General features: G+C 72.2%; 47 protein-coding genes (2 of these 47 only partly in view). 31 read left to right on the forward strand and 16 right to left on the reverse strand.

All coding sequences use genetic code 11. The features are described from left to right. The 3 genes in view from ACGFWE_RS32710 to ACGFWE_RS32720 are tightly spaced (each overlapping or abutting the next) and all read left to right on the forward strand, a layout consistent with a single transcriptional unit that may run on beyond the window. Positions 1 to 765 carry the 3' portion of an extracellular solute-binding protein gene (locus tag ACGFWE_RS32710; RefSeq protein ID WP_393603622.1) on the forward strand. Its footprint begins 606 nt before the window's first position, so only the last 765 of its 1371 coding nucleotides appear in the window; the start codon falls outside the window, past its left edge; it ends in the stop codon at positions 763 to 765. Next, entirely contained in the window at positions 765 to 1787 is a 1023-nt protein-coding gene (locus ACGFWE_RS32715; RefSeq protein ID WP_393603624.1) for a carbohydrate ABC transporter permease, read from the forward strand. Before ACGFWE_RS32710 ends, ACGFWE_RS32715 begins: the two co-directional genes overlap by 1 nt. Then, positions 1784 to 2668, forward strand: coding sequence for a carbohydrate ABC transporter permease (locus tag ACGFWE_RS32720; RefSeq protein WP_393603626.1), 885 nt, complete (start codon positions 1784 to 1786; stop codon positions 2666 to 2668). Before ACGFWE_RS32715 ends, ACGFWE_RS32720 begins: the two co-directional genes overlap by 4 nt. Here the strand turns inward: ACGFWE_RS32720 and ACGFWE_RS32725 are convergent. Together ACGFWE_RS32725 and ACGFWE_RS32730 are read right to left on the reverse strand one after the other, a co-directional pair. Then, complete coding sequence (locus ACGFWE_RS32725; protein ID WP_352382548.1) at positions 2632 to 4860, reverse strand: glycoside hydrolase family 3 N-terminal domain-containing protein; 2229 nt, start codon at positions 4858 to 4860, stop codon at positions 2632 to 2634. The two genes, ACGFWE_RS32720 and ACGFWE_RS32725, sit on opposite strands and share 37 nt — an antisense overlap. Positions 4861 to 4868: 8 nt before the next feature. After that, the gene (locus ACGFWE_RS32730; RefSeq protein WP_352382011.1) at positions 4869 to 5945 is read right to left on the reverse strand and encodes a BadF/BadG/BcrA/BcrD ATPase family protein; all 1077 of its coding nucleotides are present in this window, start codon (positions 5943 to 5945) and stop codon (positions 4869 to 4871) included. Positions 5946 to 5960: 15 nt separating this feature from the next. On the opposite strand from ACGFWE_RS32730, the gene ACGFWE_RS32735 reads away from it, so the two are divergent. Beyond that, positions 5961 to 7226 (forward strand): glycosyl hydrolase, encoded by a 1266-nt coding sequence (locus tag ACGFWE_RS32735; protein WP_352382012.1) that lies wholly within the window; start codon positions 5961 to 5963, stop codon positions 7224 to 7226. 63 nt (positions 7227 to 7289) lie between these two features. Here the strand turns inward: ACGFWE_RS32735 and ACGFWE_RS32740 are convergent, their stop codons facing one another. From ACGFWE_RS32740 to ACGFWE_RS32770, 7 genes are all read right to left on the reverse strand, one after another. Next, positions 7290 to 8762: a glycoside hydrolase family 3 protein gene (locus ACGFWE_RS32740; RefSeq protein WP_393603628.1), complete on the reverse strand. Its 1473-nt coding sequence runs from the start codon at positions 8760 to 8762 to the stop codon at positions 7290 to 7292. Between the two features lie 56 nt (positions 8763 to 8818). After that, complete coding sequence (locus ACGFWE_RS32745) at positions 8819 to 10294, reverse strand: tryptophan 7-halogenase (protein WP_393603630.1); 1476 nt, start codon at positions 10292 to 10294, stop codon at positions 8819 to 8821. Positions 10295 to 10321: 27 nt separating this feature from the next. After that, positions 10322 to 18142 (reverse strand): SDR family NAD(P)-dependent oxidoreductase, encoded by a 7821-nt coding sequence (locus tag ACGFWE_RS32750; RefSeq protein ID WP_393603632.1) that lies wholly within the window; start codon positions 18140 to 18142, stop codon positions 10322 to 10324. A gap of 131 nt (positions 18143 to 18273) precedes the next feature. Beyond that, positions 18274 to 18681 carry a peptide-methionine (R)-S-oxide reductase MsrB gene (msrB, locus tag ACGFWE_RS32755; RefSeq protein WP_393603634.1) on the reverse strand — a complete coding sequence of 136 codons (408 nt, stop codon included), beginning with the start codon at positions 18679 to 18681 and terminating at the stop codon, positions 18274 to 18276. A gap of 13 nt (positions 18682 to 18694) precedes the next feature. After that, positions 18695 to 20086: a UDP-N-acetylmuramate--L-alanine ligase gene (gene murC, locus ACGFWE_RS32760; RefSeq protein ID WP_393603636.1), complete on the reverse strand. Its 1392-nt coding sequence runs from the start codon at positions 20084 to 20086 to the stop codon at positions 18695 to 18697. Positions 20087 to 20131: 45 nt separating this feature from the next. Beyond that, the gene (locus ACGFWE_RS32765; RefSeq protein WP_393603638.1) at positions 20132 to 20605 is read right to left on the reverse strand and encodes an indole-3-glycerol phosphate synthase; all 474 of its coding nucleotides are present in this window, start codon (positions 20603 to 20605) and stop codon (positions 20132 to 20134) included. Between the two features lie 153 nt (positions 20606 to 20758). Then, positions 20759 to 21556, reverse strand: a complete 798-nt coding sequence (locus ACGFWE_RS32770) for a pyrimidine reductase family protein (RefSeq protein ID WP_352382025.1) — start codon at positions 21554 to 21556, stop codon at positions 20759 to 20761. 73 nt (positions 21557 to 21629) lie between these two features. Here ACGFWE_RS32770 and zapE point away from each other — a divergent pair, with 73 nt between their 5' ends. From zapE to ACGFWE_RS32855, 17 genes are all read left to right on the forward strand, one after another. Further along, on the forward strand, positions 21630 to 22706 hold the full coding sequence (gene zapE / locus ACGFWE_RS32775) for a cell division protein ZapE (RefSeq protein ID WP_352382550.1): 1077 nt from the start codon (positions 21630 to 21632) through the stop codon (positions 22704 to 22706). Between the two features lie 183 nt (positions 22707 to 22889). Then, positions 22890 to 23282 carry a hypothetical protein gene (locus tag ACGFWE_RS32780; RefSeq protein ID WP_352382027.1) on the forward strand — a complete coding sequence of 131 codons (393 nt, stop codon included), beginning with the start codon at positions 22890 to 22892 and terminating at the stop codon, positions 23280 to 23282. A gap of 108 nt (positions 23283 to 23390) precedes the next feature. Then, positions 23391 to 23969, forward strand: a complete 579-nt coding sequence (locus ACGFWE_RS32785; protein ID WP_352382029.1) for a carbonic anhydrase — start codon at positions 23391 to 23393, stop codon at positions 23967 to 23969. A 5-nt stretch (positions 23970 to 23974) separates the two neighbouring features. Further along, the gene (locus ACGFWE_RS32790) at positions 23975 to 25456 is read left to right on the forward strand and encodes a SulP family inorganic anion transporter (RefSeq protein ID WP_352382031.1); all 1482 of its coding nucleotides are present in this window, start codon (positions 23975 to 23977) and stop codon (positions 25454 to 25456) included. Positions 25457 to 25555: 99 nt separating this feature from the next. Next, complete coding sequence (locus ACGFWE_RS32795; protein WP_352382033.1) at positions 25556 to 26332, forward strand: slipin family protein; 777 nt, start codon at positions 25556 to 25558, stop codon at positions 26330 to 26332. A 99-nt stretch (positions 26333 to 26431) separates the two neighbouring features. Beyond that, on the forward strand, positions 26432 to 27814 hold the full coding sequence (locus ACGFWE_RS32800) for a PhoX family protein (RefSeq protein WP_352382035.1): 1383 nt from the start codon (positions 26432 to 26434) through the stop codon (positions 27812 to 27814). Positions 27815 to 27894: 80 nt separating this feature from the next. Beyond that, on the forward strand, positions 27895 to 28794 hold the full coding sequence (locus ACGFWE_RS32805; RefSeq protein WP_393603642.1) for a PPK2 family polyphosphate kinase: 900 nt from the start codon (positions 27895 to 27897) through the stop codon (positions 28792 to 28794). Positions 28795 to 28815: 21 nt separating this feature from the next. Beyond that, positions 28816 to 30333 (forward strand): FAD-dependent oxidoreductase, encoded by a 1518-nt coding sequence (locus ACGFWE_RS32810; RefSeq protein WP_393603644.1) that lies wholly within the window; start codon positions 28816 to 28818, stop codon positions 30331 to 30333. 61 nt (positions 30334 to 30394) lie between these two features. After that, complete coding sequence (locus ACGFWE_RS32815) at positions 30395 to 31225, forward strand: polysaccharide deacetylase family protein (protein ID WP_393603646.1); 831 nt, start codon at positions 30395 to 30397, stop codon at positions 31223 to 31225. Positions 31226 to 31250: 25 nt separating this feature from the next. Further along, on the forward strand, positions 31251 to 31430 hold the full coding sequence (locus tag ACGFWE_RS32820) for a hypothetical protein (RefSeq protein ID WP_393603648.1): 180 nt from the start codon (positions 31251 to 31253) through the stop codon (positions 31428 to 31430). 16 nt (positions 31431 to 31446) lie between these two features. Beyond that, positions 31447 to 32163 (forward strand): aminoacyl-tRNA hydrolase, encoded by a 717-nt coding sequence (locus ACGFWE_RS32825; protein ID WP_352382045.1) that lies wholly within the window; start codon positions 31447 to 31449, stop codon positions 32161 to 32163. Next, positions 32160 to 32762 (forward strand): TetR/AcrR family transcriptional regulator, encoded by a 603-nt coding sequence (locus ACGFWE_RS32830; protein ID WP_393603650.1) that lies wholly within the window; start codon positions 32160 to 32162, stop codon positions 32760 to 32762. Before ACGFWE_RS32825 ends, ACGFWE_RS32830 begins: the two co-directional genes overlap by 4 nt. A gap of 82 nt (positions 32763 to 32844) precedes the next feature. After that, positions 32845 to 33477, forward strand: a complete 633-nt coding sequence (locus tag ACGFWE_RS32835; protein WP_393603652.1) for a TIGR03086 family metal-binding protein — start codon at positions 32845 to 32847, stop codon at positions 33475 to 33477. Positions 33478 to 33618: 141 nt separating this feature from the next. Then, positions 33619 to 34935, forward strand: coding sequence for a DUF692 domain-containing protein (locus ACGFWE_RS32840; RefSeq protein WP_393603654.1), 1317 nt, complete (start codon positions 33619 to 33621; stop codon positions 34933 to 34935). 132 nt (positions 34936 to 35067) lie between these two features. Then, positions 35068 to 35862: a DUF4142 domain-containing protein gene (locus ACGFWE_RS32845; RefSeq protein WP_393603656.1), complete on the forward strand. Its 795-nt coding sequence runs from the start codon at positions 35068 to 35070 to the stop codon at positions 35860 to 35862. Between the two features lie 100 nt (positions 35863 to 35962). Next, positions 35963 to 36802, forward strand: a complete 840-nt coding sequence (locus ACGFWE_RS32850; protein ID WP_393603657.1) for a TIGR04222 domain-containing membrane protein — start codon at positions 35963 to 35965, stop codon at positions 36800 to 36802. A 119-nt stretch (positions 36803 to 36921) separates the two neighbouring features. Beyond that, positions 36922 to 38532, forward strand: coding sequence for an alpha/beta hydrolase (locus tag ACGFWE_RS32855; protein ID WP_393603659.1), 1611 nt, complete (start codon positions 36922 to 36924; stop codon positions 38530 to 38532). On the opposite strand, the gene hemQ is transcribed toward ACGFWE_RS32855, so the two are convergent. Continuing rightward, complete coding sequence (gene hemQ / locus ACGFWE_RS32860) at positions 38533 to 39264, reverse strand: hydrogen peroxide-dependent heme synthase (protein WP_020122144.1); 732 nt, start codon at positions 39262 to 39264, stop codon at positions 38533 to 38535. It lies immediately after the preceding gene. A 5-nt stretch (positions 39265 to 39269) separates the two neighbouring features. Next, positions 39270 to 40715, reverse strand: coding sequence for a protoporphyrinogen oxidase (hemG, locus tag ACGFWE_RS32865; protein ID WP_393603661.1), 1446 nt, complete (start codon positions 40713 to 40715; stop codon positions 39270 to 39272). A 170-nt stretch (positions 40716 to 40885) separates the two neighbouring features. Here hemG and ACGFWE_RS32870 point away from each other — a divergent pair, with 170 nt between their 5' ends. Continuing rightward, on the forward strand, positions 40886 to 41893 hold the full coding sequence (locus ACGFWE_RS32870) for a DUF4349 domain-containing protein (RefSeq protein WP_393603663.1): 1008 nt from the start codon (positions 40886 to 40888) through the stop codon (positions 41891 to 41893). 27 nt (positions 41894 to 41920) lie between these two features. Continuing rightward, complete coding sequence (locus ACGFWE_RS32875) at positions 41921 to 43315, forward strand: FAD-dependent oxidoreductase (RefSeq protein WP_352382057.1); 1395 nt, start codon at positions 41921 to 41923, stop codon at positions 43313 to 43315. Between the two features lie 3 nt (positions 43316 to 43318). On the opposite strand, the gene ACGFWE_RS32880 is transcribed toward ACGFWE_RS32875, so the two are convergent. Further along, positions 43319 to 43645 (reverse strand): hypothetical protein, encoded by a 327-nt coding sequence (locus tag ACGFWE_RS32880; protein ID WP_352382059.1) that lies wholly within the window; start codon positions 43643 to 43645, stop codon positions 43319 to 43321. A 135-nt stretch (positions 43646 to 43780) separates the two neighbouring features. Between ACGFWE_RS32880 and ACGFWE_RS32885 the strand changes: the two genes are divergently transcribed. Continuing rightward, positions 43781 to 44608, forward strand: a complete 828-nt coding sequence (locus tag ACGFWE_RS32885; RefSeq protein WP_352382553.1) for a rhomboid family intramembrane serine protease — start codon at positions 43781 to 43783, stop codon at positions 44606 to 44608. Position 44609: 1 nt separating this feature from the next. Here ACGFWE_RS32885 and hemE read toward each other — a convergent pair whose 3' ends face one another. Continuing rightward, entirely contained in the window at positions 44610 to 45665 is a 1056-nt protein-coding gene (gene hemE, locus ACGFWE_RS32890) for a uroporphyrinogen decarboxylase (RefSeq protein WP_352382061.1), read from the reverse strand. A gap of 116 nt (positions 45666 to 45781) precedes the next feature. Here hemE and ACGFWE_RS32895 point away from each other — a divergent pair, with 116 nt between their 5' ends. From ACGFWE_RS32895 to ACGFWE_RS32905, 3 genes are all read left to right on the forward strand, one after another. Beyond that, positions 45782 to 46450, forward strand: a complete 669-nt coding sequence (locus tag ACGFWE_RS32895) for a DUF3000 domain-containing protein (protein WP_352382062.1) — start codon at positions 45782 to 45784, stop codon at positions 46448 to 46450. Positions 46451 to 46687: 237 nt separating this feature from the next. Then, on the forward strand, positions 46688 to 47350 hold the full coding sequence (locus ACGFWE_RS32900) for a response regulator transcription factor (RefSeq protein ID WP_031044887.1): 663 nt from the start codon (positions 46688 to 46690) through the stop codon (positions 47348 to 47350). A gap of 132 nt (positions 47351 to 47482) precedes the next feature. After that, positions 47483 to 48763: a ribonuclease D gene (locus ACGFWE_RS32905; RefSeq protein WP_352382087.1), complete on the forward strand. Its 1281-nt coding sequence runs from the start codon at positions 47483 to 47485 to the stop codon at positions 48761 to 48763. A gap of 79 nt (positions 48764 to 48842) precedes the next feature. Here the strand turns inward: ACGFWE_RS32905 and ACGFWE_RS32910 are convergent, their stop codons facing one another. Genes ACGFWE_RS32910 through ACGFWE_RS32920 form a run of 3 tightly spaced genes read right to left on the reverse strand, consistent with a single transcriptional unit; the run spans position 48843 to position 51924 of the window. Continuing rightward, the gene (locus tag ACGFWE_RS32910; RefSeq protein ID WP_352382089.1) at positions 48843 to 49673 is read right to left on the reverse strand and encodes a carbohydrate ABC transporter permease; all 831 of its coding nucleotides are present in this window, start codon (positions 49671 to 49673) and stop codon (positions 48843 to 48845) included. Continuing rightward, on the reverse strand, positions 49670 to 50611 hold the full coding sequence (locus ACGFWE_RS32915) for a carbohydrate ABC transporter permease (RefSeq protein WP_393603667.1): 942 nt from the start codon (positions 50609 to 50611) through the stop codon (positions 49670 to 49672). Before ACGFWE_RS32915 ends, ACGFWE_RS32910 begins: the two co-directional genes overlap by 4 nt. Beyond that, a complete protein-coding gene (locus ACGFWE_RS32920) occupies positions 50611 to 51924 on the reverse strand; it encodes an extracellular solute-binding protein (protein WP_393603669.1) in 1314 nt (437 codons plus the stop codon). The genes ACGFWE_RS32915 and ACGFWE_RS32920 overlap by 1 nt, the downstream gene beginning before the upstream one ends. Positions 51925 to 52087: 163 nt before the next feature. On the opposite strand from ACGFWE_RS32920, the gene ACGFWE_RS32925 reads away from it, so the two are divergent. From ACGFWE_RS32925 to ACGFWE_RS32940, 4 genes are all read left to right on the forward strand, one after another. Beyond that, positions 52088 to 55135 (forward strand): glycoside hydrolase family 2 protein, encoded by a 3048-nt coding sequence (locus ACGFWE_RS32925; RefSeq protein ID WP_393603671.1) that lies wholly within the window; start codon positions 52088 to 52090, stop codon positions 55133 to 55135. Beyond that, a complete protein-coding gene (locus tag ACGFWE_RS32930; RefSeq protein WP_393603673.1) occupies positions 55132 to 56169 on the forward strand; it encodes a LacI family DNA-binding transcriptional regulator in 1038 nt (345 codons plus the stop codon). The genes ACGFWE_RS32925 and ACGFWE_RS32930 overlap by 4 nt, the downstream gene beginning before the upstream one ends. A gap of 118 nt (positions 56170 to 56287) precedes the next feature. Further along, positions 56288 to 57514 carry a thiolase family protein gene (locus ACGFWE_RS32935; RefSeq protein ID WP_393603675.1) on the forward strand — a complete coding sequence of 409 codons (1227 nt, stop codon included), beginning with the start codon at positions 56288 to 56290 and terminating at the stop codon, positions 57512 to 57514. Further along, on the forward strand, positions 57511 to 57671 hold the start of the coding sequence (locus ACGFWE_RS32940; protein WP_393603677.1) for a 3-hydroxyacyl-CoA dehydrogenase NAD-binding domain-containing protein. The gene runs 1966 nt beyond the window's last position; the window shows 161 of its 2127 coding nt (coding positions 1–161); its start codon is at positions 57511 to 57513; its stop codon lies off the right edge, out of view. The genes ACGFWE_RS32935 and ACGFWE_RS32940 overlap by 4 nt, the downstream gene beginning before the upstream one ends.

Below are 57671 nucleotides of genomic sequence, written 5' to 3' on the forward strand. Positions count from 1 at the left end.
CTGTTCGCCGACTACGAGAAGGTCGCCGAGGCGGGCAAGGGCAAGTTCTACGCGACGATGGCCAACCCGGTGTGGCGGATCCCGGCCGACTGGGACCAGATGAACATCAGGACGCTCTCCGCCGACGGCAAGTCCGCCGTCTTCGCCGACGACCCGCGCACGGTCCAGTGGGTCCAGTGGATGACCAAGCTGTACAAGGAGGGCGCGATGCCGAAGGACTCGCTGTCCTCCAGCAACGACCCCTCCACCCTCTACAGCCAGGGCAAGGTCGCCTACGGCTCGACCAACCCGAGCTTCGTGCGGTTCGTGAAGCAGAACAGCCCGTCGGTGTACGACAGGACCGCCGTCGGCCAGCAGCCCTTCGACGCGCTCGGCCACACCACCGGCGCCCCGCAGTACATCGCGACCGCGGCGACCAGCAAGAACGCCCCCACGGCCCTGGCGTTCGCGAAGTTCCTCACCGACGCCCGGAACCAGACGGCCTGGTGCAAGGACCCGAACGTGGTGATCTTCCCGACCACCTCGGCCTCGCTGGACGACCCGTTCTTCCAGAAGGTCACCGGCGACGACCCCTTCGCCCAGGCCCGCAAGCTGGTCGCCGAGCAGCTGAAGACGGCGACCGCGTACCAGACCAACATCTCCTCGGCCGTGCAGAACGCCATCGTGGGCCAGGTGCAGCTCGCCATGCAGGGCAAGAAGAGCGCGGCGGACGCGGTCAAGGACGCCCAGGAGAAGGCGAACGAGCTGCTGAAGCAGAGCAGCTGATGGCGGCGACGCACACCACGCAGCCGGTGTCCGTGCCCGGTGCGGAGGCGAAGGTCTCCGTACCGGGCCCGGCCCCGTCCCGCGTCCGCCGCCTCGCCAGGGCCGTCCTGCCGGGACCCGCTCCCGGCGCCAACGGGGCTGCCATGTACCGCCGTTGGTGGCTGCCCTGGCTGTGGACCGCGCCCGCGATCGCCTGCGCGGTGATCTTCGGCGTGTTCCCGTTCCTCAACACGGTCCTGCTGTCCTTCACCGACGCCAAGCCGCTGGGCGGCGCGTCGAGCTTCGTCGGGCTCGACAACTACACGCGGATGCTGGACGACTCGGACTTCTGGCTCGCGACCCGCAACAGCATCCTGTACGCCCTGATCGTCGTACCGCTGATGGTGCTGCTGCCCCTCCTCCTCGCCGTGCTGGTGGAGAAGAACCTGCCGGGCATCGGCTTCTTCCGGTCCGCCTTCTACACCCCGGTGCTGGCCTCCAGCGTGGTCGTGGGTCTGAGCTGGCAGTGGCTGCTGGCCGACGACGGCCTGGTCAACACCTGGCTGCAGAGGGCCCACTTGATCAGGTCCGCCATCCCCTTCCTCTCCGACTCCTGGCTGATCCTGCTGTCCGCGATGGGCCTGACGCTGTGGAAGGGCCTCGGCTGGTACATGGTGTTCTACCTGGCCGCCCTCGGGAACGTCCCCAAGGAACTCCACGAGGCGGCCGCCATGGACGGCGCCGGCGCGGCCCGCCGCTTCTGGCACATCACCGTGCCCGGCGTACGGCAGGCCATGATGCTCGTCGGCACCCTCACCGGCATCGGCTCGCTCCGGGTGTTCACCGAGATCTACATGCTCGGCAGTTCCACCGGCGGCCCCGGTGGCGCCGACCGCACCCTGCCCTTCTACATCCGGGACGTCGGCCTGGACCCCCTCACCGGCAACGCCGGCTACGGCTCGGCCGTCAGCGTGGCCCTGTTCCTGCTGACGCTGGGGCTGACCCTGCTGGCGCAGCGCCTGACGAAGGAGGACGAGGCATGACGACGACCGCTGTCGCCCCCGAGCGCCGCCGCCTGACGCCGCGTTGGCGGGACTACGGGCGCCCCCGCGAGCTGATCGTCCGCTATCTGCTGTTGTTCCTGGTCCTCGGCCTCACCGTGGGCCCGCTCCTCTGGCAGCTTCTGGCCTCCCTGAAGGGCACCGGCGAGGACGTCTTCGGCTCCAACGCCTCCCTGCTGCCCCACCACCCGACCCTGCGGGCCTACCGGACCGTCTTCGACCAGGTGCCGGTCGGCACGTACATCAAGAACAGCCTGATCGTGGTCGCCCTGTCGGTCACCAGCCAGCTGGTGTTCTCCACCACCGCCGGTTACATGCTCTCCAAGCCCGGCTGGAAGGGCCGCAGGGCGGTCTGGGTGGTCCTGATCGCCTCGATGATGTTCCCCTTCGAGTCGATCATGGTCTCGCTGTTCCTGAGCATCCGGGACATGGGCCTGGTCGACAGCCTGGCCGGCGTGTGGCTGCCCGGCTTCGTCGGCGCCATCAACGTCCTCCTCATGCGCGGCGCGTTCCTCGCGGTCCCGCGCGAGATCGAGGACTCGGCCATGCTCGACGGCGCGAACGAGTGGCAGCGCTTCCGGCACCTGTATCTGCCGTCCGCGTGGGGCGCGATCCTGGTGGTCGTCATCAACACCTTCATCAGCGCCTGGGACGACTTCCTGTGGCCGCTGATCGTGCTGCGCTCCGAGAGCAACATGACGCTGACGCTGGGGCTTTCGCGCCTGCAGAGTTCGTCGTTCGGCTACGACCAGCGGATGGTCATGGCCGGTTCGGTGATCTCGGTGGTCCCGGTGCTGGTGCTGTTCGTGATCACCCAACGGTGGTTCTACAAGGGCGTCTCGTCGGGGGCCGTCAAGCTCTGACCCCGGGCTCCGAGCGCCTCCCGGGCGGACGCGGCGACCCTGATCTCGACCGTGCCGCCGATGCCCTCCAGAGGCAGGGTCACCGTACGGCGCTCGCCCGGCGCCAGGCTCACCCCCTCGAACGCGCACAGTTCGAGGGTGCGCGGCCAGGTGGGGGTGATCAGCCGACGCAGATAGACCTGGACGACCGTACGCCCGTACCGCCGACCGGTGTTGGTGACGTCCACCTCGACCGTGCGTCCCGTGAGGCGTGGCTCGCCGTACGCGAAGCTCGTGTACGACAGCCCGTGCCCGAAGGAGTACCGCGGCTCGGCGCTGTCGTCGACGTATCCGCCGTACTCGGTGTCCTTGTGGTTGTAGTGGACGGGGAGTTGGGCCGCCGAGCGGGGGACGGACACCGGCAGGCGGCCCGCCGGTTCCGCGAGTCCGAGCAGCACCTCGGCGATCGCCTCGCCGCCCCAGGGGCCGGGGTACCAGGCGGTGAGCAGGGCGGGCGCGGTGTCCGGCAGCACGTGCGGGCGCCCTTGGACCAGCACGACCGCGGTCGGTGTGCCCGTCGCCACCACGGCGTCCAGCAGCGCGTACTGAGCACCTCCCAGCCGCAGCCCGGCGAGGTCGACGCCCTCGCCGCAGGTCATCTCGGAGACCGCCGTGCGCGCGGCCCCGTTGGCGTCGAACTCGGTCCCGGGCGTACGGGCGCTGCTGCCGCCCAGTACCAGCACGGCGAGGTCGGACGCGGCGGCCTGGGCGATCGCCGCCGGGATGCCGGAGAGGTCGTCGCCGGTGAGGGCACAGCCCGGGGCGTGGCGGATGTCGAGGCCGGGCGGGGCGAGCCTGCGCAGGGCGTCGAGGACGCTGCTGCCGGTGCCTGGGCGCTGCGGAGCCGTGTAGTCGCCCAACTGGTGCGCGGTGGTGGCGGATTGGGGCCCGAGCACGGCGATCCGGGAGACGTTCCCGCCGATGGGCAGCACACCGTCGTTGCGCATGAGGGTGACGGCGGCCCGGGCGACCTCCTTGCTGAGCTCGTCCCCGCCGGCCGGCGCGGGGGCCGTGGGGTGCTGTCGCTCGAACAGTCCCAGCCGGAACTTCAGGCGCAGGACACGTGCGACGGCGGCGTCGAGGACGGTCTCCTTGACCAGTCCCCGCTCGACCGCCTCCTCCAGGTGGGTGAAGCCTTCGTCCCAAAGGCTCAGGTCGACACCGGAGTTGAGGGCGAGCGCGCCCGCGGTGACCTTGTCGCCGGTGATCCGGGCCAGCCGGTCGACGGCGAGGCCGTCCGCCATGACGAGCCCGTCGAAGCCCCACTCCTCGCGCAACAGACTGGTGAGCAGGGCGCGGTTGCCGGAGCAGGGCATGCCGTCGACCTCGTTGTACGCGGCCATGACGGCGGCGGCACCGGCGCGGACACCGGCCCGGGCGGCGGGCAGGTGGATCTCGTGCAGCTCACGCCAACCCAGCTCCGACTCGGCGGAGTTGCGGCCGCCGACGGTGGCACCCTGCCCGGCGAAGTGTTTGAGGACGACGGGCGCCTTGTCGGCGGCGAAGAGGCCGTCCGAGTAGCTGCCCTGCATTCCCTGCATGCCCCGGACCAGCGCCTGCGTCAGCCGGGCCGCGAGGTACGGGTCCTCGCCGAAGCACTCCTCCGTGCGGCCCCAGCGCGGGTCGCGGGAGATGTCCAGCGCCGAGACGAGGGCCACGTGGCCACCGCGGGCGCGCAGTTCGGCGGCGGCGTGGGCGGCGCCACGCTCGTACAGGGCGGGGTCCCAGGTGGCGCCGATCGCCAGGTTGACCGGGAGGACCGTGCCGTCGAGGGCCATGAGTCCGTGCGGGACCTCCTCGACGAACAGCGCGGGGATGCCGAGCCGGCTCCGGGCCACGACATGCCGCTGCACCAGCTCGGCGAGGGCGGCCCCGTCCCGCGCGCCGGGTCCGTTCTCGTGGTCCACCCCGGACCAGGCGTCGGCGCGCTGGAGGCCGTACAGGGCGCCGAGTCCCTCGAAGCGGTCGGTCTCGGCGTGCAGGGCCTCGGTGAGTTCGAAGCCGCCGTCGGGGGTGCGGCGGTAGGCGTCCCAGCCGTACATCCGCTGGTTGAGCTGGCCTGCCTTCTCGCGCAGGGTCATTCGGGACAGGAGGTCCTGGACGCGGGCTTCGAGCGGGGCGGCGGGGTCGCGGTACACGGCCTCGCGGTACATGGCCTCGCTCACGACAGGTGGGCCAGCCGTGCGAGGGCGACCGCGCCGGGGCAGCCGTCGGCCACCCAGTCCAGGGTGAGGCCGTGCGCCTGGAGCCGTTCAGCCAGCGGGGTGGTGAGCGGCCCCTCGGGACCGAGGAGCCCGCCCGTGGCGACGATCCGCTCGCCGGGGCGGGGATCCAGCGCCCGTACGGACTCCAGCAGGTGGTCCGCCGCCTCGCTCAGGATGGTCTCGGCCACGGCGTCCTTCTCGGCGGCCGCCTCGGCGACCAGCGGGGCGAAACGGGCCAGCCGGATCGGCGGATCGGCCAGGACGGCGGGCAGCAGATGGCGGCGGAAGTCCTCACGCCGGGCGCGTTCCCAGCCGGGGACGCCGGTGGGGTGGGCCGCGGTACCGCTCGGCAGGACGGTGCCGCCACGGTCGTAGGAAGGGATTCCGCCCTTCGGGAGGACGTCGACCGGCAGGTCCAGGGCGTGGCCGAGCCAGCCGGCGAGGACCGTCGGACGGCCGCGGCCGTCGGCCATGCGCAGGGCGGCGCGGACCGCGCTGCGGCCGATCCAGAAGCCGCTGCCCTCGTCGCCGAGAAGCCAGCCGTCGCCGTCCACGGTGGTCGTGGCGTGCCGGCCGGTGATGCGCATGGCCACCGCGCCCGTGCCCGCGACCAGGGCGAGACCGTCGGAGGGGATGCCGGGGGCGGCGGCGAAGGCGGCCTCGATGTCGCTGCAGACGCCGACCCGGCCGGTCGGGACGGCGAGGCGGCGCAGGGCCTCGGTGAGGGCGGTGCGTGCCCTGCCGGTGCCGGGGTCGTCCTCGGAGGCCGCTGTGGCGCCCGCGAAACCGCCGGTCACGGCCACCACCCGGGCGCGCACCGCCTCGGGCAGCACCCGGGCGAGTGTCTCGGTGAGGTGGTCGGTGAGCTGCGGGACCGGGACCGTCATGGCGTTGCCGGGGCCGCCGGTGCTCTCGCCCAGCACGTGACCGTCGTCGGCGGCGGCCAGGACCGCACGGGTGCGGGTGCCGCCGGCGTCGAGGCCGACGACCAAGTCGCCCCCGTCGCGCGGTTCATGGTTCAAATCATTACCCATCGATGACTATGGTGATTGATACATTCGTGCAGGACAAGGGCCCGGCCCGAGGAGGATCCCATTCCCACGCTCCGCTTCGGCGTCAACTACACGCCCCGCCACGGCTGGTTCCACGCCTGGCACGACTTCGATCCGGCCCGCACCCGCGCGGATCTGGACCAGATAGCCGGGCTCGGCCTCGATCACGTCCGGGTCTTCCACCTCTGGCCGCTCCTGCAGCCCAACCGCACGCTGATCCGCACCGCCGCCGTGGACGAGCTGGCCCAGCTGGTCGACCTGGCCGCCGAGGCGGGCCTCGACGTGCTGGTGGACGGCGTCCAGGGCCATCTGTCGAGCTTCGACTTCTACCCGGAGTGGACCCGCAGCTGGCACCACCGCAACGTCTTCACCGACCCGGAGGCGATCGACGCCCAGGCGGACCTGCTCCGCACCCTCGGCCGCGCCCTCGCCGGCCGCCCGAACCTCATCGGCCTCCAGCTGGGCAACGAGCTCAACAACCTCGTCGAGCACAACCCGGTGACCGCGGCCGAGGTCGACCACTACCTGGACTCCCTGCTCGCGGCCGCCCGGGAGGGCCTCGGCACGAACGGCGGCCTGGTCACGCACTCCGCCTACGACGCGGCCTGGTACGGCGACGACCACCCCTTCACCCCACAGGCGTCGGCCCGCAAGGGGGACGTCACCACCGTCCACCCCTGGGTCTTCTCCGGCGGCTGCGCGAGCCTCTACGGCCCGCGCTCCCCGCAGGTGCTGCACCTCGCCGAGTACGGCACGGAACTCGCCAAGGCCTACGCCGAAGACCCGTCCCGCCCGGTCTGGATCCAGGAGACGGGCGCCCCCGAACCCCACATCCCGGCCGCCGACGCCCCGCACTTCGCCCGCGAGACGATCCTGAACGCCTCGGGGTGCGCGGACCTGTGGGGCGTGACGTGGTGGTGCTCCCACGACGTGGACCGCTCACTGTCGGACTTCCCGGAACTGGAGTACACGCTGGGGCTCTTCGACTCGAAGGGACGGCCCAAGCCGATCGCGGAGGCGGTGGCGGCGACGATCGCCGAACTGCGCGCTGGATCACTGTCGGCTGAGCCGCGCGAAGCGGCCCTGGTCCTGGACTGCACACCGTCCACGCGATCGGTGTCTGGACCGGGCGGGGCGTACTTCGAGGAGTGGATGCGGTTGCGCCGGCAGGGGGTGCGTCCTGCGGTGGTACTGGCGGAACAGGCGGAGGATGACACTTACCTGGCGTCGAAGGGAATCAAGGAGCTCATACGACTTCGGTAAGGTGAGCGCCCCTTCAGGGGCGCGGGGAACTGCGCGACCAGCCCCCACCGGGCCGCAGATACGTCACCGCGCCCCGACCAGCACCTCGGCCACCGCCCGCAAATTGGCCTTCCCCCGCCCATAAGAGCAAACAGCATCCCTCTCCGGCAGCCCCGTGGCCACCCGCACCGCCCCCGGCCGCCGGGCCACCAGCTCATCCCTCATGCGGGCCTGCCACGGAGACAGCCCCTCATCACAGGTAGCCACGACCAGCGGAGCACTCCCGGCCTTGGCCAGAATCCCCTCGACCACACCGTCCAGATCCGCCGGCTCCCCCGCGACCGCCGTCCCCGTGGCCGTCGGATCAACGGCCAGCACCTCGGTCAACAGGTCCTCCCCACCCCAGTTCAGAGCAGGGTGCGGCGCCGGGAACAGGTCCACGACATGGGCCCCCCGCACACCCACCGGAGGTACCCGCACAGCCCGCCGAGCCGCCTCCAGCCCCGCCCCGTCGTCCCATACGGCGACCTCGTCCGCCGGCGTCGCATACCGCTCCACCAGCCGCTGCACCCGCCCCGCCGCCTCCCGCACCCGTTCCTCGCCCAGCACCCCGTCCCGCAGCGCTTCGAGCACGGCGTCCCGGCAGTCCAGGGTCACCCCCAGATCCGCCACGGCGACGATGACCTGGTCCGCTCCGGCGGCGAGGGCGATCCGCGCCCCCGCGGCCTCCCCGTACAGGTCCGCGATCGACTTCATCTCCAGCGCGTCGCTGACCAGCACTCCGTCGAACTCGAGCTCGTGCCGCAGCAGATCCCCGAGGATGCGCCGGCTGAGCGTGGCCGGCCGGTTGGCGTCCAGCGCCGGAAAGACGACGTGCGCGCTCATCAGCATCGGCGCGCCCGCGGCGATCGCGGCCCGGAAGGGGCCGAGGTCGAGTTCCTCGTACGGCCGCGGATCGACGGCGACTTCGTGGTGGCTGTCGGTGAGGGTGCCGCCGTGCCCGGGGAAGTGCTTGGCGCAGGAGGCGATGCCGCGCGCCTCGGTGGCCGCGATCCAGGCGCTCAGGTGCCGGGAGACCAGTTCGGGGTCGGTGCCGAAGGCGCGGGTGCGCACGATCGGGTTGCCGGCCTCGCGCTGGACGTCGGCGACGGGGGCGTAGGAGGCGGTGATGCCGAGGGTGGCCAGGTGTCCGGCGAGGGCGTCGGCGCAGCGGGCGGTGAGGTGCGGGTCGTCGACGACGCCGAGGGCGTAGGAGCCGGGGACCTCCGGGGCGCCCGCGGCGACCAGGTGCCCGATGCCGCCGCCCTCGTTGTCGATGGCGACCAGCAGGTCGGGGCGCAGGGCCCGCAGGGTGTCGGTGAGGCGGCGCACCTGTTCCGCGTCGCGCACGTTGCGGGTGAACAGGATGACCCCGCCGAGCCCGCGGTCGATGAGCCGCTTGAGGGTGTCGGGGACGGCCGTGGTGCCTTCGAACCCGGCGACGAGACAGCGGTGGGCGGCCTCGTCGAGGTCGACGGGGAGGGCGGTGCGGGCAGACGGGTACTCGGTAGGCGTCACCCCTGGAATCCTCTGGCTCGCTCAGCCGAAAGTCAACATACCAGTGGTTCTGCCATTCACCGCCCCCGCTCCCAGCCCAGCCCGTCGGCGGAGGCGACGAGGCGGCCCGGCGCGGCGGGCGCGGTGTCGTCCAGTGGGCCACCGTAGAGCGCCTGTTCCTGGAGGTCGTTGCCGGTCCGGAAGGTCTCGCCGACGACCCGCGTGGACAGCAGCGGGTTCGTCCGCTCGCCCGACGTCGCCAACCGGCCGACCGCGCCGTCCAGTTCGGCCGCCGCGGCGCTCCACTGGTCCCCGAACCGCTCCGGTCCCAGCACCGCCGTGTCACCCGAGACGAGTCCGCCGGCCAGCTCGGCGAAGGCCGCCACCTCGGTGCTGTCGACCTTCGTGACCTTCTTCGCGGACCAGAAGTACGACCGGTCGTTGCGCTCCATGTCGTAGAAGGCGATGAGGAACTCGTAGAACACCCCGTACTCGCGCCGGTAACGGGCCTCGAACTCGGCGAAGCCGCGCTCCTCGGGCACACTGCCGTCGAGCGCGGAGTTGACCGCGCGGGCCGCCAACAGGGCCCCGTAGGTGGCCAGATGGACCCCGGAGGACAGCACCGGGTCCACGAAGCAGGCGGCGTCGCCGACGAGCGCCATGCCGGGCGTCCAGAAGGACGTGTTCCAGTACGACCAGTCCTTGCGCACCCGCACCCGGTCGTACGGCGGCTCGGTCGCGGCCGGCACTCCGTCGAGCAGCTCGGCGACCTCCGGGCAGGCCCGGATCAGGTCCTGCCAGGCGGCCCGCGGGTCCCGCTGGACGGCCGGGTGGTGGTCGGGCGAGATCACGGCGCCGACGCTGGTCAGGTCGTCGCGCAGCGGGATGTACCAGAGCCAGCCGGCGTCGAACGCGGCGCAGAAGATGTTGCCCCGGTTCGGCTCGGGCAGCCGGCGTCCACCGGCGAAGTACCCGAACACGGCGAGGTTGCGGAAGAAGTCGGAGTAGACGCGCGTGCCGGCCACCCCGGGGTGGACCCGGCCGGTGTTGCCGGACGCGTCGATGACGTGACGGCCGTACGCGGTACGGGCGTTGCCGTCGCTGTCGGTGTACTCGACCCCGCGCACCCGCTCGTCGTCGGCGACGATCCGGCGCACCGGGCTGCCCTCGCGGACCTCGGCGCCGACGCGGGCGGCGTTGCGCAGCAGGATCTCGTCGAACCGGGAGCGCTCCACCTGGAAGGCCGTCGCCGTGGGTTCGGGCAGCCGGGGTGTCATGGAGAAGGAGAACTGCCACGGCTTCGGGTCGCGCCCCCAGCGCAGGGTGCCGCCGCGCTTGAGGGTGAACCCGGCCTCGGCGACCTCGTCGGCGACACCGAGGATGCCGCACAGGCCGTGCACGGTCGCCGGCAGCAGCGACTCGCCGATCTGGTACCTCGGGAAGGTCTCCCGCTCCAGCAGCAGCACCCGGTGTCCGCGCATCGCCACGGCGGCCGCGGCGGTCGAGCCGGCCGGCCCGCCACCGACGACGATCAGGTCGTACTCGGGGTTCATCGGGAACTCCACTTCTCGGTCGGGGAGTTACGCGGGCAGCCAGGCGCGGATCGCCGCGGCCGTGGAGTCGGCGTCCTGGTGGACGACGGAGTAGTGGTCGCCGGGGACGTCGACGGCGTCGTGGGGGAGCGGCCAGCGCGGCGGCCAGTCCCCCTCGGGGTCGATCCTCCGCATCTCGGCGGTCGGCCGGCCGCGCAGCAGCAGCGTCGGCACGGACACGGCGGACGATTCGGGGGCCGACTCGGGGGCCGGCTCGGGGTGCCATCCCTCGAGAACGCGCGCATAGCCGCCGCCCGCGATCAGCAACGAGTCGTCGAACTCCGCGACGACGTCCTCCGGCAGGGCGGCCCCGGCCGCCATCAGGGCAAGGGCGCGCGCGTCACCGCGTTGGAGCACGCCCGCGTGGGAGTCGATCAGGACGACACCGGCCGGTGGCACTCCATCGGCCGCCAGTCGGCGTGCCACCTCGTGCGCGATCACGCCGCCGGCGCAGTAACCGACCAGGACGACAGGACCGCCCCGGGCGAGCTCGCGGACCGCGTCGGCGTGCGCCCGGGCCAGCGTCTCCATCGAGTCGGGAACCGCCCTGCGGGCGCCGAACCCAGGGTGTTCCAGCAGGTACACGTCCCGTTCCCCGTCGAACTGCGCGGCCAGACCGGTGGGGACACGGTGGAATGGGGCGAGGTAGTCGGGAAGGTAGGCGAGCGCCGCAGCCCGCCCGCCGCTGCCGCTCCGGGCGAGCCGGATCGGTTCGACGGCGTACCGGGTGCGGTCGGCCGCGGTGAAGGACGGCAGGGCGTACGAGGCGACGTACCGCAAGGTCATGGCCTCCAACGGGCCCTGCTCGCGCAGGACGCGGTGGTAGAGGGTGGAGAACGGGTACGCGGACTCGGGTACTTGAGCGATCGTCTCCGCCGTCGGGGTGTCCGCCGTCTCTCGCAGCGCACCCGCCTCCCTCAACGCGGTGAGAAGGTGCGCCGACAGCCCCTCCAGCGTGGGGTGTTCGAGCACGACCGTCGGCGCCAGCCGCACCCGGGTGAACGCGCTGAGCCGGTTGCGGAACTGGAGAGCCGTCAGCGAGTCGAAGCCGAGCTGTCCGAACTCGCGGTCGGCGGGGAACGCGTCTGCGTCGGGGAAGCCGAGCACCGCTGCCAGTTCGGCGCGGAGCAGACCGGCCAGGACAGCCTCGCGGTCGGCCTCGGGAGTCGCGGCGAGCCTCTTGCGCCAGGCGCCGGGAGCCTGGTCGGCCGCCGGTGACACGGTGACCGGGGCCGGGCGCGCCGGATGCAGGTCGGCGAGCAGCGGGAGCGGCGAGCCGCTCTGCGTGGCGCGGGCGAACGGGACGGGCACCAGCACCGGTGCCGCCGTACGCAGCGCGGAGTCCAGCAGTTCGACGCCCTCCGGCTCGGTGACGGCGGGCACCCCGCCCTCGGTCAGCAGGTGCGGCGCGACCCGGCCGGCCATGCCGCCGTCGTCACGGGCGGTGGTCCAAGGGCCCCAGGCGAGGGACCGCGCGGGCAGCCCGCGGGCGGTCCGGTACGCGGCGAGTGCGTCGAGGAAGCCGTTGGCGGCCGCGTAGTTGGACTGTCCCGGCCTGCCCAGCACTCCGGCGGCCGAGGAGTACAGCACGAACGCGGCCAGTCCCAGGTCCGCGGTCGCCTCGTGCAGATGCCAGCCGGCGTCCGCCTTGGGCGCCAGCACTTCTGCCACCCGCTCGGGTGTCATGCCGTCCACCACGCCGTCGGCCACCACTCCGGCGAGATGGAACACACCGGTCAGGGGCGGCCGGCAGGACTCGACCAGTGCGTCGACGGCCGCCCGGTCGCTCACGTCACAGGCCACCACCCTTACCTCCGCGGGGAGTTCGGCGGCCCAGTCGGGAGTATGGCCGCCGCGGCTCGCCAACAGCAGGTGCCGGGACCCGTGTTCGGCCACGAGATACCGGGCGAGACTCGCGCCGAGCGCTCCGGTGCCCCCGGTGATCAGCACGGTGCCGTCGGGGTCCAGGGCGGGCGGGGCGGCAGTCGCGGGACCCGCGGCGACCAGCCTGGGCACCAGGACCGTGCCCTCCTGCAGGGCGAGTTGAGGCTCGCCGGTGCGCAGGGCCGCGTCCAGGGCTGCGTCCAGGGCCGGGCGCGTGGCGGTGCCGCCGCGGAGGTCGATCTGCACGATCCGGCCGGGGTGCTCGGACTGGGCACTGCGCACCAGCCCCGCCACGGCGGCCTGCGCCGGGTCCGGGTCGTCCCCGGTGGCGTGGTGGGTGAGCACCAGCAGTCGGCCCGGACGGGTGTCGGCGACCCACTCGCGCACCCGGGCGAGGGCGGCCGTGACGAGCTCCCGGACCCGGCCCGGCATGTCCTCGTGCGGTTCGGCCAACAGGTCCGCCGTGTCGAGGAGTTCATGGTCGGTACCGGCGTGGCCGCCTTGCGTGGCGGGCCGCCAGGCCACCTTGTACAGCTCCGCCGGGCGGATCTTCGTCACCCGGGTGACCAAGGATTCGACGGTGGCGAGCGGCCGCCCGTCGACTCCGGTCAGCGTCACCCGTACCTCGTCGGCCCCCAGCCGCTCCAGCCGTACCCGCGCGGCGGTGGCACCCTGCGCGTGCACGGTCACACCGGTGAGGGCGAGCGGGACCCGCGCCTCGCCCGGCCCCTCCCCCGGCCCCTCGGCCAGCAGCGCGGCGTGCAGGGCGGCGTCGAACAGCGCCGGGTGCACGGTGTACGCGCCGGCCTCCGCCGCCTCCCGCGGCCGCAGCGCCACCTCGGCGAAGATCTCGGCACCGCGCCGCCAGAGCCCGGTGACCGCGCGGAAGGCCCGCCCGTAGTGGTGCCCGTACGCGGCGAGCCGCTCATATTCGACGGCCACCTCCTCGGCACCGGCCGGGGGCCACGGCGTGTCCTGAGCCGCTGCGACAGGTGTGCCGACCGGGGCGACCGACGCCCCCGCATGGCGGGTCCAGGTCTCTCCCACGCGTGCCCACACGGTGACCGGCCGGTTGCCGTCCCGGTCCGGGGCGTCCGCGACCACCTGGACCGGCACCTGCTCCGACGCGGGCAGCACCAGCGGCTCGTGGAGGACCAGCTCGGACAGCCGTAGCGCGCCCTCCGCCACGTCGGTCCCCGCCGCCCGGAAGGCGAGCTCGGCGAATACCGTCGCGGGCACCAGCACCCGGTCGCCGATCACATGGTCCGCGAGCCAGGGCTGCCGTGCGGTGGACAACGCACCGCTGTACCGGGTCCCGGGCCCGTCTGCGTCCGGCTGCGCCTCACCGACCAGCTTCCCCTCGCCACCGCCGCCGCGCTCGCTCACGTCGAGCCAGTAGCGCTGCCGCTGGAAGGGGTACGTCGGCAACGGCCGCCGCCGGGCGCCGGTTCCCGCGTACACGGCCCGCCAGTCCACCGGCACGCCGTGGACGTGCAGTTCCGCCAGGGCCACGGCCGTCTCGGCACCGGAGGTGAACAGAACTCCGGAGGCCGGCTCGACGCACTCCTCGGCCGCCGTGCTCAGCGCCGCCGCCGGCCCGGCCTCCAGGTACGCCGTCACGCCCGTCCGCGCCAGCCACTGCACCGCGTCGGCGAACCGCACGGTCTCCCGCGCCTGCCGTACCCAGTACTCGGCGGTCCGGATCGCGTCCGGCTCCGGACGGCCGGTCAGCGTCGACACCACCGGTACGGACGGCCGGTGGTAGGTGACCGACTCGGCGACCTCCCGCAACCCGTCCAGCATCGGGTCGAGCAGCGGCGAGTGGAAGGCGTGGCTGACCCGCAACCGGGTTGCCGTACGCCCGAGTCGGGCGGCCAGCGCGGACACCGCCTCCTCGTCACCGGACAGCACCACGGACTCGGGACCGTTGACCGCCGCTACGGCGACCCGGGCACCGGGTTCCTCCTCGAGCCGTTTCACCACGTCGGCCAGTGGCGCCCGTACGGCGAACATGGCACCGCCTGACGGGAGTTCGGCCATCAGACGCCCACGTGCGGTGACCAGTCGTACGGCGTCGGCCCGCGAGAACACGCCCGCGATGTGGGCGGCGGCCAGTTCGCCGATCGAGTGGCCGAGCAGGAAGTCCGGCCGTACTCCGCAGTCGGCGAGGAGGGTGTGCAGCGCGACCTCGTAGGCGAACAGGGCGGGTTGGGCGTAGTCGGTGCGGTGCAGGAGGTCGCTGTCGGGGTCGTCGATCACCTCGCGCAGGGGTCGGTCGAGCAACGGGGTGAAGGCATCGCACAGTTCGGTGAAAGCCGCGTCGAACACGGGGAACCGGGCAGCCAGTTCACGGCCCATGCCGGTCCGCTGGGAGCCCTGGCCCGCGCAGAGCAGCGCCACCTTTACGGTGCCGCGCGCGGTGCCCTTGCGCAGTGCGGGGCTGTCGGTGCCGTCGGCCAGGTCCCTCAGTCCGGCGAGGAGTCCGTGGGCGCCGGTGGCCAGTACGGCGGCGCGGTGCCGGAGGGGCGCGCGGGTGGTCGCGAGCGAGTGCGCGACGTCCAGGACGGCCGCTTCCCCGTCGACATCGGCCAGCGCGGCCGCCAACTCCCGGGCGTGGGCGCGCAGTCCGGTCTCGTCGCTGCCGCCGACGAGAAAGGGGATGACGGTGCCCGGCCCCGGGCGGACGCTCTCCGGCCGGTCCTCCGCCTCGGCTTCCTCCGGTTCCTCGATGATCACGTGCGCGTTGGTCCCGCCGATCCCGAAGGACGAGACCGCCGCCCGGCGCGGCCGGTCGCGCTCCGGCCAGGGCCGGGCCCGCTCCAGCAGCCGTACCGCCCCGCCGGACCAGTCGACGTGCGGCGACGGCTGCTCCGCGTACAGCGACCTGGGCAGTTCGCCGTGGCGCATGGCCTCGATCATCTTGATGACGCCGGCCACTCCGGCCGCGGCCTGGGTGTGCCCGAAGTTCGACTTGACCGAGCCGAGCCACACCGGGTCGCCGGGGTCCCGGCCCTGGCCGTAGGTGGCCAGCAGGGCGCCCGCCTCGACGGGGTCGCCGAGCGCGGTCCCGGTGCCGTGGCCCTCGACGACGTCCACATCGGCGGTGTCCAGTCCGGCGTCGGCCAACGCCAGCCGGATCAGCTCCCGTTGGGCCTCGCCGTTGGGCGCGGTGAGCCCGTTGGACGCGCCGTCCTGGTTGACGGCGGAGCCCCGCAGCACGGCCAGGACGGGGTGGCCGTTGCGCCGGGCGTCGGACAGCTTCTCCAGCAGCACCAGGCCGACGCCCTCGGCCCACGCGGTGCCGTCCGCGCCGTCCGCGAAGGACCGGCAGCGGCCGTCCGCCGACAGTCCGCGCTGCCGGCTGAACACCACGAACGGCTTCGGACTGGCCAGTACGGTCACCCCGCCGGCCAGCGCGAGAGTGCACTCGCCCGCGCGCAGCGCCGCGGCGGCCAGGTCCATGGCGACCAGGGAGGACGAGCAGGCCGTGTCGACGGTCAGGGCCGGACCGCGCAGGCCCAGCACGTAGGAGATCCGCCCGGAGGCCACGCTGCCCGCCGACCCGGCCCCGAGGTGCGCCTCCAGCGGGTGCTGCGAGGCCCCGCCGCCGTATCCGCCGTGCATCAGACCGACGTAGACGCCGGTGGCACTTCCGCGCAGCGCGGGCGCGGGGATGCCCGCCCGCTCCAGCGTCTCCCAGGCGACCTCCAGCAGCAGCCGGTGCTGCGGGTCCGTGGCCGTGGCCTCGCGCGGCGAGATCCCGAAGAACATCGGGTCGAAGTCGGCCGCGTCGGTGAGGAAGCCACCGCGTCGGGTGTACGTCGTCCCGAGCCGGTCGGGGTCGGGGTGGTACAGGGCGTCGAGGTCCCAGCCCCGGTCGGCCGGGAACTCCCCGGTGGCGTCCACCCCGTCGGACACCAGCCGCCAGAGGTCCTCCGGCGAGCGCACTCCGCCCGGGTAACGGCAGCCGACGGCCACGATCGCGATCGGCTCGGCGGCGGGGCCGCGGCGCGGGGCCGTGCTCTCCTGCCCGCCGCCGTGCAGCCGCTCGTCCAGGTGGGCGGCGACCGCGGCGGGCGTGGGGTGGTCCCAGACGAGGGTGGCGGGCAGCCGCAGTCCGGTGCGGAGGCCGAGCCGGTGCCACAGGGTCATCGCGCCCATGGAGGTGAGACCGAGGTCGGTGAAGGCTGTGTGGGGGTCGATCGCGGAGGCGTCGGTGACGGGTGCCTCGTCAAGGACGGCCGGCGGGGTGCTCGCGGATCCGTCCGGGACCGGTGAGGCGTCATCCGCAACCGGCTCGCCGGGCCTCCCCGCCCCGCCGACCGCCGCCGTCTGTGCGCACACCAGCTCGGTCAGCGCCGCCCGGCGCTCCGCCGGGGGCCGGTCGGCGAGCCCCGCGAGGGCCTCCTCCGCCGGGCGGGCGGCGAGGCCCTCCCGGAGGACGGCCCGCCGGGGTTTTCCGGCCGCGGTGCGGGGGATGGCCGGGGTGAACAGGACGTCCTCGGGGACCTTGTGCGCCGAGAGCACCTCGGCGCAGGCCCGCAGCAGGGCGCCCGTGTCGAGGGCCCGTTCCCCCGGTACGACGAACGCGACCGGGACCTCGCCGAGCAGCGGATGCGGTCGTGCCACCACGGCCGCGTCCAGTACCCCGGGCAGAGCGCGCAGCACCTGCTCGACCTCGACGGGGTCGACGTTCTCCCCGCCCCGGACGATCCGGTCGTTCGCGCGCCCGGTGACGGTCAGGTACCCGTGCTCGCCCAGTCGTCCCAGGTCACCGGTGCGGTACCAGCCGTCGGCGGCCACCCCGGCGCCGTCGAGGTAGCCGAGCATCACGCCGGGCCCGCGCACCCAGATCTCCCCCTCGGCGCCCACGACCTGCGTCCCGGTGCCGGGATCGACGAGCCGGACCTCCATGCCCGGCAGCACGGCCCCGCTGCTGCCCGGCACCCGCGGCCCCGCCGGCGACTCCATCGCGATCTTGCCGCAGGTCTCGGTGCTGCCGTATCCGTCGAGCAGCGGTGCCCCGAGCCGCTCCTCGACCCGCTCCCGCAGTTCCGGACCGCTCGGTGCCCCGGCGGTGACGCATACCCGCAGCGAGGGCACCTCGCCGAGTCCGGCGTCGAGCAACTGCTGGTAGGTGAGCGGCACTCCGCCCAGCACGGTCGGCGCGAACTCCTCGATCAGCCGTACCAGCGCGGCCGGTTCCCGCTCCGCGGTGATCCGCGCGCTGCCGCCCGCCACGGTCGTACCGAGGACACAGAGCGAGTGGGCGTAGGTGTGCGCGAGCGGCAGCGGCCACAGCAGCCGGTCGTCCGCCGAGAGGCCCAGCCGCGGCACATAGCAGGCGACCGGCGACCACAGCGCGGACCGCTGGCTGGCGATCGCGGCCCTGGGCGTGCCCGAGGTGCCGGAGGTGTACAGCAGCCAGGCGGGCTCGTCCAGACCGAGGTCGTCGCGGGGCGCGGGTGAACTGCCGTGCGCCACCAGGTCGTCGAAGTGCACGACCCCCTCCGGCGCCGGCCCCTCCCCCGTCACCACCAGCCGCGGTGACCGCTCGCCGACCACGCTGGCGATCCGCGCCAACTGCCGCCGGTCGACGACCAGTACGTCCGGATCGCAGTCGGCGAGCAGTGCCGCGAGTTCGGCATGGGTCCCGCGCGGACTCAGCGGCACCCCGACGGCACCGGCCCGGACCGTGGCGAGCAACCCCTCCACCAGCTCGACGCTGTTGTCGAGGCAGAACGCCACCCTGGTCCCGCGCCGCACCCCGAGCGCGCCCGCCAACCGCCGTGTGCGCAGCTCCAGTTCGGCCCAGTTCACCGCCCGCCGGTCGTCGGCGAAGGCGAGCCTGCCGCCGTACCGCGAGGCGTTCTCGACCAGCAACTCCGACACGGGCCGGACCTCGGACACTGTCCCGACGCGCATCGGGCCTCCTTCTGGATCACCGAGTCCGCACCGTATCCCGCCCGCGCACTCGGCACCGCATCACAAAGAAGGCCCACATGGCCGGAGTTGATCGGTCGGTGTCCGGAGGACACCTGACCGGAACCGCTCTGTCAGTCCTCGTCCGCCGTCAACCGCAACGAGACGCTGTTGATGCAGTACCGCTGGTCGGTGGGCGTCGGATACCCCTCACCCTCGAACACGTGGCCGAGATGGGAGCCGCAGCGGGCGCAGCGCACCTCGGTCCGCACCATCCCGTGCGAGCGGTCCTGGATCAGCTCGACCGCGTCCGTGTCCTTCGGGTCGTAGAAGCTCGGCCAGCCGCAGTGGGACTCGAACTTCGTGGTGGAGGTGAACAGTTCGGCACCGCAGGCGCGACAGGAGTACACGCCGGTGGCCTTGGTGTTGGTGTACTCACCGGTGAAGGCGGGTTCCGTCCCGGCCTGGCGGAGTACGGCGTACTCGGCCGGGCTCAGCTCCGCACGCCACTGCTCGTCCGGCTTTTCGACGTCGTACGACATGAAGCTCAGCCCCTTACTTCGCGAGACGGTCCAGGATCAGCGGGCCAAGGTCCGTCACGTCACCCGCGCCCATGGTGAGAACGAGATCACCGGCCTTCGCCATTCCCGCGACCGCCTCGGGCACGTCCGCCGTGTCGTGGACCGGCGTCACGTCCGCGCCCGCGGTCCGCGCCGCCGCGATGATCAGCTCGCTCGTCACCCCGGGGATCGGGTCCTCGCGGGCCGGGTAGATGTCCAGGACCAGCGAGCCGTCCGCGAGCGCGAGGGCCTGGCCCATCTCCTTGCCGAGCTCCTGGGTCCGCGAGAACAGGTGGGGCTGGAAGACGACGAGGATGCGGGCGTCCCCGGCGGCCGCGCGCATGGCCTCCAGGTCGGCCGTCATCTCGGTGGGGTGGTGGGCGTAGGAGTCGATGACCTGCACTCCGGCCGCCTCGCCCTTCAGCTGCAGGCGCCGCTTGACCCCGGTGTACGCGGCCAGGGCCGGCGCGAGTTCGGCGGCGGGGACACCGAGCGCCACGCCCGCGGCCAGCGCGGCCACCGCGTTGTGCGCGTAGTGGCGGCCGGGGACGGAGACCGTGAAGGTGAGCCGGCTGCCGTCGAGGACGACGGTGACCTCGCTCTTTAGGCCCTGCGGCACGACCGACAGGACGCGCACGTCGGCGTCCTCGGCGTCACCGTACGTCACCACGCGCACGCCGCTCGCCGTGACCCGCCGGGTCAGCTCCCGGGCGCCCTCGTGGTCCGCGTTGACGACCAGCGTGCCGCCCTTGGCGATGCGGTCCACGAAGGTCTCGAAGGACTCGTAGATCTCGTCCATCGACGCGTAGTTGGCGTGGTGGTCGAGCTCGACGTTGAGGACGATCGCGACCTCGGGGGCGTACTTGTGGAAGCTGCGGTCCGATTCGTCCGCCTCGGCGACGAAGATCTCGCCCTCGCCGTGCAGCGCGTTCGAGCCGGGGGCGTCCAGGTCGCCGCCGATGGCGTACGACGGCTTGAGGCCCAGCTCGGACAGGGAGACGGCCAGCATCGAGGTGGTGGTCGTCTTGCCGTGCGTCCCCGCGACCGCGATCGGGCGCAGGCCGTCCATCAGCGAGGCGAGGGCGTCGGACCGGTGCACGACCGGGATGCCCAGCTCGGCCGCCCGGGCCAGCTCGGGGTTGTCGGCCCGGATCGCCGACGACACGACGACACAGGTGGCGTCGGCCGCCAGGTGCTCGGCCGCGTGCCCGATGTGCACGGTCGCGCCGAGCGCCCGCAGCGCCTCGGCGGTCGCCGACTCCTTGGCGTCGCTGCCGGCCACCTTCGCGCCGCGCTGCGCGAGGATCTTCGCGATCCCCGACATCCCGGCCCCACCGATCCCGATGAAGTGCGGTCGGTCCATGGCGGTAGGAAGGCCGGGTGCCATGCGTGTGTCTCCCCAAGATGGTGCGGTACGGATGCCGGGCTCAGCCTATGCCTTGCTGTGCGAGAACAGCTTCAGCACCGGTACGCCCACCTTGTGACGGGCCCGGGACGCCCAGTCCCGGTGGAAGAACTCCTCCACGTAGTGCGGGTCGGTCAGGACGATCACCTCGTCCGCGCCGATCTCGTCGACCAGGGACTTCAGCGCGTCCAGGGGGTGGTCCTCGATGAGCCGCCCCTCCGCCTCGCTCCCGGAGACCCTGAGCGCCTGCAGGGAGACCTCCAGGGCCCGCTCCCCCACGCCCTTCGCGGCCTCGCCCTCGGGCGTCTCCCGCTCCCGTACGGCCTCGTCCAGCTCGCCCAGCGCCACGTCGTCGATGGCCCGCAGCAGCCGGTCGGCCTGGTCCCCGCGCGGCTGGAGCAGCACATGGAACGCAACCGCCTCGTCACCGTGCAACGTGGTGACGAACTCCACGTCGGCGGACGTCAGGGCCTTCTCGATCATCAAAACGCTGGTGAACACCGGGCGTCCCCTTCTCTGCGCGCTGCGGAAACCATCCTGCCCCGTTATCGCACGGGTACTGCCGGATTCAGTGTGCCCGCCGGAAGCCAACCGGAACGACAGATTCCGACGATGTCGGTCCCGGCGCCACCGATCGAACTCGGGTTCGGACGGTCAGTGCCTGCGATACCTGCTGAAAAGGAATCCGTCCTCCTCCAGCAGGGAGTCCAGTACGAACCGTGCCGGGACCGCCACCGACGGCCCCCCGGCGATCCGCTGTGCGCTTCCCGCGGTGAGCATCGGGGACAGGGTCAGACAGAGCTCGTCGAGCACCCCGGCGGCCACCAACTGCCCGAGCAGCCGCGGGCCGCCCTCGGTCAGCAGTCGGGTGTGTCCCAGCTCGGCCAGCGCCCGTACGGCCCGCGCGGGGTCCACGCCGGCACCGTCCCCGGCGATCACCACCCGCGCGCCCGCCTTCTCGGCAGCGGCGATCCGGTCCGGGGCCGCCGCCGCGCCCGTCAGGATCAGCGTGGGCACCAGGGGCGAGGTGTACAGCGGGAGCGAGAAGTCCAGGTCGAGGCTCGCGGTGATCACCGCGATCGCCGGCACCGGTCCCTGTCCGGCCGCCTCCCGCGCCTGCGCGAACTCGTCACGCACGCGTGCGGGCCGGTAGCCCTCCTGCCGGACCGTTTCCGCACCGGCGATCACCACGTCCGCCAGGGCCCGCAGCGTCCCGAAGATCCGCATGTCGGTCGCGGTGGAGATGGGGTGCGAGCGGCCGTCGTGCTGGGCGGCCCCGTCCAGCGTGGAGACCATGTTGGCGCGCAGCCACACCTCGGGCCCGCCGGGGCCGGGCCCCAGCTCGGGGTACGCGTAGGCGGCGGCCAGCTCGGCGAGGCTCCAGTCATGGCCGGCCTCGGCTTCCGGGCTCCGGGTCACTGTCTCGTCGGTCACAGGGAACAGGCGTCGCATGTCGTGCAGTGTGGCACGGCCCTTAGCATGGTGAACCGTGTCTACTTCCCCCGCCGCGTCCGGGTCCGGCTCGATGACCGAGACCGTCCCGCCGTCCCTGTGCGACCGTGAGCCGCACGTCCCCGCGGACCGGCTGGTCGCCGAGATGGTGCCGCCGCCGCGGTTCGACTCGGTGCGTTTCGACACGTACATCCCGGACCCGAACCAGCCCAGCCAGACCGAGGCGGTCCGGGCCCTGGAGGGCTTCGCGGCGGGCCTCGGCGGCGCGCACGCGGCCGGCGGCGGCAGGCGCGGCTTCCTCGGTCTCGGAAAGAGCTTCGGGAAGGCCCGGGCGGCCAAGGCCCCGGCGGGCCCCCGCGGTGTGTACCTCGACGGCGGGTACGGCGTCGGCAAGACCCATCTGCTGGCCTCCCTCTGGCACGCCACCCCCGCCGAGCCCTCCCTCAAGGCCTTCGGCACCTTCGTCGAGCTGACCAACCTGGTCGGCGCCCTCGGCTTCCAGAAGACCGTCCAGACACTCTCCGGCCACCGCCTGCTGTGCATCGACGAGTTCGAGCTGGACGACCCGGGCGACACCGTCCTGGTCTCCACCCTGCTGGGCAAGCTGGTCGACGCGGGCGTGGCGCTCGCCGCCACCTCCAACACCCTGCCGGGCAAGCTCGGCGAGGGCCGGTTCGCGGCCGTCGACTTCCTGCGCGAGATCCAGGGCCTGGCGGCCCACTTCCGCCCGCTGCGCATCGACGGCGAGGACTACCGCCACCGCGGACTGCCCGAGGCCCCGGCGCCGTTCACCGACGAGGAGGTCACCAGGGCGGCGTACGCCACCGAGGGCGCCTCGCTCGACGACTTCCCGAGCCTGCTTGCGCACCTCGCCAAGGTCCACCCCAGCCGCTACGGCGCGCTGACCGACGGTCTCAGGGCGGTCTGCCTCACCGACGTGCAGCCGGTGCCGGACCAGTCGACGGCGCTGCGGCTCGTGGTGCTCGCGGACCGCCTCTACGACCGCGAGGTCCCGGTGCTGGCCTCCGGACTGCCCTTCGACCGGCTGTTCAGCGACGAGATGCTGAACGGCGGCTACCGCAAGAAGTACTTCCGTGCGATATCCCGGCTGACGGCGCTGGCGCGCGACGCCAAGGATCTCGTCCGTTAATCAGCGAAACCTCGCACGTCAAGGGCCAGTTCGCGTCAGCGACCCGGCGCGCTTCAGCCTCTCTTCAGCCGGAAACGTTAAGTTAACCCAGCAAACGACTTTGCCGAGCTAAGGTGTTTCTTGACCAGTCATTGACCAGTACTTGGTCTGGACTAGAAGTGCCAACTGTCGAGAGGGGGGCGCATGTTCCGAGGTACGACGGTACGGACCGTGGTAGCGCTCCTCGCCGCCGTTCTTCTGGCGCTCCCTTTCTTCGCATCCTCCGGGGCATTCGCAACCGCGCACACGAGCCGTCAGGCTGAGGCCAAAGCTCTTCCCGGAATCAAGCTCTCCGGCAAGGCGTCACGCGCCGAAGCCCTGGGCAAACGCCACTGCAACCACGTCGGGGACCCGACCGGCCCCCTGCGCACCCGCGACCGGCACCGCGCCGTCGACTTCGCCCCCGAGGGGCCCGAGCGCTCACTGCCGGCTCAGCAGCCGGCGGCCGCGCCCGAGCGGGTCGCATCAGGCGAGTTCCCCCTGTCGAGACCCTCGACAGCCCACGCCCCGGCGGCACTTCAGGTCTTCCGCTGCTGACAGCAGAGCAGCCCCACCTGCGTTCCCCACCTGTCATGTAAGCCGACGCGCCCTTCGGCGCGCCAGGTAACCCGACGCGCCCCCACACGCGCCAGGAGGAGTCACCACATGCAGCCCCTCATCGACAACGCCCGTACGTTCGGACAGCGCCCTGAGGAGTTCGCCAAGCTGGCCGAAGGCCAGTCCCCCCAGGTTCTGTTCATCACGTGCTCGGATTCCAGGGTCGTCCCGGCCCTGATCACGGGCGCCCGCCCGGGCGAGCTCTTCGAGCTGCGCACCGCGGGCAACATCGTTCCCCCCTACGCCTCGGAGCACCCCACCAGCGAGGCGGCCACCATCGAGTACGCCGTGGAGGTGCTGGGCGTCCGCGACATCGTGGTCTGCGGGCACTCGCACTGCGGCGCCGTCGGCGCCCTCGTCCGCGGCGACGACCTGGACGCGGTACCGGCCGTGCGCGACTGGCTCACGCGCGCCACCCCCCGCCCCGCGGGAGCCGCCGAGGACCCGTGCGTGGCCGAGGGCGTGCAGAGCCACGTCCTCGCCCAGATCCTGCGCCTGAGGTCGTACCCCTTCATCGACAAGAAGCTCGCGGAGGACCAACTGACCCTGCACGCCTGGTACTACGAGGTGCACACGGGCGCGGTGCGCGTCCACCGCGCCGAGACCGACGCGTTCGAGGGTCTGTGATCGGCATGATGACCAAATACCCTCACCTGCGGCAGGACTTCGCCGCCTCCCTGGTCGTCTTCCTGGTCGCGCTCCCGCTCTGCGTGGGCGTGGCCGTCGCCTCCGGCGTCCCGGCCGAACTCGGCCTGATCACCGGCATAGTCGGCGGCATAGTCACCGGCCTGATGCGGGGCAGCAGCCTCCAGGTCTCCGGGCCCGCGGCCGGTCTGACCGTGCTCGTCTTCGAGGCGGTCGACGAGTTCGGACTGCCCGCGCTCGGAGTCATCGTGCTGGCCGCCGGACTGATCCAGCTCGCCATGGGCGCCCTGAAGCTGGGGCGCTGGTTCCGGGCGATATCCGTCTCGGTCGTCGAGGGCATGCTGGCCGGTATCGGTCTCGTGATCATCGCGGGCCAGCTCTACTCGGCGGCCGGTCTCAAGGCCCCCGCCTCCGGACTCGACAAGATCCTGGGGCTGCCCGGCGCCGCCGTCGACGCGCTCGGCAGCACCACGGCGCTCGCCTCGCTCGCCGTCGGCGCGGGCACCATCGCGGTGCTCCTGCTGTGGAAGAGGCTCCCCAAGAAGGCACAGACCGTGCCGGGCGCGCTCGCCGCGGTCCTGCTGGCCACCCTGGCCACGCTGGTCCTCGACGCACCGGTCGCGACCGTCGAGGTGAACGGCCTGCTGGACTCCATCCAGCCGCCCGGCATGGACGCCTTCGGCGAACTGGCGAGCCCCGCCATCTTCGGCACGATCATCGCCTTCACCCTGATCGCCTCCGCCGAGAGCCTGTTCAGCGCCGCGGCGGTGGACCGGCTGCACGACGGTCCGCGCACCGAGTACGACAAGGAGCTCATGGCCCAGGGCGTGGGCAACGCGGTGTGCGGCGCGCTCGGCGCCCTGCCCATGACAGCGGTCATCGTGCGCAGCTCCGCCAATGTCCAGGCGGGCGCGAAGACCAAGGCGTCCCGGGTCATGCACGGCGTGTGGCTGCTGCTGTTCGCGGCTCTCTTGCCCTCGACGCTGGCGCTGATCCCGCTGCCCGCGCTCGCCGGCATCCTGATCCACGCGGGCTTCAAGCTGATCCCCTTCCGGGAGATCGTGTCGCTGTGGCGCAGCCACCGCGGCGAGGCACTGATCCTGGTGGCCACCGCCGTCTCGATCGTCGCGGTGAACATGTTCGAGGGCGTGCTGATCGGTCTGGCCCTGGCGGTCGTCAAGACCGCGTGGGAGGCCTCGCACCTCAAGCTGGAGATCGTCGACAAGGGCGCGGGCCCGATCCAGGCGCACCTGTCGGGCAACGCGACCTTCCTCCGGCTGCCGAAGATCCTCGACACCCTGGAGTCGCTGCCCCAGGACCGGCCCGTGGAGCTGGACCTGTCCGGTCTGCACCACCTGGACCACGCCTGCCGTACGGCCCTGGAGAACTGGGCCGAGCGGCACAGCGCGGTCGGCACCGAACCCGTCCGGGTCACGGAGCCGGAGCTGGCGAAGGCCACCACTCCGTAGCGCTCCCCGTCCGGTCCGGGGCCCGTCGTGGCCCCGGACCGGGCACCGGGCATATCGTTGCAGGAGCAGACATACAGACCTCTCGACGAGGGGGTCGGAATGCTCCAGGAACTGTTGACGGCGGCCGTGGCGGCCGCTTCCGCCGGGGTCGTCTACCTCGCGGCGGCGGCCCGGGTCGTCAAGCAGTACGAGCGCGGGGTGGTCTTCCGCCTCGGACGCCTCGCGGGCGAGGTGCGCGAGCCCGGGTTCACGGCGATCGTGCCGTTCGTGGACCGGCTGCACAAGGTGAACATGCAGATCGTCACGCTGCCGGTGCCGGGCCAGGAGGGCATCACCCGGGACAACGTCACCGTGCGCGTGGACGCGGTCGTCTACTTCCGGGTCATCGACGCGGCGAGCGCCCTGGTCAAGGTCGAGGACTACCGGTTCGCCGTCTCCCAGATGGCACAGACCTCGCTGCGCTCGATCATCGGCAAGAGCGAGCTGGACGACCTGCTGTCCAACCGCGAGAAACTCAACGAGGGCCTGGAGCTGATGATCGACAGCCCGGCCGTCGGCTGGGGTGTGCAGGTGGACCGCGTGGAGATCAAGGACGTCTCGCTGCCGGACACGATGAAGCGGTCAATGGCCCGGCAGGCCGAGGCCGACCGTGAGCGGCGCGCCCGGATCATCAACGCCGACGCCGAGCTCCAGGCCTCGAAGAAGCTCGCGGAGGCCGCCAAGGAGATGTCCGAGCAGCCCGCCGCACTCCAGCTCAGGCTGCTCCAGACGGTCGTGGCGGTGGCCGCCGAGAAGAACTCGACGCTCGTCCTGCCCTTCCCGGTGGAGCTGCTGCGCTTCCTGGAGCGGGCGCAGGAGCGCCCGACCGGGACGTGAGGGGCAGGGACACGCTACGCGCGTGGTTCCCGCGGGCCGACCCAGGTGATAGACACAGCGACGTCACAGTCCTGTCCGCCAGCAGGAAGGTTGCTTCGCATGTCTCTGTCCGGTTCTCCGGCGACACGACGTCAGGTCCTGGCCCGCACCGGCGCCCTGGGCGTGGGCATCGCCTTCACCGGCGCCCTGTCCGAACTCTTCGCCGGCACCGCCGCCGCCCAGTCCCTCGGCCACACCGGCTACGGCCCCCTCGTCCCCGACCCGAAGGGGCTGCTGGACCTGCCGAAGGGCTTCCGCTACAAGGTCCTGTCCCGCGAGGGCGACCAGCTCCGCTCCGGCGAGGGCAAGGTCCCCTCCAACCACGACGGCATGACCGCACTGCCCGGCAGACACGGTCGGGTCCACCTGGTCCGCAACCACGAGAACCGCCCCACCGCGGCCATCGCCGTCCCCACCGTCGAGGGCCTGACCTACGACCCGGCGGGCAAGGGCGGCTGTACGGCCCTCACGCTGGACTCCCGCAACAACGTGCTGTCGGAGCGGGTCGCCATCGCCGGCACCGCCGTCAACTGCGCGGGCGGGCACACCCCTTGGGGCACCTGGCTGACCTGCGAGGAGACCGAGGACAAGGCCGGCACCAACGGGTACACCAAGGACCACGGCTTCATCTTCGAGGTCGATCCGACGGACCCGCACAAGAGTGGCGCGGTCCCGCTGACCGCGATGGGCCGCTTCCAGCACGAGGCCATCGCGATCGACCCGAAACGCGGCATCGTCTACGAGACCGAGGACGCCTTCCTCAAACCCTTCGGCCTCTTCTACCGCTTCCTGCCCAACAGGCCCGAGGGCGGCCTCGGTTCACTGCGCGCGGGCGGCCGGCTCCAGGCGATGCGGGTGCCGGGCGTGCCGGACCTCTCGGCGATCCAGGAGACCGGTGCCTGTTTCGAGGGCATCGAGTGGGTCGACGTACCGGACCCGCTGGCCACCCAAACCCCGGTCCGGCTCCAGGACTTCGGCCCGAAGGGCATCACGCACGCCCAGAAGCTGGAGGGCTGCTACTGGGGCGGCAAGAGCGTCTACTTCGTGTCGTCGTTCGCGCGCAGCGCCGATGGTTCTGCCGCCGACCACTTCGGGCAGATCTGGCGCTACGACCCCTCGGAGCGCCGGCTGACCCTGGTGATCGTCTTCGGCCCGGACACCGATGTGCAACTGCCCGGCGAGTCCCCGGACAACATCTGCCTCGCCCCGAGCGGCGGCCTGATGGTGTGCGAGGACGGCAACGGCGCCCAGCACGTCTTCGGCGTCACCCGGCACGGCGAGGTCTACGCGATGGCCCGCGGCCGGCAGAACATCGGCACCCCGGAAGCCCCGGAGTGGGGCGAGTTCGCCGGCGTCACCTTCTCCCCCGACGGGCAGACGATGTACGTCAACTGCTACACGCCCGGGACGACCTTCGCGGTGACGGGGCCCTGGCGCAGGTAGCCGCCCGCCACGACGGCTGGCGCGCTCCGGTCCCCCGGCGCAGGATCGAGGGGCCGGACCCGGACCGGAAGGGGTGCCCCATGGCGAAGAAGGGCTCGAAGACCCACGCGGCGAAGCAGGCGAAGAGGAAGGGCGCGGACGACCTCGCCCTGCGCGAGCTGCTGCGCGTGCCGGGCGGCGAGCCGGTGGACCTGAGCGCCCACGACGCCCGGGAGACCCCGGCCGGTCCCCGTGACAAGCGGGCGGGCCTGGCCGCGATGACCGACCTGGCCACCCCGCTCGCCGACCTGCAGGAACGCCTGTGGGCGGCGAGCACGGCCGGCGACCGGCGCCGGGTCCTGCTGGTGCTGCAGGGCATGGACACCAGCGGCAAGGGCGGCACGGTCAAGCACGCCATCGGCCTGTTCAACCCGTCCGGCTGCCGTATCCGGGCCTTCAAGGCACCCACGCCCAAGGAACTGGGACACCCCTTCCTCTGGCGGATCAAAAAAGCCCTGCCGCACGCCGGTGAGCTGGGCATCTTCGACCGCTCGCACTACGAGGACGTCCTCATCGCCCGCGTCCGCGCGCTCGCCCCGGCCGCCGAGATCGAGCGCCGCTACGACGAGATCAACCGCTTCGAGAAGGCCCTCACCGACGACGGCGTCACCGTGGTCAAGTGCTTCCTGCGCATCTCGTACGGCGAACAGCGCGACCGCCTGCTCAAGCGCCTCGACCGCCCGGACAAGCACTGGAAGTTCAACGTCTCGGACATCGACGACCGCGCCCTGTGGCCCGCCTACCAGCAGGCGTACGAGCTCGCCCTGGAGCGCTGCTCGACCCCGCACGCCCCCTGGTACCTGGTCCCCGCCGACCGCAAGTGGTACCGGAACTGGGCGGTGAGCCGGCTCCTCCTGGAGCACCTGTCGGAGCTCGACCCGCACTACCCGGAGGCGGACTTCGACGTGGAGGAAGCCCGCAGGCGGCTGCTGGAACAGTGAATCCCGGGGTACTCGGGGCACATGACCGAGAACCGGCATGTCAAGGGCTCGTACTGGCTGGAGACGGCACCCGGCGGACCCCGGCCGCCGCTGACCGAGGACCTCGACGTCGACGTGGCCGTCATCGGCGCCGGCATCGCCGGGCTGAGCACGGCATGGGAGCTGACGCGGGCCGGGCGGCGGGTGGCGGTCCTGGAGGCCGGACAGGTGGCCGCCGGCGTCACCGGGCACACCACCGCCAAGCTGACCGCCCTGCACACACTGATCTACGACAAGCTGCGCCGCACCCGCGGCCCCGAGGGCGCCCGGCTGTACGCCCGCTCGCAGAGCGAGGCGATCCAACGGGCCGCCGAGATCGCGGCCGAGCTGGGCGTCGACTGCGACTGGGAACAGCGCAGCGCCTACACCTACGTCCGTGACGAGAGCCGGGTCGAGGAACTGCGGGCCGAGGCGGCGGCCGCCCGGGAGGCGGGCCTTCCGGCGTCGTTCGTGACGGAGACCGGGCTGCCGTTCCCGGTGGCGGGCGCGGTGCGGGTGACCGGGCAGGCGCAGTTCCATCCGCGCAAGTACCTGCTGGCGCTTGCCGAGGACCTCGTCGCCTCCGGTGCGTCCGTCCACGAGCACACGGCCGTCCTCGGGCTCGACGAGGGCGAGCCGTGCCGGCTGTCGACGGACACGCGGGCCACGGTGACGGCCCGGGACGTCGTGGTCGCCACCCACTACCCGATCTTCGACCGGGCCCTGCTGTTCACCCGCCTCTCCCCGCGCCGTGAGCTGGTCGTCGCGGGGACGATCGACCGGGAGCGGGATCCGGACGGCATGTACATCACGCCGGACGAGGACACCCGCTCGGTCCGTACGGCCCCCTGGGACGCCGACCGGCGCCTGCTCATCGTCACCGGCGAGCACTTCACCCCCGGCACGGGCGACACCCGGGCCCGGTTCGACGCCCTCTCCGCGTGGACCACCCGGCACTTCCCCGACGTCGAGCTCACCCACGCCTGGGCCACCCAGGACAACGACCCCACCGACACCGTGCCGCTCGTCGGCCCGCTGCACCCGGGGGCCCGGCACACCTACGTGGCCACCGGCTTCGGCGGCTGGGGCATGAGCGGCGGAATCATGGCGGGCCGGCTCCTCGCGGCCCAGATCACCGGTGAGCAGTGCGCGTGGAGCGAGCTGTACGACCCGCGCCGCCTGCTGTCGACGGTCCGCGAGGCCCCGACCTTCCTCAAGACCCAGGGGAAGGTGGCCCGCCACTTCGTCGGCGACCGCCTGCGCCCCGCGCCCCCGCTGGAGTCCCTGCCGCCGGGAGAGGGTGCCGTGGTCCGGGTGAACGGCGACCGCCTCGCGGTCTACCGCGACGACGACGGCAACCTCCACGCCGTCTCCCCCCGCTGCACCCACCTCGGCTGCCTGGTCTCGTTCAACGGGGCCGAGGACGCCTGGGAGTGCCCGTGCCACGGCTCCCGCTTCGACACGGACGGCAAGGTGATCCAGGGACCGGCGACCAAGCCGCTGGAGCGGCGGGACATCTGAGCGGGTGACGTCCACGGCCGGGGTGAGAGGTAAATAGTACGGTTCGCCATATTTTCATACGGTGATCACTCTTGTACGACGCGTCACCGCCGCCTGTGCCCTCGGTGCCGCCCTCACGGCCTGCGCCGCCGCTCCCCACCAGGCCCCTCGGCCGGCCCGCCCGGCACCCTCCGCGACGTCCGCACCCTCCGCGCCCCCCACCCTCGCCCCCGGCCCCGGAGGCCTGACCCCCGTCTTCACGAACGGCTCCCGCACCCACGGCAGGACGGTCGCGCTCACCTTCGACGCCGACATGACCGCGGACCAGGGGGCCCGGGCAGCGGCTGGCGAGCGCTTCGACAATCCCGGGCTGATCGCGGCGCTGCGGGCGCTGAAGGTGCCGGCCACCGTGTTCATGACCGGGCGGTGGGCCGAGGAGTATCCACGGCAGGCCCGTGCCATCGCGCGGGACCCGCTCTTCGAGATCGCCAACCACTCCTACAGCCACTACGCCTTCACCGACGACTGCTACGGGCTGCCGACGGTCTCCGGTGACCGGATGCGGGCCGACGTGGAGCGGGCCTATGAGGCGTTCCGCAGGGCGGGGGTGCCGGACGCGAGGCCGTACTTCCGTTTTCCCGGCGGCTGCTACGACCGGCGGGCGCTGAAGGCGCTGACCCCGGTCGGGGTGACCGCCGTGCAGTGGGACGTGGTGAGCGGGGACGCGTTCGCGACGGACGCGGCAGCCGTGTCCCGGCAGGTGCTGGAGGGGGTGCGCCCGGGGTCGGTGGTGGTCATGCACTGCACGCGCAGTGCCGCGCCGACGACGGAGCGGGTGGTGCGGGCCGTGGTGCCCGAGCTGCGGGCGCGGGGGTTCCGGTTCGTGAAGGTGTCCGAGCTGATCGGGTCCTAGGCTGATGGGGTCCTAGGCTGGAGGTATGAGCGAGGACTACTGCACGATCGGCGAGGGGCCGAAGCCTCCGGTTGCCGACGGGCCGCCGTACGCGGAATGTGTGGTGTGCCGGGAGCCGACGGAGTATCCGGAGTCGTACAAGGGGATCACGCTGTGCCCGGTGTGCGAGTGGCAGGAGGCGCAGCGGACGGCCTGCTCCGGGTGACCTTAGGGTTGTCCGGGTGAGCCACGACGTGACGCCTTCGACCGACAGCCCCTTCCGTACCGAGCCGACCGCACGCGACCAGGCACCCCAGTTCGTGCTGCCCCTGGTCGTCCGCATCGAGAAGGCCGCTCCGCCCGCCCGTACCGACGCCCTGCAGACCGCCGCCCGCGCCGTTCTCGTCCTGCTCGGCGACGAGCGTTCGGCCGGCGACGGGGAGTGGGCCGAGGCCGTGCGGGACTGGCAGGACGCCCGGATCCGGAAGGTCGTACGGCGGGCCCGGGGCGCCGAGTGGCGGCGGGCCGAGGCGTTGCCCGGGATCACGGTGACGGGGAAGTCGGCGGAGGTGCGGGTGTTTCCGCCCGTGCCCCTGGACGGGTGGCCCAAGGAGCTGGCCAAGCTCCAGGTCTCCGGTACGGACCTCGACGACCCCGAGCCGCCCGCGCAGGCCGATGTGACCGCCCCGGTGCTGTGGCTGAACCCGGATCTCGACATGTCGGCCGGCAAGGCGATGGCCCAGGCCGGTCACGGTGCCCAACTGGCCTGGTGGGAACTGTCGGTCGAGGAGCGGGCCGCCTGGCGGGACGCCGGGTTCCCGCTCGCCGTGCGGACGGCGGAGCCCGGGCGCTGGGCCGAACTGACCACCAGCGGGCTGCCGTTGGTCCGCGACGCCGGTTTCACCGAGATCGCGCCGGGCTCCTGCACCGTCGTCGCGGACCATCCGGCGCTGCGATGACCGGGGTCGACGGGCGCGTCGAGCGGGGCAACCGCACCCGGCGGACCGTGCTGCGGCGGGCCGTCGACATCGCCTCGGTCGAGGGGCTGGAGGCGCTGTCCGTGGGGCGGCTGGCCGGGGAGCTGGAGCTGAGCAAGAGCGGGGTGTTCGCCCTGTTCGGGTCCAAGCAGGAGCTGCAACTGGCGACCGTGCGGGAGGCCTCGCGGATCTTCGTCGCCGAGGTGCTGGACCCGGTACCCGAGACGGCCGACGGGCTCGCCCGGCTGCGGGGCCTGTGCGAGGGCTGGCTGCGCTATTCCGAGGAGCGGGTCTTCCCGGGGGGTTGTTTCTTCTACGGCGTGATGGCCGAGTTCGACGCGCGCGAGGGGGCGGTGCATGACGCTCTCGTCGAGGCACAGCGCGCCTGGCTCGGGGAGTTGGAGAGGTGTGCCGAGCGGGCGAGGGCCGCGGGTGAGCTGGGCGCGGACACCGATCCGTCCCAACTCGCATTCGAGGTCGTCGCGTTGATGGAGACGGCGAACGCGATGTCGGTGCTGCACGGCGAGGCCGCGCCTTATGCCAGGGCCCGGCGGGGCATCGCCTCACGGTTGCGGGGCTGAGATCTTGAGCCGGCCGGTCGCCGAGCCGTTTCACTCCCGGAAACTAGTAGCACGATCGTTCGTTTAGTTTTAGGGTCGGGGCATGGGCACCGACTTCATGGGAGTTCGGATGGATGTCGTCGAGCTGGACCGGATCGCCGTACAGGAGGCCGTGCGGGTGGTGGAGCCGGCCCGGGGCGCAGACGACTCGGACTGGGCGCGGGACACTCCCTGCCAGGGGTGGAACCTGCGGCGACTGGTGGCGCACATGACCGCGCAGCACCGCGGGTTCGCGGCCGCGGCACGGGGCGCGGGCGGCGAGCTGGAGTACTGGCGGGAACCGGACGGGGTGGGCGAGCCCGCCGCGGCGCATCGCGCGGCCGCGGACGCGGTGCTCTCGGCGTTCGCCGAACCGGGCGTGCCGGAAAGGGAGTTCGTGCTCCCGGAGCTGGGCGGAGGGTTCGCCGGCCGTACGGCGATCGGCTTCCACCTCGTCGACTACGTCGTGCACGCGTGGGACGTGGCGGCCGCGCTCGGCGTGCGGCTCCGGCTGGCCGACGAGGTCCTCGTCGCGGCACTGGCGGTGGCCCGGCGCGTTCTGGTGGATCCGGCCGGCCGTGGCCCCGGGTTCGCGTTCGCGCCCGCGCTGAAGGTTCCGGAGGGGGCCGGGCCGCTGGAGGAGACGCTGCGGCTGCTGGGCCGGGAGCCGCAGTCGTGGCCCGGAACGGGCGGGTGACCTCGCCCTGCCCGAACCTCAAATGTTGCTCTGAACGTCCTGCCGGGACGGTTGGGGCCCGGGCCCCGGGGCCATACCTCCGTCACGCCGCGGGGGCGACGACCGGAGCGGATGCGGGAGCGGCCGAGGAGGGGACGGACCATGGAGCGACTGGGCACGGGGATCGGGTGGCGGCCGGAGATCGCGGACGCCGTGGAGGGCATGCCGGGCATCGACTGGGTCGAGGTCGTGGCCGAGAACGTCTGCCCCGGACATCTGCCCGAGTCGCTGCGGCGGCTGCGCGAGCGCGGGGTGACCGTGGTGCCGCACGGCGTCTCGCTCGGCCTCGGCGGAGCGGACCGGCCCGACGCCGGGCGGCTCCAGGCGCTCGCCGAGCGGGCCGAGGCGCTGGGCTCTCCCCTGGTCACCGAGCACATCGCGTTCGTCCGGGCGGGCGGCCCGCTGACCGCCTCCCCGCGGCTGGAAGCGGGACATCTGCTGCCCGTCCCGCGCACCCGCGACGCCCTGGACGTCCTCTGCGAGAACATCCGCATCGCGCAGGACGCGCTGCCGGTGCCGCTGGCCGTGGAGAACATCGCCGCACTGATCTCGTGGCCGGGCGAGGAGATGACCGAGGGCCAGTTCCTGTACGACCTCGCCGACCGGACGGGGGTACGGCTGCTGATCGACGTGGCCAACCTGCACACCAACCACGTCAACCGCGGCGAGGACCCGGCCGAGGCGCTCGCCGGGCTTCCCCTGGAGGCCCTCGCCTACGTCCATGTCGCGGGCGGCTTCGAGCGGGACGGGGTGTGGCACGACAGCCACGCCCACCCGGTTCCGCGGCCGGTCCTCGACATCCTCACCGACCTCGCGTCCCGCATCTCGCCGCCTGGGGTACTGCTGGAGCGGGACGAGAACTTTCCCGAACCGGCCGAACTGGAAGGGGAGTTGACGGCGATCCGGGAGGCGGTGGAGAAGGGGGGCGGTGCCCGGACCGACGGCGCGTGGCGCGCTGCCGCCGAGCCGTCGAGCGTCCCGACCGACCTCGCCCGCCAGCGGCTCGCCCTCGCCCAGACCGCGCTGCTGTCCGCGCTCGTGGCCGGGACGCCGGTGCCGGAGGGCTTCGACCGGGTGCGGCTGGGGGTGCAGGCACGGGCGCTCGCGGGGAAGCGGGCGGATGTGGTGGCCAAGGTTGCGCCGGAGTTGCCGGTGATCCTCGGGGCGGGGTACCGGCCGGCGTTCCTGAGGTACGCGCAGGGGGCGCCGATGACGGACGGGTACCGGTGGGACGCGCTGAACTTCGCCGAGCAGCTGTTGCTGGACGGGGAGCTGTCGCTGGGCGGGGAGCCGGGGGACGCGCGGGTGCAGCGGGAGCTGCGAGAGTGGTGGCTGGAGCGGTCGGGACCGGCACCGACATCCCGGAGGCCGACGCTCCGGTTGGCTCGGGCCACGCGGAGGGTGCTGCTGCGGCGGTGACGGGACGGGGGCGGGGGCTCGGGGCCACGGGCCGCTGCCGCGGTGCCCGGGGAAATCGACATTGACCCGGCAGTAATATGTCAACCCCGCACCTGAGACTCACTAGCGTGCGGTGCCGCAACAGGAGGCACCATGCGACCGCGACCACGACCGCCCGTCAAGGGACGAGGCATCTTCTCCGGCACCGGCGTCATCATCGCCGGCCTGACCGCGACCCTCGTGGCGCTGCTCGTCCCGATCTGGTCCTACGCCGACCGCTCCGGCACGGGAGTGAGCGTGCTCAACGCCGGGATCGTGACGACGCCGTACGGGCCGCTCTCCGCGCTGGACCGCGACTTCGTCACGAAGGTGCGGCTGGCGGGGCTGTGGGAGCTGCCCGCGGGACAGCAGGCGCAGCAGAAGGGGACGACGCAGGCCGTGCGGACGGCAGGGCAGCACCTCGTGGAGGGGCACACCTTCCTCGACGCACGCGTGCGTGACGTGGCCTCGAAGCTCGGACTCGCCCTGCCCAACGAGCCCAACGAGCAGCAGAAGCAGTGGCTCAGCACCCTGGACCAGGCCCAGGGCGTCGAATACGACCGCCAGTTCGCCAACATCCTGCGTCTCGCGCACGGCCGGGTGTTCTCCGTCGTCGCCCAGGTCCGCGCGAGCACCCAGAACTCCCTGGTGCGCGCCCTGGCCGACGACGCCAACAGCACGGTGCTGGACCACATCAAGATCCTGGAGGCCACCGGATACGTCGACTTCGGCGCCCTGGCCCGGGACCTGGCCGCGGGCAGCACCCCGCCGATCACCAACTCCCCCGCGCCGCCCGGTCCGACGGCCGACCCGGGAGCGGTCGTCCCGGTCACCCCGTCGCCGTACGCCACGACCTTCACCCTTCCTCCCGCCGCCTCCAGTCCGCCCCCGGTGCCCGTCCCGTCGTAGTGCACTCGCGGACAAACGGAACGTCACACACCGACAACACATCGTCCGGATCGTGAACAGCCCATGGCGCCGCCAGGAGCCTTTGGCATAGAAACGCGGCATGTTCTGGGTTCTCCTGCTGCTCCTGGCCTGGGCCGTCGCCGGTACCGCGTGTACGCGGCTGTGCCTGGCCGCCGTACACGCGGCGGCCCCGGACGCGGATGCCCGGGCCCATGATCTGACGTTGTACGAGGCCGCGTTCCTCTCCGGCGGACCGCGGCGGGTCGCCGATCTCACGCTCGTCTCGATGGCCCGGCAGCGCCGGCTGCTGCTGGCCCACACCGGCTGGGCGACCGTCGTCGATCCGCGCGGGCGGGACGAGATGGAGCGCACGGTCATCGGGGCCATCGGGCCCGAGGGACAGTCCCGGATCGCTCCGGTGCGGGCGGACGCGGCCTCGGCGGACGCGGTGCGCAGCCTCGCCGACCGGCTCGTGGACGCGGGGCTCGCCGTGCCCGACGGCTCCCGGTCCGGCATCGCGGCGGGCGTCCGCCAGGTACGGCTGGCCGCGGGGGCCGTCGTCGCGCTGGGGGCGATCGCGCTGCTGGCGCCCGCCCCGTCGGAGATGCCGCGGCACCTGGTCGCCCTCTGGTTCGCGCTGCCGCTCGCCCTCAGCCTGAGCTGTCTGGCCATCGCACGGATGGAGGTCCACCCGTACTCGCGCTGGGCGTCCCCGGCGGGCCAGCGGCTGCTCGGCGCCCTGACCCGGCGCGCCGGGGGCACGGACGAGCGGACGTATCTCACCTGCGTCGCCGTGCGCGGCATCAGCGCGGTCGGCGAACCGGACCTGCGCGCGGCCTTCGCCCACCGTGAGCAGCACCACGGCCGTCCCGGCGAGGAGCGGCGCGGAGAGCGGCCCGGCGGACACGGCGAGAAACACCACCGCCCGCACCGCGACTGAGCCCTTGCCCGGGGGCGCACGGAGGCATTGGGGCCGACACCGGCGGGGCGATGCTTGCCCTCGCCCACGGCCGAACGAAACTTCCCTTTTGTCGCTGCCGCGCACCGAAGGGGACACCGATGAGAGCTCCCGCCCTCTACACGGCCGCCGGATCCTTGCTCCTGGCCACGCTCACCGCCGCACCGGCCGGGGGCGCTCCGGCCGCCCCGGGCGCGGCGGAGCTCCACGGCACCGCCGTCGCCGCCGCGCGCGCCGGAGCGGTCGGCGTCCGCTTCGGCACCTGCCCCGCGGTGGAGGACCTGCCCGACGGCATCCAGTGCGGCACGGTGTCCGTCCCGCTCGACTACGCGCGCCCCGACGGCCGGCAGATCAAACTGACCGTCAGCCGGGTGCGGGCCACCCAGAAGGACCCGCACAACAGCAAGCGCCGGGTGCCCCGGCAGGGCGCCCTGGTCTTCAACCCCGGCGGTCCCGGCGCCTCCGGCATGTACTTCCCGCTGGTCGGCGCGCTCCCCGAGTGGAAGGGGCTCGCCGCGGCCTACGACCTGGTGGGCTATGCCCCGCGCGGGGTGGGCCGTTCGGCACCGCTGTCCTGCACGGACCCGAAGCAGTACCTCAAGGCGCCCACGCAGGCGCCGGCGCACCCCTCGCCGTCGTACAAGAAGGAACGCGTCGCGCAGGCGAAGGCGTACGCGCGCGGGTGCGCGGACCGGGCGGGCGCGGCCCTGCCGTACTACACCTCCCTGAACAACGCCCGGGACCTCGACGTCCTGCGGGCCGCGCTGGGCGAGCAGAGGCTGACGTTCATGGGGGCGTCGTACGGGACGTACTTCGGCGCGCTGTACGCGGCGCTGTTCCCCTCGCACGTCCGGCGGATGGTGTTCGACGCGGCGGTGAACCCGGCCCCCGAGCAGGTGTGGTACCGCAACAACCTGGACCAGTCGGCCGCCTTCGAGGAGCGCTGGACGGACTTCCGGGAGTGGGTTGCCCGGCACGACGACGTGTACGGGCTCGGAGCCACGGCCGAGGACGTGCTGCGCAGCTACGACAAGGCGGCGGCGCAGCTGGCCGCCGAACCGGCCGGCGGGAAGGTCGGACCGGGCCAGCTCCAGGGCGCGTTCCTGTCGGCCGGCTATTACGACGACCTGTGGCCGCACCGGGCGCAGGCGCTGTCGGCGTATCTCAAGGGCGATCCGAAGCCGCTGATCCAGCAGGCGGGACCGCATCAGGAGGCGGCGAAGGAGGCGGAGAACTCCAACGCGGTCTACACGGCTGTCGAATGCAACGACGCGCCCTGGCCGACGGACTGGAAGGTGTGGGACCGGGACAACACCCGGCTGGCGCGGGTGGCGCCGTTCGAGACCTGGGACAACGTGTGGATGAACCTGCCCTGCGCGTACTGGCCCGCGGCCCGGCAGGAGCCGTTGGACGTGCGGACGGGGCCCGGTGAGCTGCCCGCGACGCTGATCCTGGCCGCCGAGAGGGACGCGGCCGCTCCGTACGAGGGCGCTCTCGAGCTGCACCGGCGGCTGTCCGGCTCGGTGCTGGTGACCGAGCGGGACGCGGGCACGCACGGTATCGCGGGCGGCCCGAACCCCTGCGTCAACGGATACCTGCACGCCTACCTGCTGGACGGCCGCCTCCCGGTGCGGCGCGCCGCGTGCGCCCCGCACCCCGAGCCCGAGCCGAAGGGCGGCTCCCGGAAGGCGGCCGGCACACCGGCCCGCTGATCAGGCGAGGCCCGCCACGAGGTCGCCGAGGTCCTTGCGGCGGCCCGTGTAGAACGGGACCTCCTCGCGGACGTGCATACGCGCCTCCGACGCCCGCAGGTGGCGCATGAGGTCGACGATGCGGTAGAGCTCGTCGGCCTCGAACGCCAGGATCCACTCGTAGTCGCCCAGGGAGAAGGAGGCGACGGTGTTGGCGCGGACGTCCGGGTAGCCGCGGGCCATCTTGCCGTGGTCGGCGAGCATGCGGCGGCGGTCCTCGTCGGGCAGCAGGTACCAGTCGTAGGACCGCACGAACGGGTAGACGCTCACGTAGTCGCGGGCGTGCTCGTCCGCCAGGAACGCCGGGATGTGCGAGCGGTTGAACTCGGCGGGGCGGTGCAGCGCCATGTTCGACCAGACCGGCTCAAGGGCGCGCCCGAGCTTGGTGCGGCGGAAGAGGTTGTACGCCTCCTGCAGCTGGTCGCTGGTCTCCGCGTGCCACCAGATCATGACGTCGGCGTCGGCGCGCAGCCCGGACACGTCGTAGGTGCCGCGGATCGTGACGTCCTTGGCGGCGAGCTGGTCGAACAGCTCCTGGACCTCGTCGGCGTAGCCGGTGCGGTCCTCGGGGAGCACGTCCTTCAGCTTGAAGACGGACCAGAGCGTGTAACGGATGACCTCGTTGAGGTCCTTGGCCAGCTTGCCCTTGTTCGGGACCCTGCCGGACTCGGGGGTGGGGGCGTCGTTGCTCATGGCCCCTATTCTCCCGCTCCGCCGTGCAGGCTCTGCACCGGGTTGGCCGTGAGCTCCCGTACGGCGGTCAGGTCGCCCTGGATCTGGTCGACGGCCGCGTGGGCGCTCGCGATGCAGGCGGGGATGCCGACGCCGTCGTACTGCGCGCCGCACACCGCGAGGCCCCGGAGCCCGGCGACGTGCTCCCGGATGCGGGCCACGCGCGCGTGGTGGCCGACGGGGTACTGGGGCAGGCCGTCGGTCCAGCGGGTGACACGGGTTTCCAGGGGCATGGCGTCGAGGCCGGTCGCCTCGCGCAGGTCGCGACGGGAGACGTCCACGAGGTCGGTGTCGTCGCGCTCCAGGATCTTCGTCTCGCCGTAGCGGCCGACCGAGGTGCGCAGGACGACGACGTCCGGGTTCTCGTCGGCGATCCAGCCCCACTTCTGGGAGGCGAAGGTGGACGCCTTGATGGTGCGGCCGTCGACCGGCGGGACGAGGAAGCCGCTGCCCGCGGGCAGGGCCGTGCCGGAGCGGCGGTAGGCGAGGGTGACCAGGGCCATGGACGCGTACTCCACGGTGTCGAGCTCGGTGGCGGCCCCAGGGGCCTCGGCGCGCAGCAGGCCCGCGGCGGCCGGGGCGGGGACGGCGACGATCACGGCGTCGGCGTGCAGGACGCGCTCCCGGTCCCTGGTCACGACCTTCCAGCCGCCGGACGGCTCGCGGCGCAGCTCGCTCACCGGGGCGCCGGTGACGATCTCGCCGCCCCGCGCCCGGACCGCGTCGGCGACGGCGAGCGGAAGGGTGCCCACGCCGCCCTCGATGCCCATGAACACCGGCCCGGTCTGCTGGTTGGCCGCCATGCGCGCCTGGATCTCGCGCACGCCTTCGGTGAGCGAGGAGTGCGTCCTGGCCACCTGGAAGAGCTGCGGGACCGCCGAGCGCATCGAGATGCGGTACGCGTCGCCCGCGTACACGCCGCCCAGGAGGGGTTCGACGAGGCGGTCGACGACCTCGCGGCCCAGGCGGGCCGCCACGTACTCACCGACCGCCACGTCCTCGCCGACCTCCGTGCGGGGCAGGCCGGCGTCCTGCTCGATGCGGGCCAGGCCCTCCTCGGAGAGCACCCCGGCGAGGGCCTCGGCGGTGCCGGGGACGCCCATGACGTGGCCCTTGGGCATGGGGCGCAGGGCGCCACGGGTCCAGATCGAGGCGGTCGCGGTGGCCGGCGGCTGGAGGCGCTCGTCGAGGCCCACCTCACGCGCGAGGGCCACCGCCTCCGGCCTGCGGGCCAGCATCGACTCGGCGCCGAGGTCGACGCGGGCGCCCGCGATGTCGCCGGGCAGCAGTTTGCCGCCGACGCGGTCCGAGGCCTCGAGCACGGTGACGCGCGCGCCGCGCTGCAGCAGCCGGTGGGCCGCGGCCAGTCCCGCGATGCCGGCTCCCACGACGACGACCTGTGATCCGCTCATGGCCCCAGCCTCTCAGACCCCACTGACAGTGCTCCGGCGGCCCGGTGTCCTTCACGAGTCCTGACCGTGACCGCATCGGGACCGCCGGAGTCCAACGTTCACGCCCCCTCCGGCGTCGAAGGACCGTCAGTTGTTCACGCAGTTGTTCACGACCCTCGGGGGGAACGCCCATGCGCACATCACGATCACGACATTCCGTACGGCCCGCGCAGGCCCTGGCCGGCCTCCTGCTCGCCGCGGGCCTCGCCCTGACCGGGTGCAGCGGAGGCGCCAGCAGCAGCAGCGACGGCGGCAGCGCCCTGTCCGACAACAAGGCGGCGCAGAGCCGGGCGGACGGCGCGGCCGGCGCCGAGGCCGGCGCGGGCGGCAAGCAGGCCACCACCGCGCCCCAGCCCGCCGTGAACCACATCATCCGCACCGCCACGCTGACCGTGCAGGTCAAGAACGTGCCGAAGGCGCTCGCCGCAGCCCGCACCACCACCGAGAACGCGGGCGGGTTCGTCGGCAAGGAGTCCACCTCCCGGGACGAGGAGGGCCGGGAGCAGACGGAGGTGGTGCTGCGGATACCCGTCGAGAAGTACGACGAGGTCCTCGGCGACCTGGAGGGCGCGGGCAAGCTCCTGGAGCGCACCGCGAACGCGCAGGACGTCACCGACCAGGTCGTCGACGTGGAGAGCCGGATCGCGACGCAGCGCGCGAGCGTGGCGCGGATCCGGGAGCTGATGGACAAGGCGACCAGGCTGAGTGACGTGGTCACCCTGGAGGGCGAGCTGAGCACCCGTCAGGCAGACCTGGAGTCGCTGCTCGCCCGCCAGGCGTCCCTGAAGGACCGCACCAGCCTGGCCACCATCACCCTGTCCCTGTCCGAGTCGCCGGTCGTCCAGGCCGCGGAGGACGACGACCCCGGCGTCGTGGACGCGCTGGCGGGCGGCTGGGACGCGTTCGTGACCATGCTGCGCTGGGTCGTGGTGGCGGTGGCCGCGGTGCTGCCGTTCCTCGCGGGGATCGCGCTGCTGGTGCTGGTGTGGCTGCGGCTGGTCCGGCCCCGGCTGCCGCGCCGGCCCGCGCCCGCGGCCGCCTCGACCGCGCTGGGCCCGCTGCCCGTGGCGCGTCCCGTCCCGGACCCGGGAGGCGCTCAGGAGCCGGGACGTACGCAGGAGCGGGGCGAGCGGGGCTGAAATGCTGGGCCCTCGTAGCGTGTTCACATGAACATGAGCCGTACGCGGGACACGAGGGAACGTCTGGTCGTGATCGGTGGCGACGCCGCGGGAATGTCCGCGGCGTCGCAGGCACGCCGGATGAGAGACCCCGACGAGCTGGAGATCGTGGCGTTCGAGCGGGGCCACTTCACCTCCTACTCGGCGTGCGGCATCCCGTACTGGGTGGGCGGTGACGTCACCGAGCCGGACCAGCTGATCGCCCGTACGCCCGCGGAGCACCGGGAGCGGGGCATCGATCTGCGCATGCGCACCGAGGTCACGGAGATCGACGTCGAGCGGCAGCGGGTACGCGCGCGTGACCTGGATTCGGGGGCCGAGTCCTGGACGTCGTACGACAAACTCGTGATCGCGACCGGCGCCCGCCCGATCCGCCCGGACATGCCGGGCGCCGACGCCCCCGGTGTGCACGGGGTGCAGACCCTCGACGACGGCCAGGCGCTCATCGACACGCTGGCACGCACGCGTGGCCGCAAGGCGGTGGTGGTGGGCGCCGGTTACATCGGTGTGGAGATGGCCGAGGCCCTGATCAACCGCGGCTACGAGGTGACGGTCGTCAACCGCGGCAGCGAGCCCATGTCCACGCTCGACCCCGACATGGGCCGGCTGGTGCACGAGGCGATGGAGGGCCTCGGCATCACCATGGTCAACGACGCCGCGGTGACCAAGGTGCTCACGGACGAGGACGGCCGGGTGCGTGCCGTGGCCACGGAGGACGCGGAGTATCCGGCGGACGTGGTGGTCCTCGGCATCGGCGTGCGCCCGGAGACGACGCTCGCGCGGGCGGCCGGCCTGCCGCTGGGCAGCCACGGCGGCCTGCTGACTGACCTGGCGATGCGGGTGCGCGGCCACGAGAACATCTGGGCGGGCGGTGACTGCGTGGAGGTCCTCGACCTGGTGTCCGGGCAGGAGCGCCACATCGCGCTCGGCACCCACGCCAACAAGCACGGCCAGGTCATCGGCACGGGCGTCGGCGGCGGCTACGCCACCTTCCCCGGGGTCGTCGGCACGGCCGTCAGCAAGGTCTGCGACCTGGAGATCGCCCGCACCGGACTGCGCGAGAAGGACGCCCGTCGGGCGGGCCTGCAGTTCGTGTCGGTCACCATCGAGTCCACCAGCCGGGCCGGCTACTACCCGGGCGCCTCCGCCATGACGGTGAAGATGCTCGCCGAGCGCCGCACGGGGCGGCTGCTCGGCGTGCAGATCGTCGGGAGAGAGGGCGCCGGAAAGCGGGTCGACGTCGCCGCGGTGGCCCTGACGGCGGGGATGACGGTGGAACGGATGACGGCCCTGGACCTGGGGTACGCGCCGCCGTTCAGCCCGGTGTGGGATCCGGTGCTGGTGGCGGCCAGGAAGGCCGTCGCGAAGGTGCGGGGCTCCTGAGCGCTACGCCGTCCCGTTGATCCGCTCGATGGCCTGGCGGGCCTGGTCGGCCGGCGGCCGGGGCGGCAGCGCCGAGACGGAGGCGCTGGCGCTGCTGGGCATCGCGGCCGGCTGCTCACCCGCCGGCTTGGCGTGGGTCCCGGCCCGGGTGGACCTGAGCCGGTTGCTCACCGCCTCGTCGAGCGTCACCGGCCGCTGCATCTGGGCCGCCAGCCGCCCGGCCTCCTGACCGAGCCTCGCCACGTCCTCCCACGGCAGTCGCACCACCAGGGAAAGTTCGGCCTCACCGTCGGGAAGAGCGTGCATCGGCGGAGTAATACGGTCGTTCATCGCTGTTCCTCACGTAGTCCCCGCGGCCCGCCTTCCCCGTGCCGCGGGCGGTTGAGGAGACATACGCACGCGTGCGTGCGGGTGTTCACCGACAAGGCACCGATTCGAGGGGCCCATCGGGGGCAGTACTTCCTTGTGGTCATCCCCGTCCATGACGTGAACCCCGTGCGCCGCACCCCCGTGGTGACATACGCGCTCATCGCCGCGAACATCCTGGTGTTCCTGTACACGCCCGGCCTGGCCGGCTCCGTGGCGGGCGACAGCAGCCTGTCGCAGCTGTGCCATCTCCAGGCGTTCCTGGACCACTGGGCGGCGGTCCCACAGGAGTTGATCCACCATCAGATGCCGCGGCTTGTCCCCACGGGCGACGTCGGCACGAGCGCACAGGGCTCGGCGGGCTGTGTGGTGGCCCCGCCTGACTACGACAAGTCGCCCGCGCTGTCGGTCCTGACGGCGATGTTCCTGCACGGCGGCTGGCTGCACCTGCTGGGCAACATGCTGTTCCTGCTGATCTTCGGCAACAACGTCGAGGACCGCATGGGACATGTGCGCTTCGCGCTGTTCTACGTCGTCTGCGGCTACGCGGCGTCGTACGGCTTCGCGCTGCTCAACGCCGACTCGGGTGACCCGCTGATCGGCGCCTCGGGGGCGATCGCCGGGGTCCTGGGCGCCTATCTGGTGCTGTATCCGAAGGCCAGGGTGTGGGTCCTGGTGCCCTTCCTGGTCTTCCTGCCGCTGCGACTGCCGGCCTGGCTGGTGCTGGGCTTCTGGTTCGGGCTCCAGGCGGTGTACTCGTCCGGCGAGGGCGTCTCCGCGGCGGGCACGGTGGCGTACGCGGCGCACGTGGTCGGTTTCCTCGCCGGGATGCTGCTCGCCTGGCCGCTGAAGCCGGGCACTCCCCCGCCGCCGGAACCGCGCGGTCTGCTGTTCGGCAGGAAGGCGCGGCCCCGGCACACGTGGTGACTCAGCGGGCGGTGTGCGTGTGGACGTACTCCACGAGGCGGGTCAGCGCGTCCGGGTCGGTGGCCGGCATGACGCCGTGGCCGAGGTTGAAGACATGGCCCTCCAGGCCCTCGGCCGAGTCGAGGACCTCGCGGGTCTTGGCCTCGACGGCCTCCGTGGACGCGAACAGGACCGTCGGGTCGAGGTTGCCCTGGAGCGCCTTGCCGGGGCCGACGCGGCGGGCGGCCTCGTCGAGCGGGACACGCCAGTCGACGCCGACGACGTCCGCGCCGGCCTCGCCCAGCAGTGGCAGCAGCTCACCGGTGCCGACGCCGAAGTGGATGCGGGGGACGCCGTACCCCTCGACCGCCTGGAACACCTTCGCGGAGGCGGGCAGGACCGAGCGGCGGTAGTCGGCGGGGGCGAGGGCGCCGGCCCACGAGTCGAACAGCTGGACCGCGGAGGCGCCGGCCTCGATCTGGACCTTGAGGAAGGCGGCGGTGATCTCGGCGAGGCGGTCGAGGAGGTCGGCCCACAGCTCGGGGTCGCCGTACATCATCGACTTGGCGTTCTCGTACGTGCGGGACGGGCCGCCCTCGACGAGGTAACTCGCGAGGGTGAAAGGCGCGCCGGCGAAACCGATGAGCGGGGTCGGGCCGAGCTCGCGGGTCAGCAGGCCGATGGCCTCGGTGACGTAGGAGACGTCCTCGGGGGTGAGGTCGCGCAGCTGGGCCAGGTCGGCGCGGGTGCGGATGGGGTGCTCGACGACCGGGCCGACACCGGGCTTGATGTCGAGGTCGATGCCGATGGCCTTGAGCGGGACGACGATGTCGCTGTAGTAGATCGCCGCGTCGACGCCGTGACGGCGCACCGGCTGGAGAGTGATCTCGGTGACCAGCTCGGGGCGCGTGCACGACTCGAGCATCGGGATGCCCTCGCGGACCTTGCGGTACTCCGGCAGCGAGCGCCCGGCCTGGCGCATGAACCACACCGGGGTGTACGGCACGGGTTCGCGCCGGCAGGCCTTGAGGAAGGCGGATTCGTACGTGGCTGACGGCGGCGTCTCGAGTGCACTCACGTCGGAAAGTCTCGCACGGTGCGATGCGTGCCGAGTGCGCGGTGTCTGTGTGGGCATGGAGTCGAGTCAGGGTGTCTAGGCCCGCACCACGCCCCCCTTCCCCTTAACCTTCCCGCATGGCTGCGGCACAAGGACGACTGTCGGACGACTCGGGTGGAATGGACGACGCGAAGGGGAGTGACCGGGAGGGGAGCGGTGCGGCTCCGCCGGCTTTCCAGGCCGCGGTTCACGCCCTGCGCGGCAGTCGGCTGCGGCCGCAGATCGAGATCGAGCCGACCCGCGCGCCCCAGCGGCTCGCCCCGCACGCGTACGCGTTGGAGGCGACCGTCGTCGACGGCGACCAGGACCTCGCCGACGGGCGCCTCGTGCTGCTGCACGACCCGGACGGCCACGACGCCTGGCGGGGCACCTTCCGGCTGGTGACGCTGGTGCGCGCGGAGCTGGAGCCGGAGATGGCCGCCGACCCGCTGCTGCCCGAGGTGTGCTGGTCGTGGCTGACCGGCGCGCTCTCGGCGCGCGGGCTGTCGTACGGCGAACCGAGCGGCACCGTCACGCGCGCGAGCTCGCACTACTTCGGCGGTCTGTCCGAGCGCCCCGCGACCTCGCAGATCGAGATCCGTGCCTCCTGGACGCCCCTCGAGGGCCTCGGCGGTGTGCCGGACACGGCGGGGCACCTCATCGCCTGGTGCGATCTGCTGGCCCAGGTCGCGGGTCTGCCGCCGGCCGGCCCGGGTGACGCGTCGGTCGTGACGTTGCCGCAGCGGCGGGATCCCCAGGCGCGCTGACCCCCTGCCCGACCAGCGGTACTGGCCACCCACATGGAGCATCAATTTGTCGATACGGCCACTTTCAGTCAGGAGTGAGCCATCGAACGAACCGATTTGCTCACCGAACGATCGACCGTACGTCCGAATTGCACTAATTGTTACTCACTAGATCGTGATCATTCTCTAAAGGACGCCGGGTTCGGTGCCGAAGACGTCTGTGACCTTCCCAAGCCGTCCCGCACCCCAGGAGGCCCGGTGTCCGTTCTCCTCGAGCAGCCCGCAAGCCTGGTCGCCTACCGCCCCAACAAGCCCACCGCCATGGTGGTCGTGGCCGACCCGCGTGTCCGCTCCACCGTCACCCGTCACCTCTGGGCGCTCGGTGTGCGCGATGTCATCGAAGCCTCGTCCGTGGCGGAGGCCCGTCCCCGAATCGGCAGTCCCAGAGACATCTGCGTCGCCGAGGTCCACCTCCCCGACGGTTCCGGCCTGACCCTGCTGTCCGAAACCCGCGCCGCGGGCTGGCCCAACGGCCTCGCCCTCTCCGCGGCCGACGACATCGGCGCCGTGCGCAACGCCCTCGCGGGCGGCGTCAAGGGCTATGTCGTCACCGGCACCCGTACCAACCTCGGGCTCCCCACCCGACCGGGAGCCGCCCCCATCGGCGCCGCCGCCGCCCGTATGCACCGCCGCCCCCCGGGTGCCCCGAGCCACCCGGGCGGCTACCGCGAGCTCTCCGGCCGTGAGGTCGAGGTTCTGCGGCTGGTGGCCGAAGGGCAGTCGAACAAGGCGATCGGCGTCTCGATGGGCCTGTCCGCACTCACCGTCAAGAGCCACCTCGCCCGGATCGCCCGCAAGCTCGGCACGGGAGACCGCGCCGGGATGGTGGCGGTGGCCCTCCGTACCGGCATCATCCACTGAGGCTCTTCGAGCCGCACTGTTCACGGACGTGAACCAGGGCTTTCACCGAGCTGACTGGTTTACGACCCCCAAGCGCCTGCCGACGGAACGTTCCGTCGGCAGGCGCTGTCCATACACAGATACCCTTGACATGTGACCGACGCCCAAGACACCGCAGCAGACGTTTCACTGCGAACCACCGGAGGCGGCCCTCCGGACGATGGCGGATCTTCTGTCGCGGAGGCTCCGATCCCTCTGCTGGAGCCGCGCGAGGGCATCCCGCCCGTGATCGCCGACGAGGACGCGCTCGCCGAGGTGGTCGCCGCCTTCGCCGCGGGCTCCGGCCCCGTCGCCGTCGACGCCGAGCGGGCGTCCGGCTACCGCTACGGACAGCGCGCGTACCTCGTGCAGCTGCGCCGCGCGGGAGCGGGGACCGCGCTGATCGACCCCGTGGCCTGTCCCGATCTCTCGGGTCTGGGCGAGGCCCTCTCCGGTGTGGAGTGGGTGCTGCACGCCGCCACACAGGACCTGCCGTGTCTGCGCGAGATAGGCATGATCCCCACCCGCCTCTTCGACACCGAGCTGGCCGGGCGGATCGCCGGGTTCCCCCGGGTCGGGCTCGGCGCGATGGTCGAGGGCGTGCTGGGCTTCGTACTGGAGAAGGGCCACTCGGCCGTCGACTGGTCGACCCGTCCCCTGCCCGAGCCCTGGCTGCGGTACGCCGCCCTGGACGTGGAGCTTCTCGTCGATCTGCGGGACGCGCTGGAGAAGGAGCTCGACCGGCAGGGCAAGCTGGAGTGGGCGCTCCAGGAGTTCGACGCGATCGCCTCGGCCCCGCCGGCCGAGCCGCGCAAGGAACCCTGGCGCCGGACCTCCGGCATGCACAAGGTACGGCGGCGCCGGCAGCTGGCCGTCGTGCGGGAGCTGTGGGAGGCACGGGACCGGATCGCCCAGCGGCGGGACGTGTCGCCGGGCAAGGTGCTGTCCGACGCGGCGATCGTCGAGGCGGCGCTCGCCGTGCCGGTCACCGTGCATGCGCTGGCCGCGTTGAACGGGTTCGGGCATCGGATGGGGCGGCGCCAGCTGGAGCAGTGGCAGGCGGCCGTGGACCGGGCCAGGGCTCTTCCCGAGGCGCAGTTGCCGCAGCCCGGTCAGCCGGTGACGGGGCCTCCGCCTCCGCGCGCCTGGGCCGACAAGGATCCCGCGGCGGCCGCACGGCTGTCCGCCGCCCGGGCCGCGGTTTCCGCGTTGGCCGAGACCCTGAACATGCCTCAGGAGAACCTGATCACCCCGGACACCGTGCGGCGGGTCTGCTGGGAGCCGCCGGCCGATGTCAGTGCGGAGTCGGTGGGAGCGGCGTTGGCTGGTTACGGGGCTCGAGCGTGGCAGGTGGAACAGGTGACTCCTGTGTTGGTGGCCGCGCTTTCCGCCTAGCCGTCGTGGGTGATTCCTGGGACACGGCGGCTGCGGGTGCGTGGTGGTGGCTCGCGCAGTTCCCCGCGCCCCCGGGGAGTCATCTGGTCGCGCCCCTCATGAAGCCGTTGTAGATGAAGCGCTGCAACGACAGGAAGACGATCAGGGTCGGCAGGATCACCAGGACCGCTCCGGCCGAAATGACCTCCCAGTGGGCCCCGTACGGGCCCTTGAAGCGGAACAGCGACGTCGAGATCACGCCAAGATCCTTCGAGGGCATGTACAGGAACGGGATGTAGAAGTCGTTGTAGACGGTGATGCCCTTCACGATCACCACGGTCGCCGTCGCCGGCTTCAGCAACGGAAAGATGATCTTCCGGTAGATCGTGAAGGCGTTGGCGCCGTCCAGGCGAGCCGATTCGTCCAGGGAGATCGGGATGGAGCGGACGAACTGCAGGAAGATGTAGATCGAGACGATGTCCGTGCCCATGTAGAGGGCGATCGGTGCCCACAGCGAGTCGAACATGCCGAAGCTGTTGACGATCTGGAACGTCGCCACCTGGGTGGTGACGCCGGGCACCAGGGCGGCCGTCAGGAAGAGCGCCACCACCAGCTTCTTGAAGCGGAAGGTGAAGCGGTCGATGGCGTAGGCCGTCATCGAGCCGATGAGGACCGTGCCGCTGACCGAGACCAGCAGGATGATCGCCGTGTTGGTGAAGGCGGAGAGCATCCCGCCGTCCTGGAACGCCGCCACGTAGTTGTGGAAGTTCAGCGGGTCGTGCGGAAGGTCGAGGGCGCCGCTCGTGTTCGCCATCTCCTTCTCCGACTTGAGGGAGGTCAGCAGGACGACCACGAGCGGGAGCAGGACCACCACCGTCGCGGCGATCAGCGACAGCTGGACCAGGACGCGGGCGATCGTACGGCGGGTCATACGAGGTCCACCTTGTCGTCGGGGACCAGGCGCCGCTGCACCCAGGTCACCAGCAGGATGATCAGCAGGAGGACGACGGCGGCCGCCGAGGCCAGGCCCGTCTTGTTGAAGCGGAAGGCCAGGTTGACCGTCTGGATCACGAAGGTCTCGGTGCCGGTCGCGCCGCCGGTCATGATGTACGGGATCTCGAAGACCGACAGCGAGCCGGAGATCGAGAGGATCACCGTCAGCGTCAGGATCGGTTTGATGCCCGGCGCGATGATGTGGCGGAACTGGTGCCAGCGGCCCGCCCCGTCCAGCTCCGCGGCCTCGTACAGCTCCCCCGGGATGGACTGGATCGCGCCCAGGAAGAGGACGAAGTTCAGGCCCAGGTAGCGCCAGACCGAGACGCCGGCCAGCGAGGTGTTCGCGGAGGCCGGGGTGCCGAGCCAGGCGTGGTCGGTGTGGACGCCGAACAGGCTCAGCACCGAGTCGAGGGTGCCGCCGTCCTGGAAGAAGTAGAGGAACACGAACCCGATCGCGACCCCGTTGATCAGGTACGGGAAGAAGAGCACGCCCTTGAAGAAGTTCCGGAAGCGGACGTTGAAGCTCAGAACCGTCGCGAAGTAGAGCGCCAGGATGATCTGGACCGCGGAGGCGGCCAGGTAGTAGCCGCTGACCCAGAAGACCTCGAAGAGATCCGGGCGGGTGAACACCTCCTGGTAGTTCTCCGCGCCCGTGTAGTGCAGCACGGGGCTGACGCCGTCCCAGTCGGTGAAGCTGTACGCGAGCATGTTGACGATCGGCGCGTAGGTGAAGGTGATCAGCAGGGCCAGCGGGGCGATCAGGAACAGCCAGGGCGTGAGGCGCCGCCATGTCCGGGTCCGGCGCGAGGCGGGCTCCGGGACGGGGGCGGCCGGGATCACCTCCACGGCCGCCTTCTGTGTGGTGTCCGTCATCAGGACCCCAGGTTCTTCTGGGCATCCGTCCAGCGCTTGCTCAGATCGGCGAGGAAGCCGTCGAGACTGCCCTTGCGGGCTCCGCGGGCGAGGTCGACGAGGTTCTGGCGGTACTCGGGGGCGTAGATGCCCACTTCTGAGTCGCTGTCCACCTGCTTGACCCGGGCGCCCTTGGAGTCGTCCACCTCGATGAGCTTCACGCCCTGCTCCTCGTACGGCTTGAGGACCTCGGGCATGGAGGCGTTCTTCAGCGGCGAGATCGCCAGGTTGTCCTTCCCGTACGTGGACTTGTCGGTGAACCAGTCGATCCAGGCGCGGGCGGCCTCCTTGTACTTGGAGTGGACGTTGACGGCCTGGTTGTAGTCCGGCGCGACGGTCGCGCAGAATTTGCCGTCCGTCTGCGACGGGAAGGGCATGAAGCCGATGTCGTCGGGGTTCACCCCGGCCTTCCTGGCGGCGTCCTGGAACTGCACGATCGCCCAGGTGCCGAGCCACTGCGTGGCGATCTCGCCCTTGGCGGTGCGGGGCTTGGACTCCTCCCAGTTGCTGGTCGTGGGGTCCTTCTCGACCAGGCCCGCCTTGACGATGTCGTGGAGCAGGGTGTCACCGACGCGCAGGTCGGCGCCCTCGGCCCACGGGTCGCCCTCGGCGAGCTTGGTGGTGGCCTGCGGATCGCAGTGCACGGCGCCGTCGACGGACGTCCACGAGGTGAGCGTCCAGCCGGCCGCGAAGTTGGTGTAGTACGGGATCGCGTCGGTCCTGGCCTTGATGGCCTTGAGGTCCTGGAGGAACTCGGCCGGGGTGGTGGGCCATGCGGTGACCCCGGCTTCCTTCCAGATCCGCTTGTTGTAGAGGAACCCGGGGGCCACGCCGATCGGGCTCTGCCCGTAGACCTTGCCGTCGACGGTGGTGTAGTCGGTGAAGCGGTACTTCTTGCCGCGCTCGGCCTCGGTGCCCAGCGAGGCGAAGAACTTCGGGTAGTCGGCCTTCTTGATGACCGCGGGGATCAGCAGGACGTCACCGTAGTTCTCGGTGTTCATCCGGATCTTGACCTCGGCCTCGTAGTTCGTGAGGGCCTCGAACTCCACCTTGACCTTGGGGTAGGTCTTGTTGAACTCGGCGGCGTACTTCTTCATCGTGCCGTCCTGCACGAGGTCGGTGCGGACGGTGAGGACCTTGATGGTTCCGGAGACCTTTGACGGGTCGTCAGGGGCCTTGGCGTCGGCACCCTTCGACGAGCCTCCGGTGCCGGTGCACCCCGGGATCAGCAGGGCGGCTCCCACGGCCATGGCCAGGACTGTACGGCGGTTCATGTGCATCAGCTCCGTTCACGGGACGGACGAGCACGAGCGGGTTGGCTGGTTCGGTACTCTGACAACGTTTTCTTAACCGGTAAAGTCCCTATCTCGCCAACGATGGCAGCGGTACCAAAAAGCTTCCGCAGTACTGGACTTGATCGGTTTAGGGAGTGGGGACATGCTTCAGGCCACACCGCTCACCGACGGATGGATCCTGCGGCACGAAGGGGGTGCGCTGCCGGCCGTCGTGCCGGGCTGTGTGCACACCGATCTGCTGGCCGCCGGAGTGATCCCGGATCCCTTTCTCGGGCGCAACGAGAACGAGGTCGCGTGGGTGGGGCGGCGGGAGTGGACCTACGAGCGCGACCTGGCACCCACGAACGGGCATGAGCAGACCGACCTCGTCTTCGACGGTCTGGACACCGCGGCCGAGATCCTGCTCGACGGCCGACTCCTGGGCCGGACGAGGAACATGCACCGCTCGTACCGCTTCGACGTGACCGGCATGTCCGGGCGGCTCGCCGTGCGGTTCGTCTCCGCGTACGCCGAGGCCGAGGCGGTGCGCGGGAAGCTGGGCGAGCGGCCCGGCGCGTATGCCGAGCCCTATCAGTACCTCCGTAAGATGGCCTGCTCGTTCGGCTGGGACTGGGGGCCCACGCTGGTGACGGCCGGGATCTGGCGGCCGGTGCGGCTCGAGCGATGGTCGACGGCCCGGATCGCCCGGGTACGGCCGCTGGTGACCGTCGAACAGGGCGTGGGCGTCGTGGAGTTGGCGGTCGACGTGGAGCGGGCCAGGGTCGAGGCACCGCTGACGGTGGAGGCCTCCGTGGGCGGGGTACGGGGACGCGCGGCGATCGACGGGACCTCGGGGACCGTACGCCTTGAGGTGCCGGACGCGCGGCTGTGGTGGCCGCGCGGTTACGGTGAACAGCCGCTGTACGACGTGGAGTTGACGCTGCTGCACGAGGGCGGTCCGCTGGACGTGTGGCGGCGCCGGGTCGGCTTCCGGAGGGTCGAGCTGGACCGGTCGGCCGATGAGCACGGCACCGGGTTCTGTCTGGTCGTCAACGACGAGCGGCTCTTCGCGCGCGGCGTGAACTGGATCCCGGACGACGTGTTCCCCTCCCGGATCACCCGCGAGCGCTACCGGGAGCGGCTCGGGCAGGCGGCCGGCGCGGGCGTCGATCTCGTGCGGGTCTGGGGCGGGGGGATCTACGAGAGCGAGGACTTCTACGACGTCTGCGACGAACTCGGCCTGCTGGTCTGGCAGGACTTCCCCTTCGCGTGCGCGGCCTATCCGGAGGAGCAGCCGCTCAGGGGTGAGGTGGAGGCGGAGGCCCGGGAGAACGTCGTACGGCTGATGCCGCATCCCTCGCTCGCGCTGTGGAACGGCAACAACGAGAACCTGTGGGGATTCCGGGACTGGGGCTGGGAGGCGCGGCTCGCCGGGGACTCCTGGGGCGAGGCGTACTACCTGGGCGTACTGCCGCGGGTGGTGGCCGAGTTGGACCCCACGCGGCCGTACACGGCGGGCAGTCCCTGGTCCGGGTCGTGGGAGCACCATCCGAACGACCCGGCGCACGGGACGCACCACTCCTGGGAGGTGTGGAACCGCCTCGACTACGCCGGGTACCGCGAGGACGTCCCGCGGTTCGTGGCCGAGTTCGGGTGGCAGGCACCGCCCGCGTACGCGACGCTCGCGCGTGCGTTGCCCGGGGAGGAGCTCGCCGCGGACTCCCCCGGTGTGCTGCACCACCAGAAGGCGGACGACGGGAACGGCAAGCTCCGACGCGGCCTGGAGCGCCATTTCGTGTTCCCCGAGGGGGACTTCGACCGCTGGCACTACCTCATGCAGGTCAACCAGGCGCGGGCCGTGGCCGCCGGGATCGAGCACTGGCGGTCGCACTGGCCGGTGTGCGCGGGGACGGTGGTGTGGCAGCTCAACGACTGCTGGCCGGTGACGTCCTGGGCGGCCGTCGACGGGGACGGACGGGAGAAGCCGCTCTATCACGAGCTGCGGCGACTGTACGCGGACCGGCTGCTGACGGTTCAACAGCGTGAGCAGGGGCGGGTGTTGGCCGTCGTCAATCAGGCGGGCGAGCCGTGGGCGGGGGTGCTGCGGCTACGACGGATGTCGGTGGACGGCGAGGTGATCGGCGAGACCGAGGTGGCGTTCCGCGCGGACCGGCGGGGGGTCACGGAGGTGGCGGTACCGGCGGAGCTGGAGCCGGTGGGGGCGAAGGAGTTCCTGGTGGCGGACGCGGGGGGAAGCGGCGGTCCGGGGCGGAGCGGGGAGGCCGGCGGGGCTGCGAGCCGGGGGGTCGGCGCGGGGAGCGGCGCGGGTGCGGGTCTGGGGGCGGGTGCGGGTGCGGGTGCGGGTGCGGATCAGGGGTCAGGCACGGGTCGAGGCTCGGGGGCGGGTCAGGGCTCGGGCTCGGGCTCGGCTCAAGGCTCGGGCGCGGCTCAAGGCTCGGGCTCGGGCTCGGGCTCGGGCTCGGCTCAAGGCTCGGGCGCGGGATCCGGCGGCCTGGATTCGGAAGCCGCCGCGGGAACGGGCCAGGACCCGGAAGCCGCCGCGGGCGCGAGCCAGGACTCGGGCGCGGGCCAGGGGGCAAGCACGGCTCAAGGCTCGGGCGTAGGCCAGGGCTCGGGCCGGAGCCTCGGCGCGGGAACCGGCGCGGGCGCGGGTCAGGGGTCGGGCGCGGCTCAAGGCTCGGGCTCGGGCTCGGGCTCGGGCTCGGGCTCGGGCTCGGGCTCGGCTCAAGGCTCGGGCGCGGCTCAAGGCTCGGGCTCGGCTCAAGGCTCGGGCGCGGGATCCGGCGGCCTGGATTCGGAAGCCGCCGCGGGAACGGGCCAGGACCCGGAAGCCGTCGCGGGTGCGGGCCTGGACTCCGAAGCCGCCCCGGGCGCGGGCCAGGACTCCGCGGGCGGCCAGGTCACGGAGGCGCTCAGGGCCCTGTACTTTCCCTCTCCCGATCGTGACATTCCCTATCCCAGGCCCGAGTTCGACGTGTCCGTGGCACCCGGCGCCGTGACGGTGACCGCGCGCACCCTCGTGCGGGATCTGTTGCTCCAGGCCGACCGGCTGGATCCGGCGGCGCGGGCCGACCGGGGGCTGGTGACGTTGTTGCCCGGGGAGCGGGTGACCATCGGGGTCAGCGGCTGGGAGACTCCTGACGCGGATGCCGCCCGGTCCGCCCTGTACTGCCTGGAGCCCGGCCGATGACAGCCCAGCCGGCCTCGCGCGTCACGATCAAGGACGTCGCCGCGCGCGCCGGCGTGTCGAAGGGGGCCGTGTCGCTCGCCTTCAACCACAAACCGGGGCTGTCGGAGGCGACCCGGGACCGGATCTTCCAGGCCGCGCGGGAGCTGGGCTGGGCACCGAACCTCACGGCACGCACGCTGGCCGGGTCGCGGGTGGACGTGGTGGGGCTCGCGATCTGCCGGCCGGCGCGGCTGCTGGGGCTCGAACCCTTCTACATGGAGTTCGTGTCGGGTGTGGAGAGCGTGCTGATCGAGCGGAACTGCTCGCTGCTGCTGCGGCTCGTGCGGAACGTGGAGGAGGAGGTCGGGCTCCAGGAGTCGTGGTGGCGGGGACGCCAGGTCGGGGGGTCGATCCTGGTCGACTTCCGGGCGGACGATCCGCGTGTCGCGGCGGCCGAACGGCTGGGGATGCCGGTGGCGGCCGTAGGGCACCCCTCCCTCACCGGCGGTCTCACCTCCGTGTGGACCGACGACGCGACCGCCGTGACGGAGGCCGTGCGGTATCTCGCGGCGCTGGGACATCGGCGGATCGCCCGGGTCGGGGGTGCGGCGGCGCTGGGGCACACGGCGATGCGGACGGCCGCGTTCGACGACGCGGCGCGCGGGCTCGGGCTGGCCGGGGCCTGGCAGGTGACCACCGACTACTCGGGAGAGGCCGGAGGGCGGGCCACCCGGTCCCTGCTGACCTCCCCGCCGACGGACCGGCCGACGGCGATCGTCTACGACAACGACATCATGGCGGTGGCCGGGCTGTCGGTCGCCGCGGAGATGGGCCTGCACGTCCCGCGCGACGTCTCGCTGCTCGCCTGGGACGACTCCCAGCTGTGCCGGCTCACCCATCCCACGCTCTCCGCGATGAGCCACGACGTGCACGGATTCGGTGCCGAGGCGGCGCGGACCCTGTTCGGAGTAATCACCGGCGAGGGACCCGGCTCGCACCCCGTACCCACTCCGGTACTGACACCGCGGGGTTCCACGGCGCCTCCCGCGGTGTGACCTTCGCCGCTCCCTCCCCCAGGACTGTGCAGTCACGTTACTCATAAGTAGCATGGGTCCTGAGCGCGCGCTCAGCGCATCGCAGCAGTGCAGATCCCGCATCTGGAGGAGAGCCATCGTGCCTCGTACCGTCAGGGACGTCGTCTTCGTCGACGGCGTCCGCACCCCGTTCGGCAAGGCGGGCCCGAAGGGCATCTACCACGAGACCCGCGCCGACGACCTCGTCGTGAAGGCGATCCGGGAGCTGCTGCGCCGCAACCCGGGTCTCGACCCCAAGAAGATCGACGAGGTCGCCGTCGCCGCGACCACGCAGATCGGTGACCAGGGGCTCACCATCGGCCGTACCGCCGGGATCCTCGCCGGTCTGCCGCAGTCCGTACCCGGTTACTCCATCGACCGCATGTGTGCCGGCGCGCTGACCGCCGTCACCACGGTGGCCGGTTCCGTGGCCTTCGGGGCGTACGACATCGCCATCGCCGGCGGTGTCGAGCACATGGGCCGCCACCCCATGGGCGAGGGCGTGGACCCGAACCCGCGGTTCGTGAGCGAGAAGCTGGTCGACGAGTCCGCCCTGTTCATGGGCATGACGGCGGAGAACCTGCACGACCGCTACCCGACGATCACCAAGCAGCGCGCCGACGAGTACGCCGTGCGCTCCCAGGAGAAGGCCGCCAAGGCGTACGCCAACGGCAAGATCCAGGCCGACCTGGTGCCGATCTCGGTGCGCCGCACCAACCCGGAGGCCGGTGAGACCGGCTGGGGTCTGGTGACGGCCGACGAGCCGATGCGTCCCGGCACCACCCTGGAGAACCTCTCCGGGCTGAAGACGCCGTTCCGTGTGCACGGCCGGGTGACCGCGGGCAACGCGGCCGGTCTGAACGACGGCGCCACCGCCTCCCTCATCGCCTCCGAGGACTTCGCCCGCGAGAACGACCTGCCGGTGAAGATGCGCCTGGTGGCGTACTCCTTCGCGGGTGTCGAGCCGGAGGTCATGGGCTACGGCCCGATCCCGGCCACCGAGAAGGCGCTCGCCCAGGCGGGCCTGTCGATCTCCGACATCGGCCTGTTCGAGATCAACGAGGCCTTCGCCGTCCAGGTCCTGGCCTTCCTCGAGCACTACGGCATCGCGGACGACGACGCGCGCGTCAACCAGTACGGCGGCGCGATCGCCTTCGGTCACCCGCTGGCCTCCTCGGGTGTGCGTCTGATGACGCAGCTGGCCCGTCAGTTCGAGGAGCAGCCCGAGGTCCGCTACGGCCTGACCACCATGTGTGTCGGCTTCGGCATGGGCGCGACGGTCATCTGGGAGAACCCGAACCACAAGGACGCCGGAGGCAGCAAGTGAGCACCACGGAGCTTTTGAAGGGTGCGGCCGAGCTGTTCCCGGACGAGGTCGTCACCCAGGCGCACGTACGCCACCTGGACCTGCCGTTCAACGCGGGGCGCTTCGCCCTCATCACGCTGGACAACGGCTTCGACCACACCAAGCCGACCACCTTCGG

Origin of the sequence: Streptomyces sp. NPDC048523 (assembly GCF_043199815.1) — a bacterium.
GTDB lineage: Bacteria > Actinomycetota > Actinomycetes > Streptomycetales > Streptomycetaceae > Streptomyces.

Excerpts from the sequence above, each read along its gene's own strand:
- ACGFWE_RS32715 (WP_393603624.1), top strand. The coding sequence starts at position 765 with ATGGCGGCGACGCACACCACGCAGCCGGTGTCCGTGCCCGGTGCGGAG.
- ACGFWE_RS32720 (WP_393603626.1), top strand. The coding sequence starts at position 1,784 with ATGACGACGACCGCTGTCGCCCCCGAGCGCCGCCGCCTGACGCCGCGT.
- ACGFWE_RS32725 (WP_352382548.1), bottom strand. The coding sequence starts at position 4,860 with ATGTACCGCGAGGCCGTGTACCGCGACCCCGCCGCCCCGCTCGAAGCC.
- ACGFWE_RS32730 (WP_352382011.1), bottom strand. The coding sequence starts at position 5,945 with ATGGGTAATGATTTGAACCATGAACCGCGCGACGGGGGCGACTTGGTC.
- ACGFWE_RS32745 (WP_393603630.1), bottom strand. The coding sequence starts at position 10,294 with ATGAACCCCGAGTACGACCTGATCGTCGTCGGTGGCGGGCCGGCCGGC.
- ACGFWE_RS32750 (WP_393603632.1), bottom strand. The coding sequence starts at position 18,142 with ATGCGCGTCGGGACAGTGTCCGAGGTCCGGCCCGTGTCGGAGTTGCTG.
- msrB (WP_393603634.1), bottom strand. The coding sequence starts at position 18,681 with ATGTCGTACGACGTCGAAAAGCCGGACGAGCAGTGGCGTGCGGAGCTG.
- murC (WP_393603636.1), bottom strand. The coding sequence starts at position 20,086 with ATGGCACCCGGCCTTCCTACCGCCATGGACCGACCGCACTTCATCGGG.
- ACGFWE_RS32770 (WP_352382025.1), bottom strand. The coding sequence starts at position 21,556 with ATGCGACGCCTGTTCCCTGTGACCGACGAGACAGTGACCCGGAGCCCG.
- zapE (WP_352382550.1), top strand. The coding sequence starts at position 21,630 with ATGACCGAGACCGTCCCGCCGTCCCTGTGCGACCGTGAGCCGCACGTC.
- ACGFWE_RS32780 (WP_352382027.1), top strand. The coding sequence starts at position 22,890 with ATGTTCCGAGGTACGACGGTACGGACCGTGGTAGCGCTCCTCGCCGCC.
- ACGFWE_RS32785 (WP_352382029.1), top strand. The coding sequence starts at position 23,391 with ATGCAGCCCCTCATCGACAACGCCCGTACGTTCGGACAGCGCCCTGAG.
- ACGFWE_RS32790 (WP_352382031.1), top strand. The coding sequence starts at position 23,975 with ATGATGACCAAATACCCTCACCTGCGGCAGGACTTCGCCGCCTCCCTG.
- ACGFWE_RS32795 (WP_352382033.1), top strand. The coding sequence starts at position 25,556 with ATGCTCCAGGAACTGTTGACGGCGGCCGTGGCGGCCGCTTCCGCCGGG.
- ACGFWE_RS32800 (WP_352382035.1), top strand. The coding sequence starts at position 26,432 with ATGTCTCTGTCCGGTTCTCCGGCGACACGACGTCAGGTCCTGGCCCGC.
- ACGFWE_RS32805 (WP_393603642.1), top strand. The coding sequence starts at position 27,895 with ATGGCGAAGAAGGGCTCGAAGACCCACGCGGCGAAGCAGGCGAAGAGG.
- ACGFWE_RS32810 (WP_393603644.1), top strand. The coding sequence starts at position 28,816 with ATGACCGAGAACCGGCATGTCAAGGGCTCGTACTGGCTGGAGACGGCA.
- ACGFWE_RS32820 (WP_393603648.1), top strand. The coding sequence starts at position 31,251 with ATGAGCGAGGACTACTGCACGATCGGCGAGGGGCCGAAGCCTCCGGTT.
- ACGFWE_RS32830 (WP_393603650.1), top strand. The coding sequence starts at position 32,160 with ATGACCGGGGTCGACGGGCGCGTCGAGCGGGGCAACCGCACCCGGCGG.
- ACGFWE_RS32835 (WP_393603652.1), top strand. The coding sequence starts at position 32,845 with ATGGGCACCGACTTCATGGGAGTTCGGATGGATGTCGTCGAGCTGGAC.
- ACGFWE_RS32840 (WP_393603654.1), top strand. The coding sequence starts at position 33,619 with ATGGAGCGACTGGGCACGGGGATCGGGTGGCGGCCGGAGATCGCGGAC.
- ACGFWE_RS32845 (WP_393603656.1), top strand. The coding sequence starts at position 35,068 with ATGCGACCGCGACCACGACCGCCCGTCAAGGGACGAGGCATCTTCTCC.
- ACGFWE_RS32850 (WP_393603657.1), top strand. The coding sequence starts at position 35,963 with ATGTTCTGGGTTCTCCTGCTGCTCCTGGCCTGGGCCGTCGCCGGTACC.
- ACGFWE_RS32855 (WP_393603659.1), top strand. The coding sequence starts at position 36,922 with ATGAGAGCTCCCGCCCTCTACACGGCCGCCGGATCCTTGCTCCTGGCC.
- hemQ (WP_020122144.1), bottom strand. The coding sequence starts at position 39,264 with ATGAGCAACGACGCCCCCACCCCCGAGTCCGGCAGGGTCCCGAACAAG.
- hemG (WP_393603661.1), bottom strand. The coding sequence starts at position 40,715 with ATGAGCGGATCACAGGTCGTCGTCGTGGGAGCCGGCATCGCGGGACTG.
- ACGFWE_RS32870 (WP_393603663.1), top strand. The coding sequence starts at position 40,886 with ATGCGCACATCACGATCACGACATTCCGTACGGCCCGCGCAGGCCCTG.
- ACGFWE_RS32875 (WP_352382057.1), top strand. The coding sequence starts at position 41,921 with ATGAACATGAGCCGTACGCGGGACACGAGGGAACGTCTGGTCGTGATC.
- ACGFWE_RS32880 (WP_352382059.1), bottom strand. The coding sequence starts at position 43,645 with ATGAACGACCGTATTACTCCGCCGATGCACGCTCTTCCCGACGGTGAG.
- ACGFWE_RS32895 (WP_352382062.1), top strand. The coding sequence starts at position 45,782 with ATGGCTGCGGCACAAGGACGACTGTCGGACGACTCGGGTGGAATGGAC.
- ACGFWE_RS32910 (WP_352382089.1), bottom strand. The coding sequence starts at position 49,673 with ATGACCCGCCGTACGATCGCCCGCGTCCTGGTCCAGCTGTCGCTGATC.
- ACGFWE_RS32915 (WP_393603667.1), bottom strand. The coding sequence starts at position 50,611 with ATGACGGACACCACACAGAAGGCGGCCGTGGAGGTGATCCCGGCCGCC.
- ACGFWE_RS32920 (WP_393603669.1), bottom strand. The coding sequence starts at position 51,924 with ATGAACCGCCGTACAGTCCTGGCCATGGCCGTGGGAGCCGCCCTGCTG.
- ACGFWE_RS32925 (WP_393603671.1), top strand. The coding sequence starts at position 52,088 with ATGCTTCAGGCCACACCGCTCACCGACGGATGGATCCTGCGGCACGAA.
- ACGFWE_RS32930 (WP_393603673.1), top strand. The coding sequence starts at position 55,132 with ATGACAGCCCAGCCGGCCTCGCGCGTCACGATCAAGGACGTCGCCGCG.